At 39.6% G+C, this 57,671-nt stretch carries 48 protein-coding genes, 5 tRNA genes, 1 rRNA gene, 1 other RNA gene and 5 pseudogenes (1 of these 60 running past the window's edge); 30 read left to right on the top strand and 30 right to left on the bottom strand.

Going from position 1 to position 57,671, the window contains the following annotated elements:
* Positions 1 to 677 (bottom strand): 23S ribosomal RNA (locus HPOKI112_RS00305) (it extends 2,210 nt beyond the left edge of the window).
* Between the two features lie 1,187 nt (positions 678 to 1,864).
* On the opposite strand from HPOKI112_RS00305, the gene HPOKI112_RS00295 reads away from it, so the two are divergent.
* The 3 genes from HPOKI112_RS00295 to HPOKI112_RS00285 all read left to right on the top strand — a co-directional run bounded on the left by HPOKI112_RS00295 (position 1,865) and on the right by HPOKI112_RS00285 (position 5,194).
* Positions 1,865 to 2,305: a hypothetical protein gene (locus HPOKI112_RS00295; RefSeq protein ID WP_025309534.1), complete on the top strand. Its 441-nt coding sequence runs from the start codon at positions 1,865 to 1,867 to the stop codon at positions 2,303 to 2,305.
* A 47-nt stretch (positions 2,306 to 2,352) separates the two neighbouring features.
* Positions 2,353 to 4,155 carry a DUF262 domain-containing protein gene (locus tag HPOKI112_RS00290; protein WP_025309533.1) on the top strand — a complete coding sequence of 601 codons (1,803 nt, stop codon included), beginning with the start codon at positions 2,353 to 2,355 and terminating at the stop codon, positions 4,153 to 4,155.
* A gap of 148 nt (positions 4,156 to 4,303) precedes the next feature.
* The gene (locus tag HPOKI112_RS00285) at positions 4,304 to 5,194 is read left to right on the top strand and encodes a hypothetical protein (protein WP_025310085.1); all 891 of its coding nucleotides are present in this window, start codon (positions 4,304 to 4,306) and stop codon (positions 5,192 to 5,194) included.
* Between the two features lie 110 nt (positions 5,195 to 5,304).
* Here HPOKI112_RS00285 and queF read toward each other — a convergent pair whose 3' ends face one another.
* Positions 5,305 to 5,745, bottom strand: a complete 441-nt coding sequence (gene queF / locus HPOKI112_RS00280) for a preQ(1) synthase (RefSeq protein WP_025309532.1) — start codon at positions 5,743 to 5,745, stop codon at positions 5,305 to 5,307.
* Positions 5,746 to 5,802: 57 nt separating this feature from the next.
* On the opposite strand from queF, the gene rsfS reads away from it, so the two are divergent.
* The 3 genes from rsfS to HPOKI112_RS00265 are packed head-to-tail and all read left to right on the top strand — an operon-like array spanning position 5,803 to position 8,158.
* Positions 5,803 to 6,144 (top strand): ribosome silencing factor, encoded by a 342-nt coding sequence (gene rsfS, locus HPOKI112_RS00275; RefSeq protein ID WP_001042231.1) that lies wholly within the window; start codon positions 5,803 to 5,805, stop codon positions 6,142 to 6,144.
* 7 nt (positions 6,145 to 6,151) lie between these two features.
* A complete protein-coding gene (miaA, locus tag HPOKI112_RS00270) occupies positions 6,152 to 7,048 on the top strand; it encodes a tRNA (adenosine(37)-N6)-dimethylallyltransferase MiaA (RefSeq protein ID WP_080276246.1) in 897 nt (298 codons plus the stop codon).
* A complete protein-coding gene (locus HPOKI112_RS00265) occupies positions 7,049 to 8,158 on the top strand; it encodes a glycosyltransferase family 8 protein (protein ID WP_025276557.1) in 1,110 nt (369 codons plus the stop codon). It abuts the gene before it with no gap.
* 10 nt (positions 8,159 to 8,168) lie between these two features.
* Here the strand turns inward: HPOKI112_RS00265 and HPOKI112_RS00260 are convergent.
* Positions 8,169 to 9,052 (bottom strand): annotated as a pseudogene (locus HPOKI112_RS00260) (adenine-specific methyltransferase EcoRI family protein).
* A 2-nt stretch (positions 9,053 to 9,054) separates the two neighbouring features.
* Here HPOKI112_RS00260 and HPOKI112_RS00255 point away from each other — a divergent pair.
* From HPOKI112_RS00255 to hypE, 4 genes and pseudogenes are all read left to right on the top strand, one after another.
* Positions 9,055 to 9,327, top strand: a pseudogene (locus HPOKI112_RS00255) (DNA-methyltransferase); the annotation flags it as partial.
* A gap of 51 nt (positions 9,328 to 9,378) precedes the next feature.
* Positions 9,379 to 10,371, top strand: a complete 993-nt coding sequence (locus tag HPOKI112_RS00250) for an agmatine deiminase family protein (RefSeq protein WP_025276555.1) — start codon at positions 9,379 to 9,381, stop codon at positions 10,369 to 10,371.
* Positions 10,368 to 12,620: a carbamoyltransferase HypF gene (gene hypF / locus HPOKI112_RS00245; RefSeq protein WP_025309529.1), complete on the top strand. Its 2,253-nt coding sequence runs from the start codon at positions 10,368 to 10,370 to the stop codon at positions 12,618 to 12,620. The genes HPOKI112_RS00250 and hypF overlap by 4 nt, the downstream gene beginning before the upstream one ends.
* Before the next feature lie 10 nt (positions 12,621 to 12,630).
* Positions 12,631 to 13,629 carry a hydrogenase expression/formation protein HypE gene (hypE, locus tag HPOKI112_RS00240; protein ID WP_025275458.1) on the top strand — a complete coding sequence of 333 codons (999 nt, stop codon included), beginning with the start codon at positions 12,631 to 12,633 and terminating at the stop codon, positions 13,627 to 13,629.
* Positions 13,630 to 13,942: 313 nt separating this feature from the next.
* Here hypE and HPOKI112_RS00230 read toward each other — a convergent pair whose 3' ends face one another.
* From HPOKI112_RS00230 to HPOKI112_RS00165, 14 genes are all read right to left on the bottom strand, one after another.
* Positions 13,943 to 14,875, bottom strand: a complete 933-nt coding sequence (locus tag HPOKI112_RS00230) for a GDP-L-fucose synthase family protein (protein ID WP_025275457.1) — start codon at positions 14,873 to 14,875, stop codon at positions 13,943 to 13,945.
* On the bottom strand, positions 14,868 to 16,013 hold the full coding sequence (gene gmd, locus HPOKI112_RS00225) for a GDP-mannose 4,6-dehydratase (RefSeq protein ID WP_025275456.1): 1,146 nt from the start codon (positions 16,011 to 16,013) through the stop codon (positions 14,868 to 14,870). Before gmd ends, HPOKI112_RS00230 begins: the two co-directional genes overlap by 8 nt.
* A 9-nt stretch (positions 16,014 to 16,022) precedes the next feature.
* Positions 16,023 to 17,441, bottom strand: a complete 1,419-nt coding sequence (locus HPOKI112_RS00220; protein WP_025276552.1) for a mannose-1-phosphate guanylyltransferase/mannose-6-phosphate isomerase — start codon at positions 17,439 to 17,441, stop codon at positions 16,023 to 16,025.
* A gap of 69 nt (positions 17,442 to 17,510) precedes the next feature.
* Positions 17,511 to 18,647 (bottom strand): DNA type IV secretion system protein ComB10, encoded by a 1,137-nt coding sequence (locus HPOKI112_RS00215; RefSeq protein WP_025275454.1) that lies wholly within the window; start codon positions 18,645 to 18,647, stop codon positions 17,511 to 17,513.
* Positions 18,640 to 19,635 carry a TrbG/VirB9 family P-type conjugative transfer protein gene (locus HPOKI112_RS00210; protein WP_025276550.1) on the bottom strand — a complete coding sequence of 332 codons (996 nt, stop codon included), beginning with the start codon at positions 19,633 to 19,635 and terminating at the stop codon, positions 18,640 to 18,642. The genes HPOKI112_RS00215 and HPOKI112_RS00210 overlap by 8 nt, the downstream gene beginning before the upstream one ends.
* Positions 19,635 to 20,378: a VirB8 family type IV secretion system protein gene (locus tag HPOKI112_RS00205; RefSeq protein WP_025309528.1), complete on the bottom strand. Its 744-nt coding sequence runs from the start codon at positions 20,376 to 20,378 to the stop codon at positions 19,635 to 19,637. Before HPOKI112_RS00205 ends, HPOKI112_RS00210 begins: the two co-directional genes overlap by 1 nt.
* A complete protein-coding gene (locus HPOKI112_RS00200) occupies positions 20,375 to 20,488 on the bottom strand; it encodes a hypothetical protein (protein ID WP_001217873.1) in 114 nt (37 codons plus the stop codon). Before HPOKI112_RS00200 ends, HPOKI112_RS00205 begins: the two co-directional genes overlap by 4 nt.
* Positions 20,489 to 20,503: 15 nt before the next feature.
* Entirely contained in the window at positions 20,504 to 21,559 is a 1,056-nt protein-coding gene (locus HPOKI112_RS00195) for a type IV secretion system protein (protein WP_025275451.1), read from the bottom strand.
* A 7-nt stretch (positions 21,560 to 21,566) separates the two neighbouring features.
* On the bottom strand, positions 21,567 to 22,562 hold the full coding sequence (locus tag HPOKI112_RS00190) for a PDZ domain-containing protein (RefSeq protein ID WP_025275450.1): 996 nt from the start codon (positions 22,560 to 22,562) through the stop codon (positions 21,567 to 21,569).
* On the bottom strand, positions 22,562 to 22,855 hold the full coding sequence (locus tag HPOKI112_RS00185; RefSeq protein ID WP_000347915.1) for a YbaB/EbfC family nucleoid-associated protein: 294 nt from the start codon (positions 22,853 to 22,855) through the stop codon (positions 22,562 to 22,564). The genes HPOKI112_RS00190 and HPOKI112_RS00185 overlap by 1 nt, the downstream gene beginning before the upstream one ends.
* 10 nt (positions 22,856 to 22,865) lie before the next feature.
* Positions 22,866 to 23,216 carry an aspartate 1-decarboxylase gene (panD, locus tag HPOKI112_RS00180; RefSeq protein ID WP_025276548.1) on the bottom strand — a complete coding sequence of 117 codons (351 nt, stop codon included), beginning with the start codon at positions 23,214 to 23,216 and terminating at the stop codon, positions 22,866 to 22,868.
* A complete protein-coding gene (locus HPOKI112_RS00175) occupies positions 23,206 to 25,431 on the bottom strand; it encodes an AAA family ATPase (RefSeq protein WP_025309527.1) in 2,226 nt (741 codons plus the stop codon). Before HPOKI112_RS00175 ends, panD begins: the two co-directional genes overlap by 11 nt.
* Entirely contained in the window at positions 25,431 to 25,706 is a 276-nt protein-coding gene (locus HPOKI112_RS00170) for an ATP-dependent Clp protease adaptor ClpS (protein WP_025276546.1), read from the bottom strand. The genes HPOKI112_RS00175 and HPOKI112_RS00170 overlap by 1 nt, the downstream gene beginning before the upstream one ends.
* Before the next feature lie 22 nt (positions 25,707 to 25,728).
* A complete protein-coding gene (locus HPOKI112_RS00165; protein ID WP_001023008.1) occupies positions 25,729 to 26,142 on the bottom strand; it encodes a universal stress protein in 414 nt (137 codons plus the stop codon).
* 109 nt (positions 26,143 to 26,251) lie between these two features.
* Between HPOKI112_RS00165 and HPOKI112_RS00160 the strand changes: the two genes are divergently transcribed.
* Positions 26,252 to 27,964 (top strand): hypothetical protein, encoded by a 1,713-nt coding sequence (locus HPOKI112_RS00160; RefSeq protein ID WP_025309526.1) that lies wholly within the window; start codon positions 26,252 to 26,254, stop codon positions 27,962 to 27,964.
* 3 nt (positions 27,965 to 27,967) lie between these two features.
* Positions 27,968 to 28,624 (top strand): dethiobiotin synthase, encoded by a 657-nt coding sequence (gene bioD / locus HPOKI112_RS00155; protein ID WP_025276545.1) that lies wholly within the window; start codon positions 27,968 to 27,970, stop codon positions 28,622 to 28,624.
* Here the strand turns inward: bioD and HPOKI112_RS00150 are convergent.
* Together HPOKI112_RS00150 and icd are read right to left on the bottom strand one after the other, a co-directional pair.
* On the bottom strand, positions 28,601 to 29,128 hold the full coding sequence (locus HPOKI112_RS00150) for a DUF1523 family protein (RefSeq protein ID WP_001912830.1): 528 nt from the start codon (positions 29,126 to 29,128) through the stop codon (positions 28,601 to 28,603). The genes bioD and HPOKI112_RS00150 overlap by 24 nt on opposite strands.
* Before the next feature lie 67 nt (positions 29,129 to 29,195).
* Positions 29,196 to 30,473: an isocitrate dehydrogenase (NADP(+)) gene (icd, locus tag HPOKI112_RS00145; protein ID WP_022576234.1), complete on the bottom strand. Its 1,278-nt coding sequence runs from the start codon at positions 30,471 to 30,473 to the stop codon at positions 29,196 to 29,198.
* Between the two features lie 201 nt (positions 30,474 to 30,674).
* Here icd and HPOKI112_RS00140 point away from each other — a divergent pair, with 201 nt between their 5' ends.
* The 5 genes and pseudogenes from HPOKI112_RS00140 (at position 30,675) to lpxE (ending at position 37,255) form a co-directional block, all read left to right on the top strand.
* The gene (locus tag HPOKI112_RS00140; RefSeq protein ID WP_025309525.1) at positions 30,675 to 31,955 is read left to right on the top strand and encodes a citrate synthase; all 1,281 of its coding nucleotides are present in this window, start codon (positions 30,675 to 30,677) and stop codon (positions 31,953 to 31,955) included.
* 515 nt (positions 31,956 to 32,470) lie between these two features.
* A complete protein-coding gene (gene sabA, locus HPOKI112_RS00135; protein WP_025309524.1) occupies positions 32,471 to 34,543 on the top strand; it encodes a Hop family adhesin SabA/HopD in 2,073 nt (690 codons plus the stop codon).
* Positions 34,544 to 34,913: 370 nt separating this feature from the next.
* Positions 34,914 to 34,995 (top strand): annotated as a pseudogene (locus HPOKI112_RS08590) (cag pathogenicity island protein); the annotation flags it as partial.
* A gap of 110 nt (positions 34,996 to 35,105) precedes the next feature.
* A pseudogene (gene eptA, locus HPOKI112_RS00125) lies at positions 35,106 to 36,672 on the top strand (phosphoethanolamine--lipid A transferase EptA).
* A gap of 49 nt (positions 36,673 to 36,721) precedes the next feature.
* Positions 36,722 to 37,255, top strand: a complete 534-nt coding sequence (gene lpxE, locus HPOKI112_RS00120) for a lipid A 1-phosphatase LpxE (RefSeq protein WP_235169409.1) — start codon at positions 36,722 to 36,724, stop codon at positions 37,253 to 37,255.
* A 9-nt stretch (positions 37,256 to 37,264) separates the two neighbouring features.
* Here lpxE and nspC read toward each other — a convergent pair whose 3' ends face one another.
* The 3 genes from nspC to HPOKI112_RS00105 form a co-directional block, all read right to left on the bottom strand.
* Entirely contained in the window at positions 37,265 to 38,482 is a 1,218-nt protein-coding gene (gene nspC, locus HPOKI112_RS00115; RefSeq protein ID WP_025275442.1) for a carboxynorspermidine decarboxylase, read from the bottom strand.
* The gene (gene cheV1, locus HPOKI112_RS00110) at positions 38,479 to 39,444 is read right to left on the bottom strand and encodes a chemotaxis protein CheV1 (protein WP_025276539.1); all 966 of its coding nucleotides are present in this window, start codon (positions 39,442 to 39,444) and stop codon (positions 38,479 to 38,481) included. Before cheV1 ends, nspC begins: the two co-directional genes overlap by 4 nt.
* A 95-nt stretch (positions 39,445 to 39,539) precedes the next feature.
* On the bottom strand, positions 39,540 to 40,880 hold the full coding sequence (locus HPOKI112_RS00105) for a COG3014 family protein (RefSeq protein ID WP_025276538.1): 1,341 nt from the start codon (positions 40,878 to 40,880) through the stop codon (positions 39,540 to 39,542).
* 173 nt (positions 40,881 to 41,053) lie between these two features.
* Here HPOKI112_RS00105 and ffs point away from each other — a divergent pair.
* An RNA gene (gene ffs / locus HPOKI112_RS07900) (signal recognition particle sRNA small type) lies at positions 41,054 to 41,151 on the top strand.
* A 30-nt stretch (positions 41,152 to 41,181) separates the two neighbouring features.
* Here the strand turns inward: ffs and HPOKI112_RS00100 are convergent.
* From HPOKI112_RS00100 to dnaG, 6 genes are all read right to left on the bottom strand, one after another.
* Positions 41,182 to 43,545 (bottom strand): VirB4 family type IV secretion/conjugal transfer ATPase, encoded by a 2,364-nt coding sequence (locus tag HPOKI112_RS00100; RefSeq protein ID WP_025275439.1) that lies wholly within the window; start codon positions 43,543 to 43,545, stop codon positions 41,182 to 41,184.
* Position 43,546: 1 nt separating this feature from the next.
* Positions 43,547 to 43,810 (bottom strand): hypothetical protein, encoded by a 264-nt coding sequence (locus tag HPOKI112_RS00095; RefSeq protein WP_000584964.1) that lies wholly within the window; start codon positions 43,808 to 43,810, stop codon positions 43,547 to 43,549.
* Positions 43,810 to 44,091, bottom strand: coding sequence for a TrbC/VirB2 family protein (locus HPOKI112_RS00090; RefSeq protein ID WP_001272690.1), 282 nt, complete (start codon positions 44,089 to 44,091; stop codon positions 43,810 to 43,812). Before HPOKI112_RS00090 ends, HPOKI112_RS00095 begins: the two co-directional genes overlap by 1 nt.
* A 145-nt stretch (positions 44,092 to 44,236) precedes the next feature.
* Positions 44,237 to 45,064, bottom strand: a complete 828-nt coding sequence (locus HPOKI112_RS00085; RefSeq protein ID WP_025275437.1) for a DUF5718 family protein — start codon at positions 45,062 to 45,064, stop codon at positions 44,237 to 44,239.
* Positions 45,065 to 45,154: 90 nt separating this feature from the next.
* The gene (locus HPOKI112_RS00080; protein ID WP_025309523.1) at positions 45,155 to 46,207 is read right to left on the bottom strand and encodes an MnmA/TRMU family protein; all 1,053 of its coding nucleotides are present in this window, start codon (positions 46,205 to 46,207) and stop codon (positions 45,155 to 45,157) included.
* Positions 46,204 to 47,883, bottom strand: coding sequence for a DNA primase (dnaG, locus tag HPOKI112_RS00075; protein WP_025309522.1), 1,680 nt, complete (start codon positions 47,881 to 47,883; stop codon positions 46,204 to 46,206). The genes HPOKI112_RS00080 and dnaG overlap by 4 nt, the downstream gene beginning before the upstream one ends.
* Before the next feature lie 285 nt (positions 47,884 to 48,168).
* On the opposite strand from dnaG, the gene groES reads away from it, so the two are divergent.
* The 8 genes and pseudogenes from groES (at position 48,169) to HPOKI112_RS00035 (ending at position 53,641) form a co-directional block, all read left to right on the top strand.
* Entirely contained in the window at positions 48,169 to 48,525 is a 357-nt protein-coding gene (gene groES / locus HPOKI112_RS00070) for a co-chaperone GroES (RefSeq protein WP_000671953.1), read from the top strand.
* A gap of 24 nt (positions 48,526 to 48,549) precedes the next feature.
* Positions 48,550 to 50,190 (top strand): chaperonin GroEL, encoded by a 1,641-nt coding sequence (groL, locus tag HPOKI112_RS00065; RefSeq protein ID WP_015427255.1) that lies wholly within the window; start codon positions 48,550 to 48,552, stop codon positions 50,188 to 50,190.
* A gap of 312 nt (positions 50,191 to 50,502) precedes the next feature.
* Positions 50,503 to 52,663: pseudogene (gene sabA / locus HPOKI112_RS00060) on the top strand (Hop family adhesin SabA/HopD).
* Positions 52,664 to 53,107: 444 nt separating this feature from the next.
* A tRNA-Lys gene (locus tag HPOKI112_RS00055) sits at positions 53,108 to 53,183 on the top strand.
* 10 nt (positions 53,184 to 53,193) lie between these two features.
* A tRNA-Glu gene (locus HPOKI112_RS00050) sits at positions 53,194 to 53,268 on the top strand.
* Positions 53,269 to 53,309: 41 nt separating this feature from the next.
* A tRNA-Val gene (locus HPOKI112_RS00045) sits at positions 53,310 to 53,385 on the top strand.
* Positions 53,386 to 53,425: 40 nt separating this feature from the next.
* A tRNA-Asp gene (locus HPOKI112_RS00040) sits at positions 53,426 to 53,502 on the top strand.
* Between the two features lie 63 nt (positions 53,503 to 53,565).
* Positions 53,566 to 53,641 (top strand) — tRNA-Glu (locus HPOKI112_RS00035).
* Between the two features lie 13 nt (positions 53,642 to 53,654).
* Here the strand turns inward: HPOKI112_RS00035 and panC are convergent.
* Complete coding sequence (gene panC, locus HPOKI112_RS00030; RefSeq protein ID WP_025309520.1) at positions 53,655 to 54,485, bottom strand: pantoate--beta-alanine ligase; 831 nt, start codon at positions 54,483 to 54,485, stop codon at positions 53,655 to 53,657.
* Positions 54,486 to 55,169 carry an orotidine-5'-phosphate decarboxylase gene (gene pyrF, locus HPOKI112_RS00025; protein ID WP_025309519.1) on the bottom strand — a complete coding sequence of 228 codons (684 nt, stop codon included), beginning with the start codon at positions 55,167 to 55,169 and terminating at the stop codon, positions 54,486 to 54,488.
* A gap of 121 nt (positions 55,170 to 55,290) precedes the next feature.
* Here pyrF and HPOKI112_RS00020 point away from each other — a divergent pair, with 121 nt between their 5' ends.
* The 4 genes from HPOKI112_RS00020 to nusB are packed head-to-tail and all read left to right on the top strand — an operon-like array spanning position 55,291 to position 57,671.
* Positions 55,291 to 55,956 carry a carbonic anhydrase gene (locus HPOKI112_RS00020; RefSeq protein ID WP_025275431.1) on the top strand — a complete coding sequence of 222 codons (666 nt, stop codon included), beginning with the start codon at positions 55,291 to 55,293 and terminating at the stop codon, positions 55,954 to 55,956.
* Positions 55,943 to 56,773: a 3-deoxy-8-phosphooctulonate synthase gene (gene kdsA, locus HPOKI112_RS00015; RefSeq protein ID WP_025309518.1), complete on the top strand. Its 831-nt coding sequence runs from the start codon at positions 55,943 to 55,945 to the stop codon at positions 56,771 to 56,773. Before HPOKI112_RS00020 ends, kdsA begins: the two co-directional genes overlap by 14 nt.
* 9 nt (positions 56,774 to 56,782) lie before the next feature.
* Positions 56,783 to 57,253, top strand: coding sequence for a 6,7-dimethyl-8-ribityllumazine synthase (ribH, locus tag HPOKI112_RS00010; protein ID WP_025275429.1), 471 nt, complete (start codon positions 56,783 to 56,785; stop codon positions 57,251 to 57,253).
* Between the two features lies 1 nt (position 57,254).
* Positions 57,255 to 57,671, top strand: coding sequence for a transcription antitermination factor NusB (gene nusB / locus HPOKI112_RS00005; RefSeq protein WP_025275428.1), 417 nt, complete (start codon positions 57,255 to 57,257; stop codon positions 57,669 to 57,671).

Raw genomic sequence — 57,671 nt, 5'->3', positions numbered from 1 at the left:
TGATCGCCCTATTAAGACTCGCTTTCGCTACGGCTTCGCATTCGCTTAACCTTGCCAGATACCACAACTCGCAGGATCATTATGCAAAAGGCAGTCCATCACCCTGATAAATCATAGGGCTCTGAATGATTGTAAGCAGATGGTTTCAGGTTCTATTTCACTCCGCTCACTGCGGTTCTTTTCACCTTTCCCTCACGGTACTTGTTCGCTATCGCTCAAAGAGTAGTATTTAGGGTTGGAGAGTGGTCTCCCCGGCTTCAACCTGGATTCCTCGTGTCCTGGCCTACTCTGGATACTGCTACCTGAAAACGCCTTGTCGCATACAAGGCTATCACTTTCTATGGCTTACCTTTCCAGGTAACTCTGCTAAAGCGTTCTCTTGGATGTTGCAGTCCTCAACCCCGAATGCAAGCACTCGGTTTGCCCTTTTCCCCGTTCGCTCGCCACTACTTAGGGAATCTCGTTGATTTCTTTTCCTCTAGTTACTGAGATGTTTCACTTCACTAGGTTCGCTCTCTAAATTAGAGTAACTAATATCTCTATTAGTTGGGTTGCCCCATTCGGACATCTACGCATCAAAGCTCCTTGACAGCTCCGCATAGCTTATCGCAGTCTAGTACGTCCTTCATCGCCTCTCTTTGGCAAGGCATCCGCCATCTGCTCTTAAAAGCTTGTTTTAAATTTTAAAATATCCTTTAAAACCCGCCCTTTTATAATGAATAACGACAATTGCACGAATATTCTTCAGCGCTACCACTGCCTTAATGAATATAAGACAGAGTTGTTGTAGTTTTACTTTACTTTTACATAGGCTATTAACAATGTTAAATCAAATAACTTCGTTTTTCTTTAAAAACTTGCTATAATCGCTCTGTTAAACCCTTTAAAGAAGACTAAAAATGCTTGATCCCTAATCTTTTTTAACCGCCAAGTTTTACCAGCTAATGAGCTTTGAAAGCTTTTTAGCTTTTATGACTTGTTTGAGTGGTTTCAAATTAAAGAACTTTTTAAAGCTTGTCTTTAAAAACGAAATGTAATTATAGACATGCAATGCTTAAAGTTTGCTTAAAGTTTTTGGAATGTGAAAGAAATTTTAGAGTTTGAAAGGAATGGATAAGCGTTATTGGAAATGATGGGAATGGGGGTAAAAATAAAGCTTTGAATATTAAATAAAGCTTTGAATATTAAATAAAGCTTTGAATAAATAAAGTCTTAAATAAATTAAGATAAAACGCATCATCAAATAAAACATTTCATAAAATAAAACATTTCAAACATTTCATAAGATAAAAAGATAAAACGCATCATTAAAAAATAAAAACGCATCATTAAAAAATAAAAACGCATCATTAACCATTGATTAAATACCACTAGATACAATACACTAAGTCATCTTTTTTTCAAAAAAGGGGTAGAAATGGCATTCAACCATTCAACCATTCAACCATTCAACCATTCAACCATTCAACCATTCAACCATTCAACCATTCAATCAAGCAAGTAATCAATCAATCAATCAAGCAAGTAATCAATCAAGCAAGCATTCAATCAATCAATCAAGCAACCATTCAACCATTCAAACATTCAAACATTCAAACATTCAAACATTCAAACATTCAAACATTCAAACATTCAAACATTCAAACATTCAAACATTCAATCATTCATTCAAGCAACGCTACCATAACTTTTATCGCTTTTACCAAAACCGATTTAAAAATCCCCTACTCTTTATTATTCCTCTTTTCATTAACCCTATTATTAACCCTTTCATTAACCCGCACCGCATTTTTAAACCATTTGATTCAATAAGCCCCATTTTTCAATCAGTGGGGCTTACAGAGTTAAATTTAAAGGAGAGATGATGGCTCAGTTAGAAGATTTAAAAGCGCATGAAAAATACAATTTGTTGTTGTGTATGGTTTCAGGCGCATATAAAGGAACCATTCCAGGAAATGAGGATTTTAAAGAGTGGTGCGATGAATGCACTTTGGGCTATTTTCGCTCACGACGAAACAAAGCGGCTCAGCACAAGCATTTTGAACTCATGCGTAAAGCGGATTATATCATTGGCATTGTGAATGAGGATTCAACGACTAGAGAGGCTGAAGTCCAATGGAGCGTTTTTGCCCTAAAGATTGACCATGACACTATCGGGATTGATGAAGAGGGAGCGCTAAAGGTTGAGGGCGTTTGCGCTCAAAAAGGGAGCCAAGAATACGAAGAATTGGTCAATAAAAACACTTGGCATTTCACGCACAGCACTAGGCTTGGGCAACCAAAATTGATTGAGCGAAAAAATTAAAGGTTATGGTTTTTACCCATAAGCCCATCATTTAAGAAAGGATTTTAATGGAATTGTTAAATTTAGACGGAGTGATTGAAAAAGGCGTGTTTGAAATCCCCAGCTATCAAAGGGGGTATGCATGGCAAGAAAGGCAATTAAAGGATTTTTGGAACGATTTAGAGCATGTGTCCAAACTGGGAGATAAATTCCATTACATGCATAGCTTAACCTTAAGAGAGCTTGAAAATGAGTTTGAAAGCAGCACTTTTGAAATCATAGACGGCCAGCAACGATTGGCTACAAGCCTGATTTTACTGGGCCTTTTAGCCAAGATTACCCAAAACAAAGACCCAAAGTATTCTTTAATCAACCTTGAACCCATTTTATCCTATAAGTATTATGGTTTGAATGAAGCTTTTAGGGCGATCACTGAAGAGGAAAAAGATTTGGAAGCGTTCAAAACTTCTTTTTACGCTAAAAATTTGATTGACGCTTACACATTTTTTAAAGAAAAAATCAGCGATACGCCTATTGAAGCGCTTGAAAAAATGTTTGATGCCCTTATAAAGAAAATGCTTTTTAGCGTGGTGGAATTGAACGATAACCGAATCGATCCCTTCAGCTCTTTTGAAACGATTAACAATCGTGGTAAAGATCTATCCACTTTAGAATTGTTTAAAAACCGCTTGCATTTTGTGGCGCACAAGATTTGCGATGGCAAAAAATTAGAAAAGCTTCAAAACGAAATCAATGACACCTACACCAGGATTTATTACGATTTGAGGCATTTTAAAGACGATCATTTAGAGGGTTTTTTAAAGCATTTTGTGGCGTATTATTATGGCGAGAAAGGGGATTTTAAGAAGAGGTTATTGGAAATGGAGTTTAACGCTCATAAAAGATATACCGACAACACCAACTTTGATGATGAATATGAAAGAATAGACGATTTGTTATTTTATCTTTCTTATTCTTCTAAAGTTTGGAATTTCTTGCACACGCTTGATGATGAAGAGCTTAGGATTGAAATCACGCCTAAAATGCGTGGCTTGTTAGAAAAGATGCGGCGTTTAAACGCTTTGAGCGAAAACGCTTTTCTGCCCTTATTGCTCTCTCTTTTAACCATACAGCGTGCTGGAAAAAGCGCTAATGAACAAGTTTATACCACCAAAGAACTAGAGGGCTTATTAGAATATTTAGAGCGTTTTGGGTTTTTAATCTATGGGGTTGCTGGCAAGAATACGGCTAAAAACGAATGGATTGAATTGGCTTTTGAAGCGCTCAGAGCGTATAGATATGGGGAAGAAAATACCGCCATTGAAAAACTTCCAACGCTAGAAAAGAGTTTTTTCAACAGACAAGGAAATAGCGGCTTGGAATTGCTTGAAGAGAGTATCCATTCCAAAAAGAATACTGAGAAATGGTATCAGTGGGGCAAGGCATTGAATTACTTGCTGTATGAATACGAGTTGCACCATAACCCTGAAACGACTCTGAATTTTGATAGCAGTATAGAAAGCATTGAGCATATCTTGCCCCAAAAACCTGATCAAGGCTATAGCGCTAAAGAAAAAGATTGGGCTAAAAACCCCCATATCGTGCATGCTTTAGGGAACTTGCTCTTAATTTCTAAAAACGCTAACAGCTCTTTAAGCAACAAGCCTTTTGATGAAAAAAGAAAGCAATACCTAAAAGGCTCTTATAGTGAAAAAGAAGTGGCTAAAAACGCTTCTTTTGGGGTTGCGCAAATCAAAGAAAGGAGCGAAAAATTATTAGACTTTTTAATCGCGCATTATCGTATCGCTGAATTAGTGAATGAAAGTGCGATTAAAGCTTTTAAAAACGCTCTTTTAAAGGATATTAAATGATGCGATCGCTCAAAAATAAGGGGTCTATTTTTAGCACTTCAAACCCCAACAAGGAGGAACAAGCCATGCCAAAAAGATAAAAAACATAAAAAACATTGAACGACCGATTATAGCGGATTTTAAAACAAATTTTACCAAGGAGTATTTTATGGGTTTTCAAAACGAAAATAAGTTAGAGTTAGGTGCGTCAGTCAAAGCCACAATCAATAACAAAGTGGTGGAGGCTAAAGTCATTAGTATTGGGTTTAATCGTGTAACCTTAAGGAGCCAAAAAGGCAACGAAGCCGCATACGCTTTCAATAGCGAAAAATTCTTAAAATGGTTTAAGGAAGTGCCTTTAAACGAAGTTTCTCATAATCACGCTGAAAAAAGCGGAGATGATTTGTTGAAAGGGCTTAAAATCGTTACGAGCGGACCGAGTGTTAAGCAAAGGACTTCAACTCCTAAAGAGAAAGAGGATAGGTTTAAACTCGCTTTTGGATTTAAGACTACTGATGATAAGACTAGCTTTGAGATTATTGCGGAGGATTATACTCTTTCCGAGAGAAAAAGTAGGCTCGGCGCGTTATTATCTCCCATGTTTTTTGAGGGTAGTGGTAATCAAGCGTCCGCTATCATTATTACCGCTCTCCATTATGCGAAAGGTTTGAATAAGCATAGCGATGCGGAGTGGCGCGCTATGATTGAAAACAGAAATATTGAAGAGTGTTTCTTTGATACTTTTGATGATATGCTCATGGGTGATGTTACTCTATTCTGTAAAGTGATAGAGACTTATGCGAGGAATTTGGTAAGACCTGATGGTAAGAGTAGCGGTGTAACTTTGGAAGAGTGGGCGTGGATTTTACCTAAAGATAAAAAAGAGGCAAAATTCGTGGCGCAACTCTTATGCGATGGCGGTATCAATAAATACGGCTTAAGTTGTGCGGGTCTTACCGAAAATCTGTTAAAAGATATTGAATTAACTTTTGGTTTAGCAACGCATGCGGAGGTTGATGAGGAGTTAGCAAAATTGGAAAAAGAGGGCGAGATAGAATAACCCCCCACCCTTATGGGGTGGCTCTTTTTTTCTCTCTTATTTTTCTTTTTCTCCCCCTAATTTATCCATTTAATTTGGTGGCTTTAATCTTAAAACCCTATCTTTGCGCGTTATTTCGCATTCAAAAGGCGTTTTTCTTTAAATTCCTGGTATTCTTTGATCGCGTAATTCACAAAGGGCTTGATCGCAATCCCGCCCCTAGAGGCAAAATCCCCATACACTTCCAGATACTTTGGCTCTAGCAATTGGACTAAATCCAATAATATCATATTGATACAGCTCTCATGAAAACTCCCATGGTTTCTGTAACTGAATAAATAGAGTTTGAGGGACTTGCTTTCTACCATTTTATCTTTAGGGATATAGCGGATATAGATCACGCCAAAATCCGGCTGGGAAGTGATGGGGCAAAGGCTCGTAAATTCCTTACACTCTAGCGTGATTAAGGGGTCTAAATTGGGGTTTGGGTTGGGGAAAGCTTCTAACAACTGGCTGTTGTATTCAAAAATATAGGGCGTTTTAGCGCCTAAGGATTTTAATTCAGAGGTCATAATCTTCCTTGATTTAAGTTATAATAAGGCTATTTTAACCCATTTTTTAGGAAACTCATGAACAAACGCATAGAAACGATTACGGCTTTATTAGATGAAAAAAAGGCTTTTGATATTACGCATATTGATTTATCCAAAACCCCCTACTTGGTAGAAGATGTCATTATCGCCACCACGCTAGCGAATAAGCATGCCCTTTCTTTATTGGACGCGCTTAAAAACACCCTCAAGCCTTTAGGCGAAGTCTTTTACCAAATAGATGAGTCTAATGAAGAGTGGATCATTTTGGATTTAGGGGATTTGATGATCCACCTTTTCACCGAAGAATGCCGTAAAAAATTTGATTTAGAAGGGTTTTTAAATACCTACAAAAGGGAGAGCGTCCATCAAAACGCCTAAAAAACTCATCGCGCTTCTAGGGCCTAGTGGGAGCGGGAAAAGCACTCTTTCTATTGAATTAGCCCAAGAATTGGACGCTGAAATCTTTTCTTTGGATTCTTTGAGTATTTATAAAGACATTAATATCGCTTCGGCTAAACCGAGCTTGAAAGAGCGAAAAAATATCAAACATTACGCCCTAGACTACCTTAACATTGATGAAAAAAATAACGCTTCTCTTTTTAAAACCCTTTTAGAGGACGCTATGAGAGTGTCTTCTAAAGAGGTATTACTCATTGTGGGGGGGAGCAGTTTTTATTTAAAATCCATTTTAGAAGGTTTGAGTAGCATGCCAAAAATTAGCGGTGAGGAGGCTGTAAAAATAGAGCGAGAAATCAGCACCCTAGCTAACCCTTATATATTTTTAAAATCCATTGACCCTAACATGGCTTTTAAGATCCATCCAAACGACACCTACCGCATCCATAAGGCTTTAGAAATCTTTTATGCCACCCACACGCCCCCAAGCGAGTATTTTAAGGCTAACCCTAAAAAACCCTTTGCGCATGCCATCTCATTATTCGCTCTTCATATTGAAAAAAACGCGCTCCATAACAACATCAAACAGCGCACTAAAAGCATGCTCCATTCAGGGCTTGTTGAAGAAATCAAAGCCCTTTATATTAAATACCCTAAAGATTCGCAGCCTTTTAAAGCCATAGGCGTTAAAGAGAGCGTTCTTTTTTTAGAAAAACGACTCACTTTAAAGGAGCTAGAAGAAGCGATTACCTCTAACACCATGAAATTAGCCAAGCGCCAAAACACTTTCAATAAAACCCAATTCAATAACCTTTATATGGGTAGCGTTGGAGAGATTAGGCATGCGATTTTAAAACACTCAAAAAGCGCTATAAGGGAGCGATAAATGGACACGCAAAATTTACCCGATCAAATTATCCCTATTTTTATGAGTTTTGATAAGAATTACGCGCTAGGGGCAGGAGTGAGCCTTTATTCTTTACTCTCTTGTGCGAGCAGGCACACAAGCATGATAGATTTTAGCCCTCTCAATCAAAACAACGAGCTTTTAGGCGCTAACATCGTGTATAAAATCCATTGTTTGATTAAAGGAGTCACTTTAGAGCAGCAAAACAAGCTTTTAAAAACCCTTGAGCCTTTTAAAACATTCGCTTCATTAGAGTTTATAGACACCAATTCGCTAGACAATTCCATAGAAAGCTACCTTAATGAGTCTTGTTCCAAGCGTTATGGCGGGCTTCTTGTTTTGTGCCGGCTTTTGCTCGCTTCACTCTTCCCTAATTATTCTAAAATCATTTCTATAGATGTGGATACGGTGTTTTTGGGCGATGTTGCAAGCGCTTATTTTGTGCTAGATAACGACCCTACTAAATTGCTTGGCATGGTGAGAGACACTTTTTCTCACCTTCCTTTTGAAACCTTTTGTGATTTTTGCGAGCGCGCTTGCAAGAATTTTAAAATGGATTTTTCACGCTTTAGCCCAAACGAATTGAAACGCATCCATCAAGGCTTTAACATGGGCTTTTTGGTGGCGAATTTGGATTTGTGGCGCCAAGACGGGTTTGAAAAGATCGCCTTGGAATTTCTAAAGATTAGAGGGAAAGATCTTTTCTACCCTGAGCAGTGTTTGGTTAATATGGTGTTTTTAGAGCGCATTTTAGAATTGCCTATTCATTATAATTGCTATTCTGATTTTTTCAACCAGCACTACCCTAAAAACATCATCATGCTCCATTTCATCAAATACAAGCCGTGGCGTTCTGTCAGTTCTTTAAACGGGCGTTTGATTTGCTATGAAGCTGAAGCGAGTTTTTGGCTTGCAAACCTTTTTTGCACCCCTTTTAAAAACGATTTTTTTAAAGAACGCCTTGAAATGTCTAAAGACCAACAAATGCACTCTTTTAAAACCCACATCAGATCGCAAACGATTAGATCTTATTTGGGCTTCAGGGTAAAGACTTTTTTAAAGTCCTTTTTTTGTAAGACTAAGCCTTAAGAATACACCTTTAGTAATCTTTTTTATGTCTAATTAAAACTCTAAAATAGGGGCATTTACCATTCACGGACAAATCCTTGCCGTCATTTCCCTTCCTAAAACCAATAATCTCAAACTGTTTAGGGTTAAACTTGTGTAAAAAAGTTATAGGGACTCCCATAGAACCCCTATAGTCCAAAGGTATATCTATGGTTCTATTCACATTAATTCCATCAAAATTATCGTATAGCTCATACTTATTTTTATCGTATTTCTTTGTGAGTGGTAATATCTCATGCCTTTTTTATAATCCAAATTTGTAAGCCATAAACAATTATTAGGAGAGATTAAGCGATTGCCTAAGCTATCAATTTTGGTTTCTGTGCCATAAAGTTCATAATGTCGTGGAACAATAAAACTTGAAATCCCTCGACCAAGATGCATGCCTAACCATGCTTTATTGTTTTTAATTAGAGTAAAGATGTTTTTGTATGTAATTGCATTGATATTCCCAATAATCAAAAATTTCTTGTTGTGTTCGATCAATTGCGCTACAAACTCTCTAAAAAGTGAAAAAGGTGGATTAGTTACTACAATATCTGCTTCTTTTAACAACTGAATGCTCTCCTTACTGCGAAAATCACCATCTCCTTTGAAAAAATTCAGCTCATTAATGGTTGTTTGCCAATCCTTTTTCCCTTCATATTTGCAATAAAATCCTTTTGAGTTTTGGTTGCTACCACTAACCACATAACAAGCAGAAATCAATTTTTTAAGCCCTAGTTCTTGAAAATGAACAAAGAAGTATTTAAAAAAATTACTCACCCTTGCATCATCACAATTACAAAAAACAACTTTATTTTTAAAATGTTGTTTATAGTATTGCAACTCATTTTCTATATCTACCAATTGCATATAAACCCAAAAATGAAAAATATTTACGACCCTTGATTTTAAAAAGCCCTGTGGTGAGCGGAATTGAAAAGACCAAACACCCCACGCAAAAAAGCCTAGCCTTAATGGAAAAAATCATTTCCATCCACACAAACCCTAATGACATCGTTCTAGATCTTTTCATGGGGAGCGGCACTACCGGCTTAGCGTGCAAAAATTTAGAACGGAATTTTATCGGTATAGAGTTAGAAAAAGAATATTTTCAAACCGCACAAAAGCGTTTGAATCTGTTTTAAAAACGCGATTTGAATGAGATTGTGTTATAGTTATTTAAAAGGATATTTTGAATGAAAAGAATGTTAGCGGAGTTTGAAAAAATCCAAGCGATTTTAATGGCGTTCCCCCATGAGTTTGGCGATTGGGCGTATTGCATCAAAGAAGCCAGAGAGAGCTTTTTAAACATCATTCAAACCATAGCCAAACACGCTAAAGTGCTAGTGTGCGTCCATAATAACGATACTATCGGCTATGAAATGCTTAAAAACTTACCGGGCGTAGAGATCGCAAAGGTCGATACTAACGACACATGGGCTAGGGATTTTGGAGCGATCAGTATTGAAAATCAGGGCGTTTTAGAGTGCTTGGATTTTGGTTTTAATGGCTGGGGGTTAAAATACCCGTCCAATTTAGACAATCAGGTGAATTTCAAACTCAAAAGTTTAGGGTTTTTAAAACACCCTTTAAAAACGATGCCCTATATTTTAGAAGGTGGGAGCGTAGAAAGCGATGGGGCTGGGAGCGTTTTAACCAACACCCAATGCCTGTTAGAAAAAAATCGTAACCCCCATTTGAATCAAAATGAAATAGAGAACATGCTTAAAAAGGAATTAGGGGCTAAACAAGTGCTGTGGTATTCTTACGGCTATTTAAAGGGCGATGACACGGATAGCCATACCGACACGCTCGCTCGCTTTTTAGATAAAGACACTATTGTTTATAGCGCATGCGAGGATAAAAACGATGAGCATTACACAGCCTTAAAAAAAATGCAAGAAGAATTAAAAACCTTTAAAAAACTAGACGGCACGCCTTATAAACTCATCCCCCTAGAAATCCCTAAAGCCATTTTTGATGAAAACCAACAACGCTTGCCGGCGACTTATGTGAATTTTTTATTGTGCAATAACGCTCTTATTGTGCCAACCTACAACGACCCTAAAGACGCACTCATTTTAGAAACCTTAAAACAACACACGCCCTTAGAGGTGATAGGGGTTGATTGCAACACTTTAATCAAACAGCATGGAAGTTTGCATTGTGTAACGATGCAACTTTATTGAATAAAATCACGCTTTTTGGCGTGGTTCAAGGCGTGGGCATGCGCCCTTTTGTTTATACCCTGGCTCAAAAATTAGAGCTTGTAGGCTTTGTGCGTAACGCCCAAGCGGCTTTAGAAATCATCTTACCCGCTCATAAAACAGAGTCTTTTTTAAACGCTCTCAAAAAAGGATTGCCCCCTTTAGCGTTGGTTGAAAAAATCATTATTAGCCCTTATGATAAGGCGCTTCATTTCAATGATTTTAGGATTTTAGAAAGCAAGAACCACCCCTTAAATCTGCTCAGCCAAATCCCTAAAGATTTAGGCGTGTGCAAGGATTGCTTGCGCGAGATCAGAGATAAAAACTCCCCCTATTTTCATTACGCTTTCAATTCTTGCGCGAAGTGCGGGGCGAGATACAGCCTTTTAAACGCCTTGCCCTATGACAGAGGAAACTCCGCCTTAAAACCTTTCAAACTCTGTGAATTTTGCACTTCTACCTATCAAGACCCCACCAATAAGCGCTTCCACATTCAAGGCATCAGCTGCAAAAAGTGCGGTATCGCGCTCAATTACAAGCGATTCAAAAATGATGACGCTCTTTTAGAATGCGCTAAAGACCTTCAAAGGGGTAAAATCATCGCTCTTAAAGGTTTGGGAGGCTTTGCTCTCTTGTGCGATGCGAGGAATTTTCAAACCATAGAAAGATTACGGCTTTTAAAAAACCGCCCCTTAAAGCCTTTCGCGCTCATGTTTAAAGATTTGAACACAGCCAAACAGCATGCGTTTTTGAACGCGTTAGAATGCGAGAGCTTGAATTCTACAAGTGCCCCCATTCTTTTAGCGCGTAAAAAACCGAACACGCAATTAGCCCCTAATATCGCCAAAAACTCCCCCTTTTATGGCGTCATCTTGCCCTATACCCCTTTGCATGCTTTATTGCTGGATTTATTGGATTTCCCTATTATATTCACGAGCGCGAATTTCAGCTCCCTCCCTTTAGCGAGCGATGAGGCTGAGATTGACGCCTTGAGTTTCATTTTTGATTTTAAGCTCACGCACAATCGCGCTATCATCCATAGGATTGATGACAGCATCGCACAATGCATAGACAACGCCATTCGCCCCATGCGTTTGGCTAGGGGGTTTGCCCCTCTTTATCTCACTTTGCCTAAACGCTCTAACCATCCGCCCAAAAAGATTTTAGCGCTTGGAGCGGAGCAAAAAGGGTATTTTAGTTTATTGGATAGTGAAACTTCTACCTTGTTACTCTCGCCTTTTTGTGGGGATTTGAGCGTTTTAGAAAATGAAAAACACTTTAAAGAAACTTTGAATTTTTTCTTAAAAACCTATGATTTTAAACCCACGCTCTTAGCTTGCGATAAGCATAAAAATTATACCACCACTAAAATAGCTTTTGAACTTAATACGCCCTTGTTGCAAGTCCAGCACCACCATGCCCACTTTTTAGCGAGCGTTTTAGACGCATTATTACAAGATCCGCATTTAAATCACCCTTTTATAGGCATTGTCTGGGATGGGAGTGGGGCTTATGAAAATAAGATTTATGGGGCGGAGTGTTTTGTGGGGGATTTGGAACGCATTGAAGAGATGGCCAGGTTTGAAGAATTTTGGCTTTTGGGGGGGCAAAAAGCGATCAAAGAGCCTAAACGCCTGGTTTTAGAAATCGCTTTAAAACACCAACTCAACAAGCTTTTAAAACGCGTTCAAAAGCATTTTAAAGAAGACGAATTAGAAATTTTCCAACAAATGCATGACAAAAAAATTCAAAGCATCGCCACCAATTCCATAGGGCGTTTGTTTGATATAGTAGCGTTTAGTTTGGGTTTAACAGGAACGATTAGTTTTGAAGCAGAGAGCGGGCAGGTTTTAGAAAATCTAGCCTTACAAAGCGATGAGATCGCTTTTTACCCTTTTAAAATCAAAAACAGCGTGGTGTGTTTAAAAGAATTTTATCAAGCGTTTGAAAAGGATTTGGGCGTTTTAGAGCCTGAACGCATCGCTAAGAAATTTTTTAACAGCCTAGTAGAAATCATTACCGCTTTAATCGCGCCTTTTAAAGAGCATGTGGTGGTGTGCAGTGGGGGCGTGTTTTGCAACCAATTATTATGCGAACAATTAGCCAAACGATTGAGAGAGCTAAAGAGGCAGTATTTTTTCCACAAGCATTTCCCCCCTAACGATAGCAGTATCCCTATCGGTCAAGCCTTAATGGCGTATTTCAACCCTACAATCATCAAAAAAGGATAAAAGGATAAAAATGGATAGCGTAACTCTAGCATGCGGGAACGGAGGGAAAGAAACAAACGCTTTAATTGAGCGAGTCTTTATGCCCTATTTAAAAGAATTTATCGTTGCGTTTGATGAAGACGCCCCCACATTTAAAGCTAGTGGGGAATATTGCACAAGCACGGATAGTTTTGTCATCACGCCCTTGATTTTTAATGGGGGCGATATAGGCAAGCTTTGCGTTTGCGGGAGCGCGAATGACGTGAGCGTGCAAGGGGGCGAACCTTTGTATTTGAATATGGGTTTTATTTTAGAAGAAGGCTTAGAAATTTCTCTCTTAAAACAAATTTTACAATCCATACAAAAAGAATTGTTTAAAGCCAACCTGAAACTCCTCTCCCTAGACACTAAAGTCGTGCCAAAGGGGAGCGTGGATAAGCTTTTTATCAACACAACCTGTATTGGTAAAATCATCAAGCCAGGGATTTCTTCGCGCCATTTAAAACAAGGCCAAGCCATTATCATAAGCGACACTATCGCCAATCATGGGGCAAGCTTGTTTGCGATGCGTCATGAAATCAAGCTTAAAACCAATCTTCAAAGCGATTGCCAGCTGCTCTATCCCTTATTAAAACCCCTATTTTTAAGCGATCTCAAAATTCATGCTTTAAGAGATGCGACTAGGGGCGGGTTAGCGAGCGTGCTGAATGAATGGGCGAACAGCTCCAGAGTGAAAATCGTTATAGAAGAAGAAAAAATCCCCTTAAAAGAAGAAACGAAAGGGATTTGTGAGATTTTAGGGCTAGAACCCTACGCACTAGCCAATGAGGGGGTGTTTGTTTTAGCGCTCAATCAAAAAGACGCCCCTAAAGCCTTAGAAATTTTAAAAAGTAACGAAAAAGCTAAAAACGCTTGCGTGATTGGCGAAGTGCTTGAAAACCCCTATCCTAGCGTGGTTTTAAAGAACGCATGGGGTTTTGAAAGGATTTTAGAGACGCCAGAAGGCGAATTATTGCCTAGGATTTGCTAAGGCGCTTTTTAAAACCCTACGCCTTTGCCCTCTAAAAATTTTTTAGAGATCACCTAAGCTAAGTCTAAGTCTACTATACTCAATCTATTTGAGAAAACTTACAACAAAAGGGTTTTATGGTGGGTGTTACAAAAAAAGCGAGCTTGATATTGATGATAAAAAGCACTTGAAATTGAGAGCGAAGCGACCAAACCCCTTTTTAATGGCTCAAGCTTGTTTGAAGTTAATCTATAATCACAATATCGCAACTACCGCTAGCCTGACGCCTAATAGCGGAGCGTTTTTATAGCCCCATAAGAGCCTTGATTTTATTTCAAACCTCTAAAAGCTTCAAATAATACTCATAAGCTTCTTTGATGCCCTGCTCTAAAGGGATTTCCAATTCCCATTTTAAAGCCTTTTGTTTGGAAATATCCATAAGCTTTTGTTGCATGCCCACTGGTTTGGATAAATCCTTAACAAACACGCCCTTATAGTCTAAAACCTGAGCGACCATTTCATAATACTCTTCAATGCTGTAATCCACTCCAGAGCCAACATTCATCACGCTAGGGATTTGAGCGATACTCTCATAAGCGAGAGCGATGAATCTGGCTAAATCTTTAGCGTTTAGATATTCTCTTCTGGCCGTGCCATCGCCCCACATCGCAAAATTTTTTTCATTTTTTAATTTAGCGGCGTGCATCCTAGCGATAAGCCCTGGTATCATGTGCGCTATTTTTTCTTCAAACTTGTCAAACTCGCCATAAAGGTTGCAAGGCACTAAAGTTTTATAAAAAACGCCTTTTTCAGCGCTCACATACTCGCAATACTTCATCACAGAGAGTTTGGCTAAAGCGTAGCCTTCATTCGTTGGCTCTAAAGAGCCGTTCAATAAATCGCTCTCTTTTAAAGGGTTAGGGGCGTATTTAGGATAAGCGCAAGAGCTCGCCAGATTAATGGCTTTTTTCACGCCCAAATCTAGAGCGCTAGAAAAAAGGTACAAGCCCATGAGTAAATTCTCAACCATGTAAGTTGAAAGATCGTTCATGTTAGCGACAATGCCCCCCACTCTCCCGGCGCAATGGATAATGCCTGTAGGCTTGTATTCTTTCAAATAAGCTTGAACGTTGTCTTTATCCAACAAATACAATTCGCTCTTTTTAGGGGTGAGTAGAGTAACATCAGGCTTATTTTTTTTAAAATACAACGCCGTGTTCTGCCCCACCATGCCATAGGCGCCGGTGATTAAAATAATCTCATTCATAAAAATTCCTTAAAATATAGCCCCCATCTTGCAAGTAAAGGTTTTTCTGGCATTCTTTTAAATCGTATTCTAACATGTCCTTAACCAACTCTTTTAAATCGTATTCCCTAACCCAGCCCAGCTCTTTTTCAGCCTTAGTGGGATCGCCTAAGAGCAAATCCACTTCAGTAGGCCTGAAATAGCACTCGTCTATGCGCACCACGATTTGGCCTGCTTTTAAATGGCTTAAATTCAATTGTAAAGCGTTCGCTCTGTTTTCATCAACGCTTTTAATCAAACCGATTTCTTTAATCCCTGTATTTTGAAATTCTAGATCAATGCCGATAAATTCAAAGCTCATTTTCACAAAATCGCGCACGCTCGTGGTCTTTCCTGTAGCGATCACATAATCTTGTGGAGTGGGCGCTTGGAGCATTAAATGCATCATTTTCACATAATCTTTGGCATGCCCCCAGTCTCTTTTAGCGTCTAAATTCCCTAAATACAAGCAATCCGTTAAGTTATACGCTATCGCGCTAGCGGCTCGTGTGATTTTACGGGTTACAAAAGTTTCGCCCCTTACCCTACTCTCATGGTTAAAAAGAATGCCATTAACCGCAAACAAGTTGTAAGCCTCTCTGTAATTTTTGGTGATGTAAAAGGCATACATTTTAGCGACCGCATAGGGGCTTCGTGGGTTAAAGGGGGTGTTTTCATTTTGTGGGGTTTCTAAGACTTCGCCATACAATTCGCTCGTGCTGGCTTGATAGAATCGTGTTTTATTTTCTAAGCCTAAAATCCGCATGGCTTCTAAAATCCTTAGCGTGCCAATACCATCAGCGTTAGCGGTGTATTCGGGGGTTTCAAAAGAAACTTTCACATGGCTTTGAGCGGCTAAATTATAAATTTCTGTGGGCTTAGTGGTAGCGATTAAATGGATAAGGTTAGAGCTATCGGTCATATCCCCATAGTGCAAGAAAAAACGCCTTTTATGATCGCTGTGCAAATCTTCATACAGATGATCGATCCTAGAAGTGTTGATGCTAGAAGAACGCCTTTTTAACCCATGCACTTCATAACCCAAATTCAGCAAGTATTCAGCCAGATAGCTCCCGTCTTGCCCGGTAACCCCGGTGATCAAAGCGATTTTTTCTTTCATTATTGTTCCTTATATTAAATTTTTTTGATTTTGTCTGCTAAAATCATCATCAACCCGCACAATATCGTCTTCACCGACATACTCGCCCACTTGAACTTCTATGATAATTAAAGGGATTTTGCCGTAATTAGCCAGGCGGTGTAAGGTGTTTTTAGGGATATAAGTGGACTCATTAGCTTGCAATTCAAACATTTTATGATCCAATTCCACGCTCGCCATCCCGCTAATCACCACCCAGTGTTCGCTCCTGTGGAAATGCTTTTGTAAAGAAAGCCTAGCGTTTGGTTTGACTTCCAAAATCTTAACCTTGTAACAACCGCTCTCATGCAAGACTTCATAACTCCCCCAAGGGCGATAGACTTTAGTGTGCGTTTGTAATAATTCTTGATTATGCGTTTCTATCTCGCTCACTAAAGCCTTTAAATCTTTAGCCTTATCTTTATGGGCGACTAAAAGAGCGTCTTTAGTGTCAATGACCGCTAAATTCTCAACGCCTAAAAGAGCGCTCACTTTATGAGAAAACACTAAATTATTCTCGCTCTCTTTGGCAAAAACAGGCGTTTGATTCAAGCTGACATTTTCTTTAGGCTCGTTAGCCGCTTCTTCAAAAAGAGCGTTAAAATTCCCTAAATCGCTCCATTTGGCGTTTAATCCTACCATTTTGATTTTATGGCTTTGTTGCATTAACGCTATATCCACGCTCACATCTTCTAAATCTTGCATGCTCTTTTCGCTCAAACGAGCGATCTTTTGTTCAAAAAAATGCGTGTTTTCTAAAGATTCAAACGCTCTTTCACACCCCTTTAAAATAGTAGGGGCATGCTTTTTTAGTTCGTCTAAAAAAACGCCCGCTTGGAAAACAAACATGCCGCTATTGAAATAAAACCCCCCGCTTTTTTGAAACTCTATCGCTTTTTCTAAGCTTGGCTTTTCAATGAATCGCTTGACATCTAGAGCGTTAGGGCTTTCAATATACCCAAACTCCGTGTTGGGCTTTTCAATACTCACCCCAAAAGTGACTAAAAAGCCTTTTTGGGCTAAATTAATCGCTTTTTTGATTGCATTTTCATACGCTTGAAAATCTTTAATCAAATGATCGCTTGGCGTAACGATGAGCAAATCTTCCCTCTCACTCATTAAAGCACTCAAAGCAATGGCGTTAGCGGTGTTTTTACTCAAGCTCTCTAATAAAAAACCCACGCTTTTGTTTTTGATTTCATTCTCTATTTCTTCTAGGGCTAAAAAATAATGCTTTTCATTGCACACAATGAGCGTTTCATCTACTAATGAAGCGTTTCTTTTAAAACTCAATTCAAACAAGCTTTTATGGTTAAAAAGCTTTAAAAATTGCTTAGGGTATAGGCTACGGCTTAAAGGCCATAAGCGCTTGCCGCTCCCCCCACTCAGTAAGATATTTTTAATTTTCATGCGTTTTCTTGTCAGGCTCTCTTTTGTTTTTTAGGGTTATTATAGCGTTTTTAATCTGGGATTTTTGAGTCACTTCAAAAACTCAGCGATGACTTCATTCTCTCTGGGTATAGGGAAAAAGATGTCAGTATTGGGCGAAATGAAGACCCTACTTCCCTCTCTAATCACCACAATAGGAGCGATTTTGCTCTTGTCTCTTAAAATTTGATTGACCACTTGATTGATCCCCATGCCGCTTTGTCTCATCAATTGCATTAAGAGGTAATCCCCAAAGAAATTGGTGGCTCCTTCTTTATTGCCTCTGCTGTTTAAAGCCGAAGTGATCCCAATCAACAGGCCGTTAGTGAGCGTAGAAAGCAGTAACGGCACGCCATAGCGTTGGAAATTCCTTTCAATCAATTCCCCCACCAAGCCGTTATAACCTTTAATGTCCGCCCCCTTAGCGTTAGTGAGCATGATATTGATGCCATGGGGAGTGATGATGCGACTCCATACAATATCCAAGCGGTATTCGCCCATTTTGTTATTGTTGCTGTAATAGCCTATGACTTTAGAGCCTTTGGGGATTAAAACGGCTTTTCCCATGTGAGCGAAAATATCGCTCTCCACTTGCGCGATGACTTTACCAGCGATCTGGCTAGAAATGGGCGTGATGAGAAAGGCGGGTATCATTTTATCGGCTGTAATGGTGCGTAAAAGCTTGTTTTCATTAGTAGCGATGTCTTTTTCTTTAAGGTTAGTGAAACCATCAATGCCCTTAGGGTTATCCATGGGGAAAATCAGGTTTTCTTCGTAATTTTTAGGGCTTTGTTTGAAGGGGGTGATGCGAGCGGCTAGTAAATCTAATTGCTTTGAAGAAAAGTCTTTTTTAGGGGGGGTTGTGTTTGCTTTTAAATCTATGGGAGGGTTAGTAAAAGTTTCTTCTTTAGAGTGGTTCATTTCTTTGGAGTTTAGGGCTTTTAAAGCGGCTTTTAGCTGTTCTTGTAAGGCTTTGATGGTAGCGTCTTTGGAGCTTTCTGTGTTAGTTGGCTGTGGGTTTTGAGTGAAGGTGTAATCCTGTAAGGGGTATTTCACCTCATCGTCATTCAAAAGGCTAGGCTGGTTATTTAAGGGGGCTTTTGGCTTTTGATGATAGACTAAAGAAATTGTTGTAATCGTTGCAAAACCCCCTACAAAAACAACCGCCCCCTTAAGCCACTTATTCATCTTTACCCTTTTTGACAAAACGGATGCACAAATAGTCCTTGCCCAACCTTAAAGTCCATTTAGCCGAAACGTCTTCAGCGATAATGTAATCGCCCACAATCCTAGTATTTACCGGGTTATCATAGCCATCAACGACTTTATAAATCACCGGGAATTTAGAGAGTGCTAATTTTTTGTCAAATTTGAAATAAGTGAATTGTTTGTCGTTAAAAATTTCTTTAGGCATCAAAGAGGGTTTGGATTTTTTAGAACAAATCCCTAAACAATACCATTTCCTTTGAGAGCTTTTTAAAGCCCTATAGCCTTTTTGAATGTCTTTTTTAACGATTTTCATGGCGTTAGTGTTATCGCCAATAATTATAGTCTCTTCTTCTTTTTCTTTGGTTTCTTCTTTTTCTTCTTTTAAGGGTTCTTCTTTTAAGGGCTTGTTGTTTGTGGGGGCATTTTCAAGGGCATTTTCAAGGGCATTTTCTTTATTTTGTGGCTTCATAAAAGCGTTAGAATAATAATTTTTATCTTCTATGAAAACCTGTAAATTAGGGTGTTTGGAGCTAGTGAAAGTGGTAGAAAACACATAGAAAGAAAAAATCTTACCCTCATTATCAATCACGCTGATATTGGAATCCACGCCAATTTGTAGGGGTTTGATGAGTAAAATACGATCGTTACTTTCTAATATTTTCGCGTCAAAGCCCACCTTATCCCCTAAAACAAAATCGCTAATGGGTTTTGAAAAAAACAATAAGGTCGCCATCGCATAACGCAAGCGGATTTTATAGGTTTGCCCTTGAAAGTAATCAATGTTCAAAGTGTTGGACATTTTTGAGCGGTTTTTATCAAAAAAGCTCCCTTGAATGGCGTTTAAATCCTGCATGGGGTGGTTTAAATGCGCCGGGGCTGTTTCGTTAGCTTCTTCTAAAAAATCATCGGCTTTTAAAGCGCTAAAAGCCAACAAAAAGCCCATGAGGGCATATAAAAATTTCCGCATCAATCATTCCTGTTAGTCGGCGCGATTTCAGTGATGCTGTAGCGGGTGATTTTAAAGCCGGTAGGGTTTTTAGGCATGGAAGCGTAATCAAAATCCGGGGTGTCAAACAAATAGCTCAGTGCGATTTTATAACGCTTTTCATACACCAGCTTGTTTTCATTCATGAGTTTAGCTGCAATAGAGACGCTCGCAATGGGGTTATTGTCTTGCTGATAGATCGCAATATTGACGATATGGACCTCTCTTTCTAAATGGCTTTGCACATAAATGCTGTTTTGCGTTTTAATCAAATCTTCAAAGCGTTGCCACACTTTAGAACTGCTTTGCAAGCGCACCAATTCATAGCGCGATTTATCGTCAATGCGGTTAATGCTCTCTCGGTTTAACACATACGCCCCAATGAGCGAACGAGCCAACGCTTCATTACTGGAAATGCTTTTATCCGCTCTTTGGATAATGGCGTAATGCTTGTCCTGGTTTAAAAAATCCACGAAATGGTGTTCGGTTTTTTGTAAGGGTAGAACACTGATTAACACGATCGCTAAAATAAGAGCGATAAAACTCATCAAGCCTAAGAGCTTGTAAGCGATTTTCAAGCGGTTTCTTTCCAGCCGAAACACGCTTTGCATGTCCAAATCATTCACCGAAAAACCAGAAAGCTTGTTTTCTAAATGCTTTTCTTGGTGGCTTAAAAGCTCTTCTAAATAGTTCAATTGCTCGCTATTGAAAGGCTTTTCTTTCATGCGAGATTTAACCTGTTTTCATACAATGTGCAAGGGCTTTTTTTCATCTCATGCACCTTACTGGTGCAACCAAAAAACACAAGTCCCATAATAACAAAAAAAATTCTCATTAAATTCCTATTTATTTAAATTTCATTTTTTGTATTTATTGTATCTTTTTTAACCTTTTTTTGCTTGAAATTTGGGATTTTTACATCTAATTGAGTGGTTTCTACCTTAAATGTGGGGGAATGCGTTTCTTTTTCTTTAGAAACGCTACCGCTTGTAGAAGGAGAAACGCTAGAGGGAGCGGGCGAGGTCGTGATATATTGTAAGGAATTGAGAGCGTTTTGGCTGAGGTTAGCGCTCAAATTGGTGGCGAGTTTGTAAGTTTCTTTAAGGCTATTTTGCACCCTAAACAAAGCGTTGATGAAAAAAGGCACGCCTATGATAAAAACGCAACACAAAAATAACGCTACCACCAATAAAAGGCTTAAGTCTTGTTTTTCTTGCATATGAGCGTCTATTAAAGCCTTAGTAACCGACACGTTCAAAAACCCCACCAACAACAAAAAAGGCTTGTAAAACCCAAGAGCGAAGCACTTTTTTAGGCATATAACCACAACGCTTCTCCAGGTTTTGAAAAACCCAAACGCTAAAAACAGCGCCCCTAAAGAGCACCACACATGCACTTCCAAATACACTAAAATGATGATCGCAAACAGAACGCTCAAAAAAAGCGCTTGCAAAATACTTAAAAAAAGCCACACGGACATTTCATTATGGCTCAAATCGCTGATAAAACTAAGGGCATAAAAACCATGATTAAAGATAAAATCTAAAGAAAGCGCGTGGTTAGAAAAGTTACTCAAGCTTTGAGAAAGGCTTTGAGTGATCATGTTAGGTGCAATAAAAATAGCGTTTTGAAACAATTCATAAAAGCGCGAAGGGTTTTTTAAAGCGTAGTTAAAAAGTGCAAAAAACCCCACAAACCATAACGATTCTAAAAGTGCGCTAGCGCTGAAGAAATTCTGTTCTTTCAAACTTCTGTAAGCAAAGAGCATGAACGCCAAAGCGACCACGCTATTAAACACCAATTGCGCATGCAAGGTGTAGAGGAAAAATTCAGCGAAACGCCCTAAAATCGCCGTGAGAGGCGTGATAAACCAAGAAAGAATAATCTCATAAGCGTCATTTTTCATCAATGTTTCAACGGACTTTAATGTAAAATTCAAAGCCTTGACGCCAGACTAATAATTCAATTTTAGGCGCGCTTAACGCTTCTCTTAAAGCTTTCGGGTTGAACGAAACGCTTTTATGATTCACCCATAAAATCCTATCCCCAAGCTTTAAAAAATCCAAGCCTTTGGGCAAATGAGTGCCTATTTTAGTGATGATAAAACGCTCGTCTAAAGCGATGCCATAGCGCTCTAAAAAAGTGTCTTTGAGTAAAAACCCCCCATAACGCTTATTGACTTTGAGCGTTACTTCTTTGATTTTATGGTTCCGTTTGATTTCCACTTTTACAAGGCTTTGGTATTTAAGATTGCTCACCACCCATTCAAACTCCGCTAACGAGTGGATCTTTTGATGGTTGATCGCTAGGATTTCATCGTTTTTTAAAAAAGGGTTTTTAGGGAAAAAGGGATCAAATTGCGCTACCACTAAACGCTTGTGATGTTCTTCTAAACGCACCCCAATATCCCCATAATAAGGCTCTTGCTGGTTTAAAAAGCGCTTGATAAATTTCGTTTCTATAAAGCCATTCCCCCCTACCCCTAGCCCTAGCATTTGATAGCAAATATTGCTGATAACGCCATTTTTTTGAATCTTTTGTGAAATTTGAGCGTAGCGGTCATAACCTTTTTGCCCCACCAATAATCGCGTTTCTGTGGCTTGATTAGTCCCTATACTAGCCATTGGCCTTATCAGGGCGTCTTTGTCTAAATCCCTTAAGGTATAAACATACTCGCTTGGCACGCTTTGCAACAAATATAGCCCCACAAAAGGATCGGATTTGATGACTTTGGCGTGTTTAGGGTAGGTTTTGGAATAATATAAATACACGCCTTTAGGCAATTCTTTTAAAGCCACGCCCCCTTTTTGAAGGCTCGCTTTTTTAAAAAAAGCCTGACAATGCTTGAAATCATAAGCCCCTAAGCCATTCAAAAAAACCAATAGAACGATAAGGGCTTTGTGAAGCATCACAATTTAGCAAAATTCCCCAGCATGTTAAAGGCTAAATTTTTTCGGTTTTCTTCTACGGCTTTATACCCATCGTTCAAAGCGCTCATCAAATAGATTTGCATCGCTTCTTTATCTTCTAACAGGCTGTCATCAATTTGCAAATCCACTAACTCCCCCAACCCATTAAAACTCACGCTCACCATTCCCCCACCGCTTTTGGAAGTGTGGATCGTGTCTTTATTCTTTTCTTCTAGTTGGGAAAACTCTTTTTTCATGCCGTCTAATAGCCCGCCCAATTGACTAAAATCCATCTCTAATCCCTTATTTTTCTAAAATTTCATTCTTTTCATCCACTAGCACGATGCATGGCTTGTGCACATTGATCTCATCTTCATTCATGCTCGCATAAGCTAAAATGATCACCACATCGCCTATGGCCACCTTTCTGGCCGCTGCGCCATTGACGCAAATTTCGCCCCTTTTTTTCCCTAAAATCACATAGGTGCTGAAGCGTTCGCCGTTATTGACATCCACGATTTCCACTTTCATGCCCTCTCTGAGCTTGGCGAACTTGGCTAAATCCTCATCTATGGTGATCGAGCCTACATAATTGAGATTAGCGTCTGTGATAGTAGCCCTATGGATTTTACTATAAAGCATTTCAAAAGTCATTTTCTTTCACCTTTTGCGCACGCTTGATTTCTTTTAAAACCAATTGGTTTTTTTCTAGCAAGCAAGCGATCTTACAAGGTTTTTTAAACGATTGCAAGAGCAATAGATCGCTTAATGGGGTTTTGATCTCATTGTGAATGATTTTTTTAATTTCTCTCGCTCCTAAAGTCGTTTGATAGCTTTTTTGCGCGATGAATTTCACAACTTCTTTATGGAATTTTAAGGTTATGTCTTGCTCTAGCGCTAGGGCTTTTAATTTGTCTAATTCCACAGAGACAATGCGTTCAAAATCCTCCAAACTGAGCGCGTTAAACGGCACGATCGCATCAATCCTGGATCGTAATTCAGGGGTCAAAAGCTCTTTAACGGCTTTATCATACTTGGTGTTTTTAGCGCTAAAAAACCCTAGCGTGTCCTTATCCTTACTCCCCACATTTGAAGTCATAATCAGTATCACATGCTTAAAACTCGCCTGATTGCCTAAATTATCGCTCAAAGTAGCGTTATCCATCACTTGCAACAACAAATCATACACATTAGAGTGGGCCTTTTCTATCTCATCTAAAAGCAGCAAACAATGCGGGTGCTTTTTAATCGCATTCACTAGTAACCCCCCTTGCTCAAACCCCACATAACCGCTAGGACTCCCGATAAGCTTTGCCACGCTATGGGCTTCTTTGTATTCGCTCATGTCAAAGCGTTCAAAATGCAAATTCAAATTCAAGGCCAGCTCTTTAGCCAATTCTGTTTTCCCCACCCCACTAGGCCCCACGAATAAAAAGCTCCCCACAGGCTTATTTTTAGAAGAAAGCCCGCAATACTGGATTTTAATCGCATTGCTGACGAGGTTGATCGCTTCTGCTTGGGCAAAAATCTTATTTTTAAGCGATTTTTCTAAATTCCTTAAAAGGGCTTTTTTATCGCTGCTCAAACGCATTTTAGGGATTTTAAGCTTCAGAGCGAGCGTTTCTTTCACGTCATCAACGCCGATTTTTTTGCCCTTTTTAGGGTTGATTTTTTTCCTCGATCCCACCTCATCTAATAATTCAATCGCTTTATCCGGCAAGAATTTATCATGCATGTAATCACTCGTTAAATCCACGCATGCCTTAAACACGCTCTCATCATAACGCACCTGGTGGTGTTCTTCATAAAGGGGAGCGATCTTTTTTAAAATCAAGTAACACGCTTCTTTAGAAGGCTCTTCAACTTTTATGACTGAAAAGCGCCTATTAAAAGCCTTGTCTTTTTCAAACACGCTGCGGTATTCTTCAAAAGTGGTCGCTCCTAAACATTTCAAGCCCCCATCCGTTAAAACCGGCTTTAATATATTCGCCGCATCCAAGCTCCCAGCGTTACTGCTCCCTGCGCCTAAAAGGGTGTGGATTTCATCAATGAATAAAATGATACGGCCGTTTTGTTGGATTTCTTTGAGCGTTTTTTTCAAGCGTTTTTCAAAATCCCCTCTGTATTTTGCCCCAGCCACCATTAAGGCTAAATCCAAAGAATAAACTTCATATTCTTGCAAAAACTCCGGCACTTCTTTTTGAGCGATTTTTAAAGCCAAAGCTTCAGCGATGGAGGTTTTGCCCACCCCTGCTTCGCCAATTAAAAGCGGGTTATTCTTTTTTCTGCGCCCTAAAATTTCTATCACTCTTAAAATCTCTTCTTCTCTGCCAATGACTGGATCTAAAGCGTTGTCTTGGGCTAAAGCGCTCAAATTTTTAGCGTATTTTTTTAGGGGAGTGTTTTTGGGTGCTTCTTCATTATCATTAATGTCATTAGGAATACCATGGTTATCCAAATCCAATGAAGCAGGATTAGAATACAAACGAGCGATGCCAAAACTATCCATGAGTTTTGAAGCGTAACAATCGGGGTGATCCAGCATTAAAATAAGCAATTCTTCCACGCCCACGCTCTCAAAACCACTCGCATACATTCTTTTAAGCATTCTTAATAGCACAAAACTCCTGGCAGGCATTTTGGCTGGGTCGCTCTTTAAAGGCACGTATTGCAACAAATAGTCTTTAAGGATTTGTTTTAATTTATCATAGTCATCTCTTTCTAAAGCGCCAATAATCTTTGCCCCGCTCTCATGCTCTAAAATGACTAGTAGCACATGCTCTGTGGTGCAAAGGGCGTGGTTAAGATCCAGGGCTAAATTTAAAGCTTGGTTTAGAACTTCATTGAGATCTTGATTGAATTTAGCCATTATTTTATCTCTTCTACCAATAATTTTAAAGGGAGATCCAGCTCTCTGGCTTTATCCCTAACCCATGCTACCCTATGCCTAGCAATATCATAAGGATAGACGCCACAAACCCCCTCGCCATCACGATGGATGCTTGATGTGAGAGCTTGAGCCTCTTCTAAAGACTTGTCAAAAAAATCCCTCAAAGCAGAGATGACAAACTCCGCTGTCGTAATGGGGTCATCAACCATGATCACTTGCGCCATGGTGGGGGTGGGTATGTTATACATTTTCATGCTACTTATCCATGCTACTTGGCTACTTGGCGATCACAACAGGGATACTGGATTGTTCAACCAAGCTATTTTGGTGCGAAATGAACAAACGATACAACAAATTAGATTCGCTCGCTCCGATCAATAACAAATCATAATCCTTAGCCATTTCTAAAACCACATCAATCAAATCACCGCTTTTTAGAACGCTCTCGCACTCTATATTTTCTTTTTTGAAAGCGTCTTCAAATTGCTTTAACAAAGCCTTAGCTTTTTCTTCTTCTAAGGCTTCTGTTTGGCCATAATCCATCATCCCGCTTTCGCTATAAATAAACACTTCCATGCTCACATGCAATAAGGTGAAACGGACCTCTTTAAGCGAATGGGCTAATTTGACAGCGAATTTAATAGCGTTATAGCATTCTTGCGTGTCGCTAATCCCAAATAAAATATTCATAAGAACCAACCTTAAATGAAGTTTTGGTATTATACCAAATAAACCCTAATGACCCGCTGAAAGCTCAAAGATAAAGTGCTACAATCTCGCTTAAAGAAAAGGACACAAAATGCTATTGAATTACGACTTTTTAGAATTTGTTGATGAGCCACAAAGAAACACTTCTTTGACAGCATCTATTGATAAAGCGTTAGCGGACAGGAAATTAGCTAGACAAAATAAACCCAGAGTAAAGATAAAAGAGAGCTTATCTTTAAGAGCGACACTAGATGCGTTTGGTGAGGAACTCTCACGACTTAAAAGAGAACAAAACACAGAGACTATTAAAGGCTCTACAATTGAGAGCACTAATCTCAATAGCATTGTCAATAAAATTAAAAGCGGACTACCTTTTGGGACTATCTCTGCGTTTAGACCTTTTAAAGACGCTTTTTATAAAGACTTTACTGAAAAACAACAAAAAGCGCTAATCAGTGCGTTCAAAAGCGGTTATATTAAAGCTGACGCCGATAAAATAGTTAAATATTGGCAAAACAAACCCACTAAAATAGACTTACATAAACCTATAAAAGCTAAAGACTTCTTTAAAGGGAATACTAATATTTATAGGACACTTCGTAATTTATTTGGACAAAAATTTATGGACAGATACACTGCCCTTAATAGCAACGCCACAATGAAAGACTTTATGTCTAGCGATAAATTTGTTAAAAAATACCGCTACACTCAAAAAGACAATATGAAAAGGACACGACAGCTAAAATCACTATTGGATAGTAAGCGACACTTTGTAGGGTATATTCAAGTGATTGGGTATTGGAAAGAGGACCTAAAAGACGACCTTATCCCTGATAAAGAGACTAGCTTTTTTGTATTCACAAACGAACCTAGTAGCACATTTGATTTAGCGAGCTACTTATTATTGTTAGCGAGACTATTCAATCAAGCGGCGATTTGTTATTGCGACAACGCAAAGACTGATAAAGTGGAATTGGTGAGTGCTTTACCTAATGACTTTGGAGATGTGTGGGCGAAATTCACCGACATCACATTCACTATCCCTTTAACTCAATCTCTCACACGCTTACACAATAAAGTCTATACATTCTTTGAAAAGAAAAATATGGAAAATTATGGCGTTAGTTTTGAAGAGCTTTCTACGACAAAATTAAAAGCAATGGGAATGCCTAAAGACATTGAGGGATTTAACATTCCTTGTAAAGCCTACATTGAACGCCACATTAAAACTTCTATTTATAGCAGTTTAGGAGCGGAACGAAATTATCCTGGTCGCTCTTTTGATATGGACAAAATCCAACAATACGAGCTACAAGCTATTAAAAGACTAGATTTACAAAGATGCTCTAAAAGTAAGAGTTTTAAAGCAAGTTATAACCACAACATTCAAGTCAATAACCTTGTCAATGCGATGCTAAAAGGTAAAAAAGTGAGTAGGACATTGATTGCTAAAGTGCTTGCTAACACCATAGACACCGATGCGGGGTATTGCTTTATTTCACCGACAGATTTAGCGACACAACTTGGTAACATCAGCCCTAGACTATCTAAAAGTATCGTAACCGCCATAGAGCAAGCAGAGGGCGTTAGACTAAATTATGCGTTGATTGACAAGGTTTCGTATAACTCACTCCACAACACATTGAGTTTCATTTTTGATATTGATAACCCTTTAAGCGACCAAGCGTTTGAGGAGTTAGTCATTGAAGTCCCAAGAGAAGCACTTAAAGATGTGAAGTTACCACAAATTAAAAATGTATTGACCGCTCAAATCTTTGATGGGGCTTATCATTTCAAAGGTTAAACCATGCTCTTTATCAGCGCGACTAACACCAATGCCGGAAAAACCACATGCGCTAGGCTCTTAGCAAAATATTGCAACGCTTGTGGCGTTAGAACGATTCTATTAAAGCCCATTGAAACGGGCGTTAATGACGCCATTAACCACTCTAGCGATGCGCATTTGTTCTTGCAAGATAACCGCCTTTTGGATCGCTCTTTAACCTTAAAAGACATTTCATTCTATCGTTATCATAAAGCTTCAGCCCCCCTCATCGCCCAACAAGAAGAAGATCCAAACGCCCCCATTGACACGGACAATTTAACCCAACGCCTTCACCATTTCACCAAAACTTACGATTTAGTCATCGTTGAAGGGGCTGGGGGGTTATGCGTGCCCATCACTTTAGAAGAAAACATGCTAAATTTTGCCCTAAAATTAAAAGCCAAAATGCTTTTGATTAGCCATGACAATTTGGGCTTGATTAATGATTGTTTGCTGAATGATTTTTTATTGAAATCCCACCAGCTAGACTATAAAATCGCTATCAATTTGAGGGAAAATAACACCGCTTTTCACAGCATCAGTTTGCCCTATATTGAGCTTTTTAATACACGCTCCAATAACCCCATTGTGATTTTCCAACAAAGCCTGAAAGAATTAATGAGCTTTGCTCTTAAATAAAGTGCAGACAGAGCTCGCGCTGATAAAAAAGACCATTAACAGCAAAGCGTATAAAATCCAGCTAAAAATGGGCTTTGAAATGTCAGCACTCTCTTTTAAGGGCTTTAAAAAAATCACATTAGGGAACATGTTAAACAAATTGATCCGCCAACCATAGTATTTCACTTCCACTTGCTGATTGACTAAGCTTTGAGCGAGGGCTGAAATATCAGCCGAATTAAACTTAAAATAAAAAGGAAAGCTAAAGCGCGTGTCTTCGTTACGATAGACGGTTACGCTTTTTTGATCCTTAGGGTCGTAAGTTTGCACAAAATAGACATCTCTAGCAAGGGTTTTTACTTCCTTATTATTGGGCGTGTTTTCATTTTCATTCATTCTTTTGACTTCCACCCCACTAATGACAGCCGCGCTATAATGGGGCATGCAATAGCTCACTAAAAGCATGAGCGCTAAAAAGATCGCCGTTAAAATAAACAAAACCACATTACGCACAAATTTTATCAATTTCATTCCTTATGATAGTATTAGCCTAACAATCGCATTCAAACACCAGAGCTTAAAAAACGCTCTTTCACATGTTTTCAATCATCACGCTAGCGAATTCAGAGCATTTAACTTCTTTAGCCCCATCCATCAAACGAGCGAAATCATAAGTAACTTTCTTGCTCTTAATCGCTTTTTCCATCGCAGAGACGATCAAATCAGCCGCTTCCACCCAGCCCATATGCCTTAACATCATTTCCGCGCTCAAAATAATAGACCCCGGATTGACTTTATCCAGCCCAGCGTATTTAGGAGCGGTGCCATGGGTGGCTTCAAACATGCCCACTGTGTCATTGAGATTAGCCCCAGGAGCGATACCAATGCCCCCCACCATCGCCGCTAACGCATCAGAGATATAATCCCCGTTCAAATTCATGGTCGCAATGACGCTGTATTCGCTAGGGCGTAAGAGAATTTGTTGCAAAAACGCATCAGCAATCATGTCTTTAATGATGATTTCTTTACCGGTTTTAGGGTTTTTCAAAGAACACCATGGACCTTTATCAATGACTTGAGCGTTAAATTCTTTTTGAGCGAGCGCATAGCCCCATTTCATGAATGCTCCCTCAGTGTATTTCATGATATTGCCCTTATGCACAAAAGTTACGCTTGGCTTGTCGTTATCAATAGCGTATTCAATCGCTTTTCTCACTAGCCTCTCTGTGCCTTCCTTACTAATGGGTTTTACCCCTACGCCGCTGCTTTCAGGGAAGCGGATTTTTTTAACCTTTAGTTCATTTTGTAAAAAATGAATGAGTTTTTTCGCTTCCGCACTGCCTTCTTGCCACTCAATGCCCGCATAAATGTCTTCAGAATTTTCTCTAAAAATCACCATATCCACTTTTTGTGGTTCTTTAACCGGACTCGGACTCCCATACCATCTTACCGGTCTCAAGCACACATACAGATCCATTTTCTGGCGTAACGCTACATTCAAAGATCTAAACCCCTCACCAATAGGCGTGGTCAAAGGCCCTTTAATGGAAACTTTATAATGGTTGATCGCTTCAATAGTGTCCGGTAAGAGCCATTGCTCTTCGGGGCTTAATTCCTTATGATCTTTAAATTTTTGATAGCATTTTTCGCCCACAAACACCTCATACCATGCGATTTTTTTCTCGCCCTTATACGCTTTTTGAACCGCGCTATCCACCACTTTAATCATCGCAGGGGTAATATCCGATCCAATGCCATCGCCCTCAATGAAAGGGATAATAGGGTGGTTTGGCACATGCAATTTGTTGTCTTTAATCGTAATTTCTTCGCCCTCTTTAGGCTTTTGTAAAATTTTAGGGTTGTAAGCCATCTCTTATCCTTTTTATAAAATTCAAGTAACTATACTAGCGCAAAAATACTATATAACCCCTAAAAATCTTTTTTTTGAATGCGTGTTTAAAAGTAGCGGTTGGAAATAACTTGAAAAAACGGAATGTTTTTAAAAAGAAATCATTTAATTTTTTGGCTTATAATTAGGAGTTGAATATTATCAAAACTTAAGGGAATCACAATGTCTGTTACTTTAATCAATAATGAAAATAATGAACGCTATGAATTTGAAACGATTGAATGCACTCGTGGGCCTAAAGCGGTGGATTTTTCCAAACTTTTTGAAACGACCGGGTTTTTTTCTTACGATCCAGGGTATTCTTCTACCGCCGGGTGCCAATCTAAGATCAGCTATATCAACGGCAAAAAAGGCGAATTGTATTACAGAGGGCATAGAATAGAAGATTTAGTCGCCAAATACAAATATGTAGATGTGTGCAGACTCTTACTCACAGGGGAATTACCCAAAAATCAAGATGAAAGCTTGGAATTTGAACTGGAATTGCGCCACAGAAGCTTTGTGCATGAGAGCTTACTCAACATGTTTTCAGCTTTCCCTAGTAACGCCCACCCTATGGCGAAACTCTCTAGCGGTGTGTCTATTTTATCTACCCTTTATTCCACGCACCAAAACATGCACACTGAAGAAGATTACCAGACTATGGCCAGAAGGATTGTCGCTAAAATCCCCACGCTTGCGGCTATTTGCTATCGTAATGAAGTGGGAGCACCCATCATTTATCCGGATATCGCACGCTCTTATGTGGAAAATATCCTTTTCATGCTGAGAGGGTATCCTTATAGCCGCTTAAAACACACCACTCAAGGCGAAGTAGAAATCACACCCCTAGAAGTGGAAGCCTTTGATAAAATCCTAACCCTACACGCTGATCATGGGCAAAACGCCTCTTCTACCACAGTAAGGAATGTCGCTAGCACCGGCGTGCATCCTTATGCCGCCATTAGCGCTGGCATTAGCGCTTTGTGGGGGCATTTGCATGGCGGAGCGAATGAAAAAGTGCTTTTACAATTAGAAGAAATCGGCGATGTGAAAAATGTGGATAAAACCATCGCGCGCGTGAAAGATAAAAACGACAGTTTCAAACTCATGGGCTTTGGGCATAGAGTGTATAAAAGCTACGATCCGCGCGCTAAAATCTTAAAAGGTCTAAAAGACGAACTGCACCAAAAAGGCGTTAAAATGGATGAACGCTTGAGCGAAATCGCCGCGAAAGTGGAAGAAATCGCGCTAAAAGACGAGTATTTCATTGAAAGGAATCTCTACCCTAATGTGGATTTTTACTCCGGCACGATCTTAAGGGCTTTAAAAATCCCGGTGCGTTTCTTCACGCCGGTGTTTGTCATTGGCAGAACCGTGGGCTGGTGCGCTCAATTATTAGAGCATGTCAAAAGCCCGCAAGCTAGGATCACGCGCCCAAGACAAGTCTATGTGGGGGATTAGGCTTTGTCTTAACAAAGTGTTGGTTAAACTTTAAGAAACGCTCAAGGCCTTGTTTAAAAGAGTAAGGATCTCGCACCAAGCGAGCGGTAATTTTTAAATAACCGCATGCAAACGCCCCAAAACTCAAGGACAACTCCACTTTTACAAGCAAACCCTTGAGTCGGGAATGATTGCAAAACACTCCTCTTAAGAAATTTAAGAAAATCCTTTTTACAACAAATCTAAAGTAGCAAACCAAAAACAACCAAAGTTAAAAACCCTTTTTTTATAGCCACCCCCTATTAAACAACCTCATTTCTTTTAAAATCATTTTCATTTGTTTCATATTTGTTTAGAAACGCTACAAAAACCTTTTTTTTTTTTTTTTGAAAGGGCAAAAACGCCTCATTAATATCAAAATCCCATTAATTTATACTATATTAACGAAAGCTTGCGGTATGGTTTCACTTAAAGACACACTTCCGCAAGATTTACTAACAATTTCAATCTTATTTTAATAAAGTAAAGGAGAAAACATGAAGAAAAAATTTCTGTCATTAACCTTAGGTTCGCTTTTAGTTTCCGCTTTAAGCGCTGAAGACAACGGCTTTTTTGTGAGCGCGGGTTATCAAATCGGTGAATCCGCTCAAATGGTGAAAAACACTAAAGGCATTCAAGATCTTTCAGATAGTTATGAAAGATTGAACAATCTTTTAACGAGTTATAGCGCCCTAAACACTCTTATTAGGCAGTCCGCCGACCCCAACGCTATCAACAACGCAAGGACTAATTTGGATGCGAGCGCGAAGAATTTAATCAATGATAAAGAGAACTCCCCGGCATATCAAGCGGTGCTTTTAGCGCTCAATGCGGCAGCGGGGTTGTGGCAAGTCATGAGCTATGCGATCAGCCCTTGCGGCCCTGGCAAAGACAGTAGCAAAAATGGGGGCGTTCAAACCTTTGAAAACACACCAACAAATCAATGGGGAGGGACTACCATTACTTGTGGCACTACTAATTATGAACCAGGACCATATAGTATTATATCCACTGAAAATTACGCGAAAATCAATAAGGCTTATCAAATCATCCAAAAGGCTTTTGGAGCAAGTGGGAAGGATATTCCTGCCTTAAGCGACACCAACACCGAACTTAAATTTACAATCAACCAAAATGGGAGCAATAACAATAACAATAATAAAGAAGAAATTGTTACAAAAAATAACGCTCAAGAGCTTTTAAAACAGGCTAGCACTATTTTAACCACTCTTAATGAAGCATGCCCATGGATCAATAATGCTGGTGCAGGTGGTGCAAGCAGTGGTAGTTTATGGGAAGGAATATATTTGAAAGGCGATGGGAGTGCGTGCGGGATTTTTAAAAATGAAATCAGCGCGATTCAAGACATGATCAAAAACGCTGAGATAGCCGTAGAGCAATCCAAAATCGTTACTGCAAACGCGCAAAACCAGCACAACCTGGACACTGGAAAGACATTCAACCCCTATAAAGACGCTAGTTTTTCTCAAAGCATGTTCGCTAACGCTAGAGCGCAAGCGGAGATTTTAAACCACGCTCAAGCAGTGGTGAAGGACTTTGAAAGAATCCCTGCAGCGTTCGTGAAAGACTCTTTAGGGGTGTGCCATGAAAAGGATAGCAACGGCAATCTCCGTGGCACGCCATCTGGCACGGTTACTTCTAACACTTGGGGAGCGGGCTGCGCGTATGTGGGAGAGACCGTAACGAATCTAAAAAACAGCATCGCTCATTTTGGCGACCAGGCGGAGCGAATCCATAACGCGCAAAACCTCGCCTACACTTTAGCGAATTTCAGTAGCCAGTATAAAAAGCTAGGCGAACATTATGACAGCATCACAGCAGCCATTTCAAGCTTGCCTGACGCTCAATCTTTGCAAAATGTGGTGAGCAAAAAGACTAACCCTAACAGTCCGCAAGGCATACAGGATAACTACTACATTGACTCCAACATCCATTCTCAAGTGCAATCTAGGACTCAAGAATTAGGCAGTAACCCTTTCAGACGCACCGGGCTAATCGCCGCTTCTACCACCAATAACGGCGCGATGAATGGGATTGGCTTTCAAGTGGGCTATAAGCAATTCTTTGGGAAAAACAAACGATGGGGTGCAAGATACTACGGCTTTGTGGATTACAACCACACCTATAACAAATCCCAATTTTTCAACGCCTCTTCTGATGTTTGGACTTACGGCGTGGGGAGCGATTTGTTAGTGAATTTCATCAACAATAAAGCCACTAAAAACAATAAAATTTCTTTTGGCGCGTTTGGCGGTATCCAACTAGCCGGGACTTCATGGCTTAATTCTCAGTTCGTGAATTTGGCGAATGTGAACAATTACTATAAAGCTAAAATCAACACCTCTAACTTCCAATTCTTATTCAATTTGGGCTTAAGGACCAATCTCGCTAGAAATAAGAGAATAGGCGCTGAACATTCTGCGCAACATGGCATGGAGTTAGGCGTGAAGATCCCCACGATCAACACGAATTACTATTCTTTGCTAGGCACTACCTTGCAATACAGAAGGCTTTATAGCGTGTATCTCAATTATGTGTTTGCTTACTAAAAGCTTAAACCCCTTTTTAAACCCTCTTTTTAGGGGGTTTAATCCTTTTAACTGACTTTTCTTTTAACTCTTTTTAATCTTTTTTATCAAACAAAGTTTTTTTTGATTTTATTCTTAAGTGCAGATGATTAAAAACGCTTTGAGTGTTTTTTAAAAAAGTAAGGATCTTGCGCCAAGCGATAATTTTTGAATGACCGCATGCAAACGCCCCAAAGTCAAGGACAAACCCGCTTTAAAAGGAAACCCCTAAGCTTTTTAGGCTTAGGGGAACTTTGGCTAATAAACTACTTTTCTATAGAAAAGACTACTTTAAACCCCTTAAAAGAGATTTTAATGTATAATACAAAGGTTTTTATCATGTTTTCTTTTCATGATAAACCCTTTTAAGAACAGATTTGCCCCATATCCTAACTATGGGGCGTGGTAAAATCCTACAACAAACGCGCCTTAAAGCCCTTAAATGCAAGCCACCCTAAAAAATGTGCTTTCCACTTTAAAATAAACCATAAAATCCCCATACCTACGATATAATCCTAAGATCGATTGATTTTAAGGGGCGTGTTTGGCATCATTATTCCATCTGAGGTTTTTAAAACCCCTAAGTTGTCTGCAAGCCGGTTTGCTCTATAGCCTTATTTTTGGCGTTTTATACCATTTCCCTTTGTTCGCTTATGTTTATAAAGAAAGCAACCAGGTTAGTTTTATCGCCATAATGGTTGTGGTGCTTTTTTGTGTGAATGGCGCTCTTTTTTTGGGATTAGGTTTGATCTCTATTCATTTGATGCGCCTAAGCGCGATGGTTTTTTAGTTGGCTCAATTCCATCGCTTTCTATTTCATTAGCGCCTATAAGGTGTTTTTAAATAAGAGCATGATGGGTAATGTCTTAAACACCAACACGCATGAGCTTTTAGGCTTTTTGAGCGTTAAATTATTCATTTTTATCGTTGTTTTTGGGGTGTTACCTGGCTATATTATCTATAAAATCCCCCTTAAAAATTCTTCTAAAAAAGCGCCCTTTTTAGCGATCTTGGCGTTAGTGTTTATCTTTATCGCTAGCACTTTAGCTAACGCTAAAAATTGGCTGTGGTTTGACAAGCATGCGAAATTCATAGGGGGCTTAATTTTGCCCTTCGCTTATAGCGTGAACGCTTTTAGAGTGAGCGCTCTTAAATTTTTCGCCCCCACTATCAAACCGCTCCCTCTTTTTTCGCCCAATCATTCCAATTCGTTTGTGGTGCTAGTCATTGGCGAAAGCGCCAGGAAGCATAATTACGCCCTTTATGGCTATCAAAAACCCACCACCCCAAAATTAAGCAAGCGTTTAGCCGATAATGAACTCACTCTTTTCAACGCCACTTCTTGCGCCACTTACACGACAGCGAGTTTGGAATGCATTTTAGATTCTTCTTTTAAAAACAACGCTTATGAAAATTTGCCAACTTACTTGACTAAAGCCGGTATCAAAGTCTTTTGGTATAGCGCGAATGACGGCGAAAAGAACGTTAAGGTTACAAGCTATCGTAAAAACTACGAATTGATTCAAAAATGCCCCAATTGCGAAGCGATCGCTCCTTATGATGAATCCTTACTCTATAATTTGCCTGACCTTTTAAAAGAACACTCTAATGAAAATGTCTTGCTCATCTTACACCTTGCCGGCTCGCATGGCCCCAACTACGACAATAAAGTGCCTTTAAATTTTAGGGTGTTTAAGCCCTATTGCTTAAGCGCTGATCTGTCTTCTTGCTCCAAAGAAAGCTTGATTAACGCCTATGACAACACCATTTTTTACAACGACTATCTGTTAGACAAAATTATTAGCATGCTCAAAAACGCCAAGCAGCCCGCCTTAATGATCTATTTGAGCGATCATGGCGAAAGTTTGGGTGAAGGAGCGTTCTATTTGCATGGCATTCCTAAAAGCATCGCCCCTAAAGAGCAATACGAGATCCCCTTTATTCTTTATGCCAATGATCTTTTTAAAGAGAAGCATTCCATCATTCAAACCCAAACCCCCATTAATCAAAATGTGATTTTCCATAGCATTTTAGGGGTGTTTTTGGATTTTAAAAACCCAAGCGTTGTTTATCGCCCTTCTTTAGATCTGCTTAAACACAAAAAAGAGTAAAATAACACGCATGAAAAGATTCTTATTTAAACAAAAATTTTGTGAAAGCCTGCCTAAAAGCTTTTCTAAAACTTTATTAGCGCTCAGTTTGGGCTTGATTTTACTAGGCATTTTTGCGCCCTTCCCTAAAGTCCCTAAACAGCCTAGCGTGCCTTTAATGTTTCATCTCACCGAGCATTACGCGCGCTTTATCCCTACGATTTTATCTGTGGCGATTCCCTTAATTCAAAGAGATGCGATAGGGCTTTTTCAAGTCGCTAACGCCTCTATCGCTACAACCCTCCTCACGCACACCACCAAAAGAGCCTTAAACCATATAACAATCAACGATCAGCGTTTGGGTGAGCGCCCTTATGGGGGTAATTTCAACATGCCAAGCGGGCATTCGTCTATGGTGGGTTTAGCGGTGGCGTTTTTAATGCACCGCTATTCTTTTAAAAAATACTTTTGGCTCTTACCCCTAGTCCCTTTAACCATGCTCGCTCGCATTTATTTAGACATGCACACCATTGGTGCGGTGTTGGCCGGGCTTGGCGTTGGAATGTTGTGCGTAGGCCTTTTTACAAGCCCCAAAAAGCCTTAATCAAAAACCTTAATTTCTGTTTTTATAATCTTCATAAGAAAAGTTTTTAAGGATTTTAAAACCTTGCGAGTCTATTTTAGCCAGGCTTGGCAGTGGCACGCCATTAAATGAATTGTTTTTGACAATCGTATAATGGAGCATGTCTTGAAACACGATTTTATCGCCCCTTTTTAAAGGCGTTTCAAAACTAAAGCTCCCCATAAAATCCCCCGCTAAACAAGTAGGGCCGCCTAAAAAGTAAGAAAACGCCCCTTGATTTTCGCCCTTTTCAACTTCAATAAGCTCTTCATCATTTTCTATGGAGATTTTAAAAATGCTAGGGCGATAAGGCATTTCTAAACAATCGGGCATGTGAGCGCTAAAAGAAGCGTCTAAGATCGCAATTTCTTGATCGTTTTGAACGATGTCTATCACGCTTGCGATTAAAAACCCGCATTGCCACCCTATGGCTTCCCCCGGCTCTAAAATCACCTCTATATTATGATAACGCTCTTTAAAATCCTTAATCGTTTGGATGAGCAAATTCACATCATAATCGCTCTTAGTGATATGATGCCCCCCACCAAAATTCACCCACGCCATGTTTTCTAAATAGGGCCTGAAATGCTTTTCTACATGCTCTAAAGTCCGGCACAAAGCGTCAGCGTTTTGCTCGCAATGCGTATGGAAATGCAACCCGCTCACCCCCTCTAAGCCATGCTCTTTCACCCCCTTTTCAAATTCGCTAGGCGTAATCCCTAACCGGCTCACTTTAGAGCATGGGTTATAGATCGCTGGGGTTACTTCGCTGTAGAGAGGGTTGATCCTTAAGCCCATTTTAATGGGGCTTAAGCCCAAGTTTTCTAATTGCTTGTTTTTATCTAAAATCCTGTCTTTATAGGTAGCGTATTGGTAAAAAGAGTTAAAAATAATGCTTGTCGCTAGGGGTAAAATCGCGCTCATTTCAGCCTCTTTCAAAGCCGGGCTATAAACGCAAATTTCTTTGTGGCTCTCTCGCCCCCCAAATTCTTCAAAAGCGAGCTTAGCCTCATAAAGACCGCTCGCGCAACACCCATTCAATTTTTGCCTCAAAATCCCAAACTCACGCCAAAACGCATACCCCTTTAAAGCGAGCAAAACCTTTGCCCCGCTTTGTTGGCGTACGATTTCTAAAATCTTGGCGTTTTTTTCTAAGCGTTCGCTCTCTAGCACATAGCAAGGGGTGGGGATAGCGCTGTATTTTTTCATGCTAATTCCAAAAATTGCTTAACCACTCGCTGGATGTCTTTGGGGTTAGACTTAGAGATGAAATCATCGGCCTTCAAACTCCTGGCCATGTCTTCATTAGAGCTCCCGCTCATAGAAGAATTGACCACGATAGGGATTTTTGAAGTCAAAGGATTGTTTTTAACCTGCTTGATCACTTCAAAACCGCTCGCTTCTGGCATTTCTAAATCGGTAATGATAAGGCCAATATTGCCCACATCGGTTGTGGGGTTGAATAAATGCTCTAATAAGGTTTTACCATTGATAAAATCTATATGCTTGACGCCTAACTTGTCTAAAATCATTTGCATGGTTTTCAAAACGCTTGGGGAGTCATCAGCAAGCAAAACGCATTGGTTAGAATGGATTTTAGAGAGCGTTTCTAAATCGCTGTGTTTTTCATCTTCAATCCAAGGGAACACATCTATAAGCATTTTTTCAATATCCACCACTTGCACCAAGCGCCCGTCAAAATAGCGCGTGCGGCTCACGAGTTTGTTATTCCCAGCAGATCCCCCTAGCCCAGCGCTTTGCTCCATTTCAGTCCATTTCTTGCTCAAAATCCTATCCGCTTCATAGATCCTAACCCCTATGGTCCAACGAGAAAACTCACAGATCATGATAATATCGTCTTCGCCTTTTTCTTTTTCTATCCTATAAGGGCGTAAATCCTTGTTTTTGTTTTGGCTGTCATAATAAAACCATTTTTTCATATCAATCAAGGGAATGGTGAGCTCTCTTATAATGATTAGCCCCTCAACGAGCGAATTGTTTTCGTGGCTGATGATAGTGAGATTGCCATGGTATTTCACCACTTCACGGATCTTAAAGACATTGACCGCATACAAATCCTTGTTTTTACCCAGCCTGAAACACAACAATTGCAACTCGTTATTTTTATGCAAACTCGTAACTTGATCAATGCCCGCTAAACTATCAGCCATGACTTCCCCTTAATTTAGGTTTTCGTATCGTTTTATAATTATATCGTGTTTGTGTTTAATGCCAACGACACTTAAAACTTTGGGGGTTTTTTAAATCATTTTAAATGACTCAAAACAAACCCGTTTTTAAAACTGCGGATGTATAAAATATTATGGCGGTTAGAGCAAAAGATTTGTGGGGCTGTTACAAACCCAGAAAGCAATTCCCTAGCGTCAATGACTTTAGGGTTTTCAAGCGATCTTTTACAAGGCTTTAAGGAAAACGAAAAAGCGTCAATAGAATCAGCTTGAACTTCATAATTTTCAAAAGCCTTATTTTTGATACGCATAAGATAGATTTTATGGGCAAAAATGCTCGTGTTTCTAGTGTCTGCAAAGGTGCTCACACCTGAATACAACGAAGTTACTAGCCCTCCAACAAACCCCAAATAATAATTCGCTACCGCTTGCATGCCCACCTTAAAAGTAGCCGATAAAATGGCTCTGGTAATAATGTAGGGCAATTGCTTCCTAAACTCGCTAGAAACCACCGCATCTATTGAGGCTAAAGTCTCAAAGGGTGTTACTTTTTCGCCGTCTTTTAAAGTGAAATTTTGATAAAACGCTTCCCCTTTTTCTAGCTTGGGCAAGGCTATACTCACGTTATAAACCGAATCGATCATAAAAATAGGCACATCAATTTTAAATTCGCTTTTTTGCGGCTCTTTGCCATCTTCAATGATGATCCAAGTGAAATGACTCCTGTTAGGGTTTTTGAAAAAAACCAAGTCTTGGGCTACAAAAGGGCTTTGACTGATCCCATAGGCTTCATTAAGATAGCCTAACCCCTTATTCTTATCCCCATTTAAAGCGTAAAACAACCCTGAAAGATACGAAACCGCTGGGTTAAGCAAGCCTTGATAAGCTTCGTATTTGTCTAAATTAGAATAGGTGTTGTTTAAAATCTCGCTCACTTCTACCCTAGAGCGTTCCATATTGATATTGTGCTTTTTGCTAGAATCGATTTCTTTAATGGCTTTTTGCACTTCCTCATAATAAAATTCTTTAGCCCTGCGCTGGCGTTCGTTCGCGCGGTTGAATTGCACCCTAGCTTTCGCGCTATCGTTTAAAAGCATGTAGTCTATCGCTTTGTAATAATTGATTAAAACGCCCTCATAAATATTCCCCCCATAAGCGCGCACGTTATCATTAATCATGGTAGCGCCCACATAACCAGCCCCTCTTGTGAAAGCGCTTTGGGTTTTATCAAAGCGTTGCTCGGCTTGATCTAACACCCCTAAAGAAGTCTCGTAATCTCTGGCGTATAAAGCGCTCAAGCCGTTTTGCAAGTCCCATAAAAGAGCGTTCTTTTTTTTCTTAGTGAATTGTTTGGAATATTCATAAGCTTTTTTAGGGCTTTCTTCATAATAGAGCGTGTTAAAATGTTCTAAGTCCATACGATAGCCTATGCAACCTGTTAATGATATTCCTAAAATTACCGACATCAACAGAACGAATATTTTCAATCTAACCCTTTTAATTGACATTTTTTTGCTTGACTATTTGAGCGTATCATAACATTTTTAATGAAAACATAAGCTTTTTATGGCTAAAATGATCCCCAAGCTCTTATTTAGACCTATGCAATAGGATTTTAGGGTAACGCTTCAGGGTAGGAATACAGCAGAGTCCCCTAATTTCTTGTGTACCTTAGCCATCTGAATAGGAGTGCTTCAAAATAATATTAACTTTTTAAAACTAACTCTTCAAAAGTTTCTCACGCCACTCTGTAGGGTAGTCTTTTTGTAACGCTTTCACTTTATTGACATGACTAGAGTCTGAATTAAAGATTTTCAAATAACGCCCTAAACTTTCCAAGCTCACATCAATCATGTTAGAATTCCCATTACCCAGATTTTTGACTAAAACCTGCCTGGCATACAAAGGGGTGTTTTCTAAAAAAGAAATTTCAGTTTCGCTCAAAGGCACATTGAAATGGTGTTTCAACTCCCTAGCGTTTTTTTGCGGGTACAAAATAAGAGTCCCCATGTTGCTTAAAAAACTATGAGCGTTTTTAACCCCGCTTAATTGGTAAATATCTTGCAAAGCCAACACCACCACGCCATTAGCTTTTCTGGCTTGCGTGATTAAAGCGTTAATTTTAGCGTTCAATAAATCGTTTTCCACATAGGATTTAAACTCGTCTAAAAAAACCAAAAAACCGCTGTCGTTTTTCCTGGATTCTTCTAAGATTTTATAAAACAAATAATAGGCTAAAAGCCCTAAGTCTTTAGGGTTTTGGGTGATAGCGTCTAAGTTGATTACATTTAAAAAAGCGTTGGAATTGAACGCGTCATTCAAAGCGTTAAAAAGGGGGTTATTCAAATACGGCTCCAAGCTCAAGCTTAGTTGGTTAGATGAGGTTCTTTTAAGCGTTTCTTTAAAATCTAGCAAACTAAAGGCTTTAGGGTATAAAGTCTCATAAAGGCTCTTAATCGCGCTAAAAATCGCATTCATATCTTCCAAGGCTTCTTTATCCCTTGAAGGGGCAAGATCAAACATGCTCAAAAAGAAGGATTGCAAAAATTCTAGATTCTGTAAATTAGGCTCTAAACAAAAGGGATTAATGCTAAAAGATTGGCCGTCATGGTAATGCCCTTTAAAAAATTTTGTGAAAGAATACAGCCCTTGCATCCTGTCAAAAGCTAAAAGGCGCATGTTTTGGTATTTCAAAGCGCTCATCATTAAAAAACTAATCAGCGTGCTTTTACCGCTCCCGGTAGCCCCTATGATTAAAGTATGCCCGTTCACTCTGGCGGTTTCTTTAGCGTTGTTGTGGCTCACTTCTTGGTTGTGGAAATTGAATAAAAAAGGGGAATAATCCAAATTTTTAAACACGCTCAAAGGGCTATTCCCCCATGAATTAGCCTTAAAGCCTAAATTTTGCCTTTCAAACACCATCAAACACGCTAGGGCTTTAGAGGTTAAAAAACGCAAGCGGTGGTTTAAATGAATGCGTTCAGGGAAAAAGGAAAAATACCCCCCTTTCAAGCCAAAAGTTTCTATAACGCCCACTAAGTTTTCTTTAAATAAAAGCCCTAAAATTAAGCTGGTTTGAGCGTCTAAATCCTCTAAACTGGGGGCTTTGATAAGAATGTTTAGGGCGAATTTTTGCATGGATAGGCGTTTGGTTTTGACTAATTCTTGGTATTCTAACAGCTCGTTTTTAACGAGATTAGACATGCTAAACTTGGCTCTCTCTTTTAAAAAACTCAGCGTTTTATTGACACTCATAGGCTCTATAGAAAAGATAATATCTAGTGGCGTCTCTTGGTATAAAAGCGCTCCCACCGCTATAGAAGTGATGCGTTCGCTCTCATAAGCTTTAATGCCAATCAAGCGGTTATAGGTTTTTTGATTAAAGCTTTCTTGAATGAAATAATCTTTTTCAAAAGTGATAGAACTAGCGATATAGCTATCGCTCAAATACCCCCCTACTAGGGGCTTTAAAGGGAGATCAAACCCGTTAATGTATTCTGCGTAAAAATTCAAAACCTCTTTAGAGCCTAAGAGTTTGGGGGCATAATTTTTGAGCTGGATTTCTAGGCTTTTTAAAGTTTCTTGCAAAAAATGCGCTTTATAAGAGAGAATATCCTTAAAATTTTCCCTATTGGCATGCATGAAAGATTTTTTCTTATGTTCTAAAACGCCCTGTAAAGAGTGAGTGCTTTCTAAAACTAAAAAATACTGATTCTCATACACTTCTTTATTTTCAAATTGATTCAAAATCGCTTGCAAGTATTTAGAGTCAGATTGAATGTTTTGTTGGTGATCCATTTTACGCCTTTTAACCACAAGGCGCGCCACGACTTTTTCTAAAGAATCCAACGCCATTTGGCGCTCGGTGAAAAGATCTTGCAATTGCTCTGTGCTTAAATGGGTGTAACTCACCCCCTCTAAACGGAGGATACCCACTAAGTTTTCGTTTTTAGTGAGTAAAAAATGCTCATCATACAAGCCTAAAATGTTGTTTTCTTCGCTCATAGAATAGCTTTTAGGCAAAACACCTAAAAAATAGTTTGAAACTTTTTGTTTGATAGCGCCTAAAAGCTTTTCTAACATCCTACGCTCTATAACATTTGGTTTTAGTCTTTATTTTGCTTTTAGCCACAATAATATCTGCAATATCTTCATCAAAAAATTCCAGCACGCTAAAGAGCACTAAAAACCCTAAATACAATAAAAAAGCGCTCAACAAATCAATCCAAGGGAGCAAAATAAAAGGCGCAAAAACAGAAATCAAATAAGACTTAGCGTTCAGCCATAAAAATTTTTCTTTAACCGAAATTTCACGCAAATTCTTCACGCTCGCTGACAGGATAATCATTAAAAAATTCCCATAAACCAATTCGCTAGACTCGGGGCCTTAAAGAATAAAAAAATCCCAAACACCACGCCAAGGATCGTGAATAAAATCTCTTTCCACCGGTCCAAATTCCTCCACACATAAATAGCGATCCCTATGAAAATCACCATTAAAATCCCCTTAGCGATGGGGCTTTTGAGCTGGGCTTCTAGGGCGTTAAAAAACCCCTCTAAACCTTCAGCGAACAAACTTGAAACGCACATGCCTACTAAAAAAACGATTTTTAAAAAATGAGCGGACATCAAAACCCTTTTGTTTAATTTTAATTAACTTTATAACGCTTTATTATCTCAAAAAAACCATAAAAATCCTCTAAAAGGGGGTTAAAAGGGGTGCATTTAATCTTTAAAAGGGTAAAAAAGCAAAGCTGAAGAGGTAAAAGCCTTACTACTCTACGATCTGATAGACATAAGAAAGATTGGTGTGTTCTTTGGCTTGTAGGGCGTCTTCTTCTAAGAGGTTTTGAATCTTTTCAAAACTATATTGTAAATGGTTGTAAGCAACAATCACCACCTCATCGCCTTTTTGTAAAAAATGCTCTTGTGCAAAAGGCATATAAGGGGTAGCCCCAATCGCAAAAATCATTTTAGTAGGAAAATTATGGCGCTCTAAAAAAGGTCTTAGAGCCTCTAAAGAGTCGCCATCTTGTTGGTGGTTTAATTGATCTTTAATCCAATCTAAAAGCTTTTGATAAAAAAACTCGTATTTGAGCAATTTGCTGTTTTCCCCATAAATGTGCCAAACATTATCGTATTTCAAAAAAGACGCGATAGAGAAATTGTTGCACACCCCCCCATAAACAAACCTGTCAATGGGCAATTTCTGCCCTATGCCTTTAGAAGCTGGTGAAAAATTCTTTTTTTGAGAGAGTTTTGCGGCGTCTAAATTACGCACAGAAGCGTCATTAAACGCCATGAAAAAATTAGGCACGAGCTTGGTTACCAAATGCTTTTCATCGTATTTAACATCGCATTCTAAAGCGATTTCTGGCTCTGCTTGCACCCTTAAATCTGGATCACTAGGCAAAATAATCTTATGGTTATCAATACAACAACGCCCCAAATAGCAATTCTCATACGGGATATAAAAAGGGAATAACCCCTTAGGGGCGTCCTTTTCTTCGCTTTTCATGTTAATAAAACTATGACTCTCTCCTGCTTGCTCCAAATGCCCTGCAAAATTCCCCACCACACCAAAACCTAAAAACTCTTGCATACAAACCTCCTAAAAAACAGCCTAACGCTGATTAGAGCTTTTTTCATTATAGCATAAAAGAAAATCCCTAAAACTCTCAAAAACTCCCTTTCAAGCGAACAAATACTCTCTAGCACTCTCTTTATCCAAAGGGTAAAGCTCGTGCTTTTCATCCCCTATTTGAATGAGATAAGCCTGCTCTTTTGAAGTCTTAGCATAGCCTAAAGCGATACGGCCGGCCAATTCTTTATCTTCTTTGCTGGCGTTTTTATCCACTAAACTCAAAGGGCCTTTACAGCCTAGCAATTCAATCTTATCCATTAAGGGGTGCTCAATGTCTAGCTTGTGGTTTTCTTCTTCATTCCTTGCCACCACCAAACGAGCGTTATTGGGTAAGACAAAATAACGCCCGTTTTTGACAATCACGCTGTCTTCAAACACCATTTCTCTGTATTCTTTCAAATTCTTAATCTTATTGCTCACTTGAATGTCCGTAAGCAAGCACCCCCCACCTGGCTTTTCATAATATTTCAAGCCGTAATCTTTAATCATTTGCAATTGCCTGCTTCGCCCCCTGCCGCTCACATCTAAAAGTTTTTCTCTATCAACCCAGCCCTTTTTTTCCATGAAAGTAGGCTCTAAGAGTTTCGCGCTCATGGGCCTTAAGAGCAATTCATCTAAAAATTGCGGTTTTTCACCGCCTGCTTGTGTTCGGTCTAAAATGGGATCAAAACGCGCCTCTTCGCCCACTTCTCTGACTAATTTCCTCACCTGATTTAGCGCTTCTTTCCTTTGGGATTTAGGGCGTTGCCCCAACACTTCCCCGCTCAAAACAAAATCCGCGTTCAATTCAAGCATTTTATAAAAAGCGTTCCTAAACATGTTGGCATGGCAATCAATGCAAGGGTTGAAATATTTCCCATAGCCGTATTTAGGCTTGAACAACACATCGTTAAAAAATTGCTCTCTAATATCGCACACCAAGAGCTTAGCCCCGATTTGCGCGGTGGCGTTTTCAAAATACTCTCTTTTGTCTTTATTCCCCCCAAACCCTATATTGAAGTGTAAAGCGCTCACTTCAATGCCTTGATCAATAAGCAATTTCATAGACAACAAACTATCCAACCCCCCACTAAATAAGGCTAAAGCTTTTATTGGTTTCATATGGCGACTAATTCTCCTTGTTTTAATTTCATAATGGCCTGGCGAGCCTTTTTTAAAAAGATCATTTTTTCGCTAAAAGGGAGCGAGCTTTTAGGGATTTCTTTGAGTTGCCGCTCAAAATAGCGCAAAATCAACAAACGCAATTCCTTTTCAAAACCCCCTTTTTTTAGGGGTAAATTCGCATCTAATAATAACGCAACTAATTTAGGGTCGTCCAATTTTTCTTGACACAAAGCGTCAAATTCTTGCTTTTTATGCAAGAATACCCCACTATGGATGTAACCCACCGCTAAATCCAATAAGCTTCTGTCTTCTAAAAGATAGCGGATCACTAATTTTTCTAAAAATTCCAAACTGAGCGTGCTAGGAGCATTAACCAACTTTTGAATATGATTAGGTTTTTCTGTTTTGGGGTAAAAAGGCTGAAAAGAGGCTCTCTCTCTAATCCCTAAAACATGCAAAGGCGCTTGCAAAAGCGTAGCGATTAAGGGCTTGTATTCGCTTTGTAAAAGCAAGGAAAAGTTTTTTAAAAACCCTAACATTTCTTTAAGAGCCTTATCTTTTTCTAAAGGATCGTCTAAAACATAAGAACCCGCCATGCGCCTTAAAACAAATTCAATAAAAGCCATGGGGCGCGATAGCCAATTTTTTACTGTTTCAATCTGGCCATTAGCGATCATATCCGCTGGGTCTAGGTTGTTTTCAAATAAAACCACCCCCCCCCTCCTTTGCTCTTTAGCCAACATCAAGCTCGCTTTATAAGCCGCATTCCGCCCTGCCTTATCCCCATCATAGCTTAAGAGGATTTCTGGCTCGCCTTTTTTAAGCAAGGGCAAATGCGATGGCGTTAAAGCTGTCCCAAGCGTGGCTATGGCGTTTTTAAAACCCGCCTGGTGCAATAAAATCACATCCAAATACCCCTCTGTTACAATGACTTGCTTTTGTTTATAGATGTGTTCTTTAGCCAAATGATAGCCATAGAGCAAACTGGATTTATCAAAAAGCTTACTTTGGGGCGAATTGATATACTTAGCCGCTTTTTCTTTTAAGGTGCGCCCTCCAAAACCCACCACTTGAGCGCTAGGGCTATAAATAGGGAACATGATGCGATCCAAAAAGCGCAAGTAGGTTTTATCCTCTTTATCGCTCTTGCCTAACACGCCTAATTCAATGAGCTTGTCTTTATTCAAGCCTTTATTTTCAATGCCATAATTAATTCTATTCGTGCATAAGCCTAATTTAAACGCTTTGATACTCTCTAGGCTAAGCCCTCTTTTTTGCAAGTAATTCAAAAAAAACGGGGCGTTAAAAAGCTCTTCTTGATACAACGAGCTCACCATTTCTAAAAGGTGGTAGTCTTCTTTATGATCGTAATAAACGCCTTTATCATACTCTAAAACTATATTGAATCGGCAGGCTAATTTCTCTAACGCTTCCACAAACGAAAGTTTTTCAAATTCCATCACAAATTTAATGCTATCCCCGCTCGCCCCACACCCAAAGCAATGGTAAAACCCTTTAATTGGATTGACGCTAAAACTCGCGCTCCTTTCTTCATGAAAAGGGCAACAAGCCATGTAACTAGAACCTGACTTCCTCAAATCCACATAGGAGCTAATGACTTCTACAATATCTATCGTTTGCAAAAGGCGATCAATGGAACTTTTAAGAATCATTTTTCATGCTTTCTTCATCTTGCTTTCTTGTTTTAAGCTGTTTGAATGAATTATACTCAATAAATAAAATCTTAAAAAGGTTTGTTAATAACACCCCTTTTTTCTAATCCCTATATTTTTAAACTAATGAAACTTTATATAAATAGACTTAATAATCCTTATAGTTATATTATTAGCTTTGTTTTTATGGCTTGACTTATCCCTAAAAATGCGCTATAGTTATGTCGCTTAATAACAATAAGCGCTAAATTTCTATTTTATTTATCAAAACTTAGGAGAACTAATATGAAGTTTCAGCCATTAGGAGAAAGGGTCTTAGTAGAAAGACTTGAAGAAGAGAACAAAACTAGTTCAGGCATCATCATTCCTGATAACGCTAAAGAAAAGCCTTTAATGGGCGTAGTCAAAGCGGTTAGCCATAAAATCAGCGAGGGTTGCAAATGCGTTAAAGAAGGCGATGTGATCGCTTTTGGCAAATACAAAGGTGCAGAAATCGTTTTAGACGGCGTTGAATACATGGTGCTAGAACTAGAAGACATTCTAGGTATTGTGGGCTCAGGCTCTTGTTGTCATACAAATAGTCATGACCATAAACATGCTAAAGAGCATGAAGCTTGCTGTCATGATCACAAAAAACACTAAAAACATTATTATTAAGGATACAAAATGGCAAAAGAAATCAAATTTTCAGATAGCGCAAGAAACCTTTTATTTGAAGGCGTGAGACAACTCCATGACGCTGTCAAAGTAACCATGGGGCCAAGAGGCAGGAATGTGTTGATCCAAAAAAGCTATGGCGCTCCAAGCATCACCAAAGACGGCGTGAGCGTGGCTAAAGAGATTGAATTAAGTTGCCCGGTGGCTAACATGGGCGCTCAACTCGTTAAAGAAGTAGCGAGCAAAACCGCTGATGCTGCCGGCGATGGCACGACCACAGCGACCGTGCTTGCTTATAGCATCTTTAAAGAGGGCTTGAGGAATATCACAGCTGGGGCTAACCCTATTGAAGTGAAACGAGGCATGGATAAAGCCGCTGAAGCCATTATTAATGAGCTTAAAAAAGCGAGCAAAAAAGTGGGCGGTAAAGAAGAAATCACCCAAGTAGCGACCATTTCTGCAAACTCCGATCACAATATTGGGAAACTCATCGCTGACGCTATGGAAAAAGTGGGTAAAGACGGCGTGATCACCGTTGAAGAAGCTAAGGGCATTGAAGATGAATTAGATGTCGTAGAGGGCATGCAATTTGATAGAGGCTACCTCTCCCCTTACTTTGTAACAAATGCTGAGAAAATGACCGCTCAATTGGATAACGCTTACATCCTTTTAACGGATAAAAAAATCTCTAGCATGAAAGACATTCTCCCGCTACTAGAAAAAACCATGAAAGAGGGCAAACCGCTTTTAATCATCGCTGAAGACATTGAGGGCGAAGCTTTAACGACTCTAGTGGTGAATAAATTAAGAGGCGTGTTGAATATCGCAGCGGTTAAAGCTCCAGGCTTTGGGGACAGAAGAAAAGAAATGCTCAAAGACATCGCTGTTTTAACCGGCGGTCAAGTCATTAGCGAAGAATTGGGCTTGAGTCTAGAAAACGCTGAAGTGGAGTTTTTAGGCAAAGCCGGAAGGATTGTGATTGACAAAGACAACACCACGATCGTAGATGGCAAAGGCCATAGCCATGATGTCAAAGACAGAGTCGCGCAAATCAAAACCCAAATTGCAAGCACGACAAGCGATTATGACAAAGAAAAATTGCAAGAAAGATTGGCCAAACTCTCTGGCGGTGTGGCTGTGATTAAAGTGGGCGCTGCGAGTGAAGTGGAAATGAAAGAGAAAAAAGACCGGGTTGATGACGCGTTGAGCGCGACTAAAGCGGCTGTTGAAGAAGGCATTGTTATTGGCGGCGGTGCGGCTCTCATTCGCGCGGCTCAAAAAGTGCATTTGAATTTACACGATGATGAAAAAGTGGGCTATGAAATCATCATGCGCGCCATTAAAGCCCCATTAGCTCAAATCGCTATCAATGCCGGTTATGATGGCGGTGTGGTCGTGAATGAAGTGCAAAAACACGAAGGGCATTTTGGTTTTAACGCTAGCAATGGCAAGTATGTGGACATGTTTAAAGAAGGCATTATTGACCCCCTAAAAGTAGAAAGGATCGCTTTACAAAATGCGGTTTCGGTTTCAAGCTTGCTTTTAACCACAGAAGCCACCGTGCATGAAATCAAAGAAGAAAAAGCAACCCCAGCAATGCCTGATATGGGTGGCATGGGTGGTATGGGAGGCATGGGCGGCATGATGTAAGCCCCCTTGCTTTTCTTGATAAAAGCCCTCTTTTTGGGGGCTTTTATTTGCCAAAACCGCTCACTCTAAAAATAAAACGCACAACAAAAAATCTCTGTTAAAATCAAGCTTTTATCATTAGCGCTCCATTAAAACAAAATTTAAAAACTCTTTACCACCCAAACAAAAGCGTAAAAAATGCAAAAATTCTAAAATTTTCTCCAAATGACAAAAAAAAAAAAAAACGATTTTATGCTACAATAATCTCAAATACATTAATATGTTCTTAATGTATAAAATCTCAATCACTCAATTTGATTTCAAAGGATATTTATGAAAAAAACCCTTTTACTCTCTCTCTCTCTCTCTCGCTTCATCGCTTTTAAACGCTGAAGACAACGGCTTTTTTATAAGCACAGGCTATCAGATCGGTGAAGCCGCTCAAATGGTGAAAAACACCGGCGAATTGAAAAGGCTTTCAGACACTTATGAAAATTTGAGCAATCTTTTAAACAATTTTAACAATCTCAATCAGGCGGTAACGAACGCGAACAGCCCTTCAGCAATCAATGCTGCGATCGATAATTTAAAAGCAAACACGCAGGGTTTATTGAACGAAAAAACCAATTCCCCAGCGTATCAAGCCGTCTCTTTAGCATTAAACGCCACAGTGGGGCTGTGGAATGTCATCGGCTATGCGGTAATGTGTGGGAATGGGGACGGCACAGGGAGTGGGCCTGGCAGCGTGGTCTTTAATAACCAACCAGGAAGCAAAACAACGAGTATTACTTGCAACCGCTTCGAATCGACTGGTCCTGGTAAATCCATGTCTATTGATGAATTCAAGAAACTCAATGAAGCTTATCAAATCATCCAACAAGCTTTAAAGCAAGGAAACGGGTTTCCTGATTTAGGCAGCAATGGCCAAAAAGTAAGCGTAACATATGAATATGAATGTAAGCAGATTAGCGAAATCAACGGCGGTGTGAAACAATTCTGTCAAGCTAAAAACTCTAGTAGCAGTAGTAATGGTAATGGTAGTAGCACGACCACGACCATGCAAGACGGCGTAACGATCACCACTACCTATCATAATAATAATAAAGCCACCGTCAAGTTTGACACCACCAATAGCACTCAAGAGCTTTTAGCTCAAGCGAGCAACATCATGAATGTCCTTAACACGCAATGCCCGCTGATACGCTCCATAAGTAACGAAAACGCTCCAGGGGGCGGCCAACCGTGGAATATTGACAAGAATGGGAACGCATGCCAAGTCTTCCAACAAGAATTTAGCGCGGTTACTAGCATGATCAAAAACGCTCAAGAAATCGTAACGCAAGCTCAAACCCTTAACGCTAACCAGAAAAACGATCAAAACGCGCCACAAGATTTCAATCCTTACACCTCTTCTGATAGGGCTTTCGCTCAAAACATGCTCAATCGCGCGCAAGCGCAAGCCAAGATGCTTGAACTAGCCGATCAAATGAAAAAAGACCTTGGCACTATCCCAAACCAATTTGTCACAGATTACTTGGCAGCTTGCAGAAATGGGGGTGGCACATTACCTAATCAAGGGGTTACTAACAACACTTGGGGAGCTGGTTGCGCGTATGTGCAAGAGACGATAACGGCTTTAAATAACAGCTTTGCGCATTTTGGCACTCAAGAACAGCAAATCAAGCAGTCTGAGTTGCTTGCACGCACTATACTTGATTTTAGAGGCAGCCTTAGCCATTTAAACAACACTTATAACAGCATCACCACGATCGCTTCAAACACGCCTAATTCCCCATTCCTTAAAAATTTGATAAGCCAATCCACTAACTCTAATAACCCCGAAGGCTTAAAGACCGTTTATCAACTCAACCAAAGCGCTTATTCGCAATTATTAAGCGCCACGCAAGAATTAGGGCATAACCCTTTCAGACGCGTTGGATTAATCAGCTCTCAAACCAACAACGGCGCGATGAATGGGATCGGTGTGCAAGTGGGCTACAAACAATTTTTTGGTGAAAAGAGAAGGTGGGGGTTAAGGTATTACGGCTTTTTTGACTATAACCATGCTTATATCAAATCCAGCTTTTTCAACTCCGCCTCTGATGTGTTCACTTATGGGGTAGGAACAGATGTCCTCTATAACTTCATCAACGATAAAGCCACCAAAAACAATAAGATTTCTTTTGGGGTGTTTGGCGGTATCGCCTTAGCGGGAACTTCGTGGCTGAATTCTCAATACGTGAATTTAGCGACCTTCAATAATTTCTATAGCGCTAAAATGAATGTGGCGAATTTCCAATTCTTATTCAACTTGGGCTTGAGAATGAACCTCGCTAAAAATAAGAAAAAAGCGAGCGATCATGTAGCTCAGCATGGCGTGGAATTGGGCGTGAAGATCCCCACGATCAACACGAATTACTATTCTTTGCTAGGCACTCAACTCCAATACCGCAGACTCTATAGCGTGTATTTGAATTATGTGTTTGCGTATTAAAAGCTTGCATTAAACCCTTTGTGAAACTCTCTTTTTGAGGGGTTTCTTTTGAACCCTTTCTTTTGGGGGTCAAGCGTAAAATTCACCCCTATCCCTTTAAGAAAATAAAATAAAAGAAAATGCGTTTTACAACAAAATAAGATCTAAAACAATAGAACAAAACCCCATTTTTTAAAAATGAAATTTTTTAAACAAAAAAGCATTAAATCCTAATAAGATTTGTTAGATCTTGATAAAGCTTTTTTAAAGCCCCAAAAACAATACTAACCAATAACAAAAACGCATCTATTGTGATCCTTATAGCATTAAAGCGCAACCAAGTTTTTTATTGAAGCAAAAAGCTGTTATGCCGTTTTAAGAGCGTGTCATTTCTTTGAAAACCGCAATATTTTTCAATTATTCTTGACAAGCGTTTAAAAAAATTGTATCATTATATTTTTGTGAGACCCGTTAGCTCAGCTGGTAGAGCAATTCCCTTTTAAGGAATGGGCCGTTGGTTCAAATCCAACACGGGTCACCATGAGCATCGTGGCTCCTTCATCTAGTGGTTAGGATACCACCCTTTCACGGTGGTTACAGGGGTTCAAATCCCCTAGGAGTCACCACTCTTTTATACGGGTTTAGTTGGATTTTATCTCAATATTTTGGTCGCTTAGCTCAGTTGGTAGAGCGCTACCCTTACAAGGTAGATGTCATAAGTTCGAGTCTTATAGCGACCACCATGACTAAAGCATGCATTTTTAGGCTATGGAGTTTGGATAGGGAGCGGTAGTTCAGCTGGTTAGAATATCTGCCTGTCACGCAGGGGGTCGCGGGTTCGAGTCCCGTCCGCTCCGCCACCAAGCGCTTTTTAAATCATTCCCTACGCTTTATTTCCAATATAATAGTCAATCGTTAAAAATGACCCTTTCATCTAGTGGCCAAGGATACCACCCTTTCACGGTGGAAACGGAAGTTCAAATCTTCCAAGGGTCGCCACAAAAATTCCAAACTACACCCATAAATTATCTAAAAGCCTGGTTTTACCCACACGAGCCGCCACTAAAACCAGCGTGTTAGCTGGCTCTATGGTTTTTAAAGGCTCTAGCTTGTGGTTGCAAAATTCCAAATAATCCACTTCCAAGGTTTCTAAAATTTCAAGCCCTAGTTTTTTAAGCTTTTCGCACGCTTTTTCGCCCTTATCTATGGCTTGCTTAATATTTTCTAAAGCTTTTGGAATGGCTAAGGCTTGTTTTCTTTGTGTTGCATCCAAATACACATTCCTAGAGCTTAAAGCCAGATTATCGCTATCACGCACGATCTCGCATGGCGCTATTTCAATGTCTAAAAGCAAATCTTTGACTAAATGCTGGATGATTAAAAGCTGTTGGGCGTCCTTTTTACCAAAATATGCTCTAGTGGGATTAACAAGATGGAACAATCTTAACACGACCTGAACAACCCCATCAAAATGCCCCTCACGCATTGCTCCCTCTAAAGAGCGGGATAAAAATGTAGGGGCGTAGAGTTTTAGGCGTTGCTCTATTTCATAGGGATACATTTCGCTAATTTTAGGCAAAAACACCGCGCTAACGCCCAATCCTTCACACAAAGCCAAATCCTTTTCTAAAGGGCGAGGGTAAGCGTTAAAATCTTCGTTAGGCCCAAATTGCGTGGGATTGACAAAAACGCTCACTATCGTGTGGGAATTTTCTTTCAAACTTCTTTCCATCAAGCTTTGATGCCCTTTGTGTAAAGCCCCCATAGTCGGCACAAACCCCACGCTTTCTTTCAAACTTTTACGATATTCTCTTAAAGCAGCAACCGTTTCTAACACTCGCATTTAACAATCCTTTAAAAGCTCTAAAACCACTTCTCTAGGCTCTTTAGCCTGATAAATGGGGCGGCCCACCACGATAAAATCGCTTAAATTTTGTTTGGCCTCTTTAGCGTTCGCTACCCTTTCTTGATCTTCTTTATCGTTTTTATTCAGCCTTATGCCAGGGGTTAAAGTTAAAAAATCCTTACCCAAAGCCTCTTTAACCGCCAAACTTTCAAACACCGAACACACCACCCCATCAATCCCACTCTCTTTACCCATAGTGCTTAATTTAATCGCTTGAGTTTTTAAAGGGGCGTTATACACGCTCAAAAATTCCTCTTCGCTAAAGCTCGTTAAAGCGCTCACGCCCATGATTAAGGGGCGTTTTTTAAGAGCGTTTAGGCGTTGCATTAAAATGGTTAGCGCGCTTTTAGCACTGCTCAAATGCACGGTGAGCATATCAATTTCTAATTTCGTGCATTCTAGTGCGGCATTTGCCATCGTATAAGGAATATCATAGAGCTTCAAATCCAAAAAAATCTTAAAATTCCCATCAATCTTTCTGATTTCATCTAAAAAACTAGCCCCATCTCTTATAAAAGATCTAAGCCCCACCTTAGCCCATAAATCTAAGCCTTTTAATTCTTGTAATAAAGAAAGATTGTCCTCTTTTTTTTCTAAATCCAATGCGACACATAATTGCATGAAAGCCCTTTAAAGTGTAAAATAACGCCATTATAACAAAAAGAAATGCAAGATTTTTAGCTATGATAAGCGTTTTAAAATGAAAACCAAGTTTAAAAAAATGAGATTTAAGGGTTAAAGAGTGAAAGCGTTTTTAGGAGCGTTAGAGTTTCAAGAGAATGAATATGAAGAGCTTAAAGAGCTTTATGAGAGCTTAAAAACCAAGCAAAAGCCCCACACTTTGTTCATTTCTTGCGTGGATTCACGAGTCGTGCCTAATTTAATCACCGGCACTAAACCGGGCGAATTGTATGTGATCCGCAACATGGGCAATGTGATCCCCCCTAAAACAAGCTATAAAGAATCCCTTTCTACCATTGCGAGCATTGAATACGCTATTGTGCATGTGGGCGTTCAAAATTTAATTATTTGCGGGCATAGCGATTGTGGGGCTTGTGGGAGCATTCATTTAATTGATGATGAAACCACCAAAGCTAAAACCCCTTACATTGCAGACTGGATACAATTCTTAGAGCCTATTAAAGAAGAATTAAAAAACCACCCGCAATTCAGCAACCACTTCGCCAAGCGTTCATGGCTTACAGAGCGTTTGAATGTGCGCTTGCAACTCAACAACCTCTTAAGCTATGATTTCATTCAAGAAAGAGTGATAAATAACGAATTAAAAATTTTTGGTTGGCGCTATATCATAGAAATAGGCAGGATTTATAATTATAATTTTGAAAGCCATTTTTTTGAGCCGATTGAAGAAACCATTAAACAAAGGAAAAGTCATGAAAACTTCTGAAACAAAACTCCCTAAATCCGTTTTAATCGCTGGCCCATGCGTCATTGAGAGCTTAGAAAATCTAAGAAGTATCGCTACTAAATTACAACCCCTAGCCAGCAACGAGCGATTGGATTTTTATTTTAAAGCGAGTTTTGATAAGGCGAATCGCACGAGTTTAGAGAGTTACAGAGGGCCTGGTTTAGAAAAAGGCTTAGAAATGTTACAAACCATCAAAGATGAATTTGGCTATAAAATTTTAACCGATGTGCATGAGAGCTATCAAGTAAGCGCAGCGGCCAAAGTGGCGGATATTTTACAAATCCCGGCGTTTTTGTGCCGCCAAACGGATCTGATTGTAGAAGTGAGCCAAACTAACGCTATTGTCAATATCAAAAAAGGGCAATTCATGAACCCAAAAGACATGCAATATTCTGTCTTAAAAGCCCTTAAAACAAGAGATAAAAGCATTCAAAGCCCCACTTATGAAACGGCGTTAAAAAATGGCGTGTGGCTGTGTGAAAGGGGGAGCAGCTTTGGGTATGGGAATTTAGTGGTGGATATGCGCTCTTTAAAAATCATGCGAGAGTTTGCCCCTGTGATTTTTGACGCTACTCATAGCGTGCAAATGCCAGGGGGAGCGAACGGAAAAAGTTCAGGAGACAGCTCTTTTGCCCCTATTTTAGCGAGAGCTGCGGCTGCGGTGGGGATTGATGGGTTGTTCGCTGAAACACACATTGATCCTAAAAACGCCCTAAGCGACGGAGCGAACATGCTAAAACCTGATGAACTGGAATTTTTAGTAACCGACATGTTAAAAATTCAAAATTTATTTTAAAGGAATTTCATGCAAATCATAGAAGGGAAATTGCAATTACAAGGGAATGAAAGAGTCGCTATTTTAACATCGCGCTTCAATCATATCATCACAGACAGATTAAAAGAAGGGGCGATGGATTGCTTTAAAAGGCATGGGGGCGATGAGAATCTTTTAGATCTCGTGCTGGTGCCTGGGGCTTATGAATTGCCTTTGATTTTAGACAAATTGTTAGAGAGTGAAAAATACGATGGCGTGTGCGTTTTAGGAGCCATTATTAGAGGGGGGACTCCGCATTTTGACTATGTGAGCGCGGAAGCGACTAAGGGCATTGCTAGTGCGATGCTCAAATACAGCATGCCGGTAAGCTTTGGCGTGCTGACCACAGACAATATTGAACAAGCGATTGAAAGAGCGGGCAGTAAAGCCGGTAATAAGGGCTTTGAAGCGATGAGCACCCTCATTGAATTGTTAAGCTTGTGCCAAACTCTCAAGGGTTAAAATGGCGACACGAACTCAAGCCAGGGGGGCTGTGGTTGAATTGTTGTATGCGTTTGAGAGCGGTAATGAAGAAATTAAAAAAATCGCTTCCAGCATGTTAGAAGAAAAAAAGATTAAAAACAACCAGCTCACTTTCGCCTTAAGCCTTTTTAATGGCGTGTTAGAAAGAATCAATGAAATTGACGCCCTCATTGAGCCGCATTTAAAAGACTGGGATTTCAAGCGATTAGGGAGCATGGAAAAGGCGATTTTACGCTTAGGAGCGTATGAAATTGGCTTCACGCCCACACAAAACCCTATCATCATCAACGAATGCATAGAGCTTGGCAAACTCTACGCTGATCCTAACACCCCTAAATTTTTAAACGCTATCTTGGATTCTTTGAGCAGAAAGCTCGCTCAAAAACCCTTGAATTGA

Origin of the sequence: Helicobacter pylori oki112 (assembly GCF_000600085.1) — a bacterium.
Taxonomy (GTDB): Bacteria; Campylobacterota; Campylobacteria; order Campylobacterales; family Helicobacteraceae; genus Helicobacter; species Helicobacter pylori_CY.
The sequence above is the reverse complement of the archived record's forward strand: the minus strand, read 5'-3'. Positions and strand labels throughout refer to the sequence as shown.

Excerpts from the sequence above, each read along its gene's own strand:
- HPOKI112_RS00295 (WP_025309534.1), top strand. The coding sequence starts at position 1,865 with ATGGCTCAGTTAGAAGATTTAAAAGCGCATGAAAAATACAATTTGTTG.
- HPOKI112_RS00290 (WP_025309533.1), top strand. The coding sequence starts at position 2,353 with ATGGAATTGTTAAATTTAGACGGAGTGATTGAAAAAGGCGTGTTTGAA.
- HPOKI112_RS00285 (WP_025310085.1), top strand. The coding sequence starts at position 4,304 with ATGGGTTTTCAAAACGAAAATAAGTTAGAGTTAGGTGCGTCAGTCAAA.
- queF (WP_025309532.1), bottom strand. The coding sequence starts at position 5,745 with ATGACCTCTGAATTAAAATCCTTAGGCGCTAAAACGCCCTATATTTTT.
- rsfS (WP_001042231.1), top strand. The coding sequence starts at position 5,803 with ATGAACAAACGCATAGAAACGATTACGGCTTTATTAGATGAAAAAAAG.
- HPOKI112_RS00265 (WP_025276557.1), top strand. The coding sequence starts at position 7,049 with ATGGACACGCAAAATTTACCCGATCAAATTATCCCTATTTTTATGAGT.
- HPOKI112_RS00250 (WP_025276555.1), top strand. The coding sequence starts at position 9,379 with ATGAAAAGAATGTTAGCGGAGTTTGAAAAAATCCAAGCGATTTTAATG.
- hypE (WP_025275458.1), top strand. The coding sequence starts at position 12,631 with ATGGATAGCGTAACTCTAGCATGCGGGAACGGAGGGAAAGAAACAAAC.
- HPOKI112_RS00230 (WP_025275457.1), bottom strand. The coding sequence starts at position 14,875 with ATGAATGAGATTATTTTAATCACCGGCGCCTATGGCATGGTGGGGCAG.
- gmd (WP_025275456.1), bottom strand. The coding sequence starts at position 16,013 with ATGAAAGAAAAAATCGCTTTGATCACCGGGGTTACCGGGCAAGACGGG.
- HPOKI112_RS00220 (WP_025276552.1), bottom strand. The coding sequence starts at position 17,441 with ATGAAAATTAAAAATATCTTACTGAGTGGGGGGAGCGGCAAGCGCTTA.
- HPOKI112_RS00215 (WP_025275454.1), bottom strand. The coding sequence starts at position 18,647 with ATGAATAAGTGGCTTAAGGGGGCGGTTGTTTTTGTAGGGGGTTTTGCA.
- HPOKI112_RS00210 (WP_025276550.1), bottom strand. The coding sequence starts at position 19,635 with ATGCGGAAATTTTTATATGCCCTCATGGGCTTTTTGTTGGCTTTTAGC.
- HPOKI112_RS00205 (WP_025309528.1), bottom strand. The coding sequence starts at position 20,378 with ATGAAAGAAAAGCCTTTCAATAGCGAGCAATTGAACTATTTAGAAGAG.
- HPOKI112_RS00200 (WP_001217873.1), bottom strand. The coding sequence starts at position 20,488 with ATGAGAATTTTTTTTGTTATTATGGGACTTGTGTTTTTTGGTTGCACC.
- HPOKI112_RS00195 (WP_025275451.1), bottom strand. The coding sequence starts at position 21,559 with ATGAAAAATGACGCTTATGAGATTATTCTTTCTTGGTTTATCACGCCT.
- HPOKI112_RS00190 (WP_025275450.1), bottom strand. The coding sequence starts at position 22,562 with ATGCTTCACAAAGCCCTTATCGTTCTATTGGTTTTTTTGAATGGCTTA.
- HPOKI112_RS00185 (WP_000347915.1), bottom strand. The coding sequence starts at position 22,855 with ATGGATTTTAGTCAATTGGGCGGGCTATTAGACGGCATGAAAAAAGAG.
- panD (WP_025276548.1), bottom strand. The coding sequence starts at position 23,216 with ATGACTTTTGAAATGCTTTATAGTAAAATCCATAGGGCTACTATCACA.
- HPOKI112_RS00175 (WP_025309527.1), bottom strand. The coding sequence starts at position 25,431 with ATGGCTAAATTCAATCAAGATCTCAATGAAGTTCTAAACCAAGCTTTA.
- HPOKI112_RS00170 (WP_025276546.1), bottom strand. The coding sequence starts at position 25,706 with ATGAAAATGTATAACATACCCACCCCCACCATGGCGCAAGTGATCATG.
- HPOKI112_RS00165 (WP_001023008.1), bottom strand. The coding sequence starts at position 26,142 with ATGAATATTTTATTTGGGATTAGCGACACGCAAGAATGCTATAACGCT.
- HPOKI112_RS00160 (WP_025309526.1), top strand. The coding sequence starts at position 26,252 with ATGCTATTGAATTACGACTTTTTAGAATTTGTTGATGAGCCACAAAGA.
- bioD (WP_025276545.1), top strand. The coding sequence starts at position 27,968 with ATGCTCTTTATCAGCGCGACTAACACCAATGCCGGAAAAACCACATGC.
- icd (WP_022576234.1), bottom strand. The coding sequence starts at position 30,473 with ATGGCTTACAACCCTAAAATTTTACAAAAGCCTAAAGAGGGCGAAGAA.
- HPOKI112_RS00140 (WP_025309525.1), top strand. The coding sequence starts at position 30,675 with ATGTCTGTTACTTTAATCAATAATGAAAATAATGAACGCTATGAATTT.
- sabA (WP_025309524.1), top strand. The coding sequence starts at position 32,471 with ATGAAGAAAAAATTTCTGTCATTAACCTTAGGTTCGCTTTTAGTTTCC.
- nspC (WP_025275442.1), bottom strand. The coding sequence starts at position 38,482 with ATGAAAAAATACAGCGCTATCCCCACCCCTTGCTATGTGCTAGAGAGC.
- cheV1 (WP_025276539.1), bottom strand. The coding sequence starts at position 39,444 with ATGGCTGATAGTTTAGCGGGCATTGATCAAGTTACGAGTTTGCATAAA.
- HPOKI112_RS00105 (WP_025276538.1), bottom strand. The coding sequence starts at position 40,880 with ATGGACTTAGAACATTTTAACACGCTCTATTATGAAGAAAGCCCTAAA.
- HPOKI112_RS00100 (WP_025275439.1), bottom strand. The coding sequence starts at position 43,545 with ATGTTAGAAAAGCTTTTAGGCGCTATCAAACAAAAAGTTTCAAACTAT.
- HPOKI112_RS00095 (WP_000584964.1), bottom strand. The coding sequence starts at position 43,810 with ATGATTATCCTGTCAGCGAGCGTGAAGAATTTGCGTGAAATTTCGGTT.
- HPOKI112_RS00090 (WP_001272690.1), bottom strand. The coding sequence starts at position 44,091 with ATGTCCGCTCATTTTTTAAAAATCGTTTTTTTAGTAGGCATGTGCGTT.
- HPOKI112_RS00085 (WP_025275437.1), bottom strand. The coding sequence starts at position 45,064 with ATGCAAGAGTTTTTAGGTTTTGGTGTGGTGGGGAATTTTGCAGGGCAT.
- HPOKI112_RS00080 (WP_025309523.1), bottom strand. The coding sequence starts at position 46,207 with ATGAAACCAATAAAAGCTTTAGCCTTATTTAGTGGGGGGTTGGATAGT.
- dnaG (WP_025309522.1), bottom strand. The coding sequence starts at position 47,883 with ATGATTCTTAAAAGTTCCATTGATCGCCTTTTGCAAACGATAGATATT.
- groES (WP_000671953.1), top strand. The coding sequence starts at position 48,169 with ATGAAGTTTCAGCCATTAGGAGAAAGGGTCTTAGTAGAAAGACTTGAA.
- groL (WP_015427255.1), top strand. The coding sequence starts at position 48,550 with ATGGCAAAAGAAATCAAATTTTCAGATAGCGCAAGAAACCTTTTATTT.
- panC (WP_025309520.1), bottom strand. The coding sequence starts at position 54,485 with ATGCGAGTGTTAGAAACGGTTGCTGCTTTAAGAGAATATCGTAAAAGT.
- pyrF (WP_025309519.1), bottom strand. The coding sequence starts at position 55,169 with ATGCAATTATGTGTCGCATTGGATTTAGAAAAAAAAGAGGACAATCTT.
- kdsA (WP_025309518.1), top strand. The coding sequence starts at position 55,943 with ATGAAAACTTCTGAAACAAAACTCCCTAAATCCGTTTTAATCGCTGGC.
- ribH (WP_025275429.1), top strand. The coding sequence starts at position 56,783 with ATGCAAATCATAGAAGGGAAATTGCAATTACAAGGGAATGAAAGAGTC.
- nusB (WP_025275428.1), top strand. The coding sequence starts at position 57,255 with ATGGCGACACGAACTCAAGCCAGGGGGGCTGTGGTTGAATTGTTGTAT.